Genomic DNA, 55,774 nt, shown 5'->3' with positions numbered 1-55,774 from the left:
TCGATGCCGTTCGTGTCGCGGTAGCTGACCGCGCGGTCTGTCCACAGCGAGGCCCAGCACCGGCGCACGGCGTCGACCACCGCGTCCTCGCCGACGACGTTGAGGAACGTGTCCTGCTGGCCCGCGAAGCTCGCGAACGGCAGGTCCTCGGCCGTGGCGCTGGATCGGACAGCCACTGGTACGTCGTCGCCGAGTTCGCGGTACTCGGCGACGATCGCGTCCCGGATGTCCTGCGGCACAGCGGTTTCCAGCAAAGTCCTGCGGGCGTTCTCCGGAGTGGTGCTCGCCAGTTCGTCGGCCTGCGCCACGGCGCGGTAGGCGTCCGTGGTGACGCAGAAGCCCTGCGGCACCGGCAGGCCGGCGCTGGTGAGCTCACCGAGGTTCGCGGCTTTGCCGCCGACTGTGGCGAGCATCGAGCCGTCGATGGACTTGAAGTCGATCGTGAGCGCCATGGTTACCCCTCCAGGTTCCGCTGGGGAGGAGGTTACGAGCGTTCGGCCAAAAACTCAACACGTGATGAATAAATCACCCTGCTGAGGTCAAAGCTCCTGTTCAGAGCGGCTCACCCAGTCCGGAAGTGGTTCACGTTCCCGCCGCCACTGCTCCGGTGGGCTCGCGACGATGCCACCGACGATCGCGGCCGTGGTGTCGATGTCGCCGCCCGCCCTGACGCAGGCCGTGATGGCGGCGCGGTAGTCGCCGAGGTGGCGGGCCGCGACCCAGAGCGTGAACGGCACGGTGTCCTGCGCCGTCACGCGCGAGCCGTTGCCCAGGACGTACGCGGCCTCCTCTGCGTTGCCGATCTTGCGTGCTTTCTCGATCCCCTTGCGCACGAACGAGTCTTCGAGGTGGTCGAGCACCGTCCCGAGCAGATCACGTGGTGGCGCGCCCGTCAGCCGAGCCTTGGCCGCGACGGCAGACGCGTGCGCCACCGCGAGGCCGCCCATGACGCCCTCCGGATGCTGGTGCGTCACCTCGCTGGCCCGGATCGCCTGCGCCGTGACGACTTGAGGGTCGTCGGCGAAGTAGGCGCCCAACGGTGCGATCCGCATCGCGGCGCCGTTGCCGCACGAGCCCTGACCGTCGAACGCGCTGGAGGCCGCCTCTTTCCACGGCGTGCCCTGGCGAATCTTGCGCAGGATGGTGAACGCGCCCGCGCCGTAACCGCGGTAGGGCTCGCAGCGATCGGCGAACGTCGTCGCGAGCCGGGTTTGGTCGACATCGCCGTGATCACGGAGCTCGGCGACGAGGTTGCAGGCCATTTCGGTGTCGTCGGTCCACTCCCACGGACCCCGTGGCGGCTTGCCGGCCACGAGGTCGGGCAACGAGCGGCCGACCATGAAGAACTGTGCGCCCAGAGCGTCGCCGACGGAGAGCCCGTCGAGCGAGGCGTATGCGAGGTCCAGGCGCGCACGAGTGTGCAGAACTATGCGCATCACCTGCGATTTTACCGGTTTCGCCTACCCTGGGCACATGGATTTGGACCTGCGGAAGCTGCGGTACTTCGTGGCGGTCGCGGAGCATCTGAACTTCGGCCGCGCCGCCGAGGCCCTGCACATCGCGCAGCCGGTGCTGTCGCGGCAGATCCGCGCGCTGGAGACCGAGCTCAAGGTGCGGCTGTTCGATCGTTCGTCGAAAGGGACGGTGCTGACGCCTGGTGGCGAACAGCTCCTGGCCGACGCACGGCCGTTGCTCGCGCAGGCTTCGGCGCTGCTGCGGCGCGTGGGAGTGGCGGACACGTTCACCGTCGGGTTCATGCCGGGACTGATCGTCACGCCCGCCGCGCGCCTGCTGGCGTCACGGCACCCTGGCCTGCGGGTCGACGTCCGGCGCACGACGTGGGACGACCAGGTCGAGGTGATCCACGACGGTCGCGTCGACGCTGGCTACGTGCGGCTGCCCGTGCCGGCGGACGGCTTGAGGATCGTGCCGTTGTTCGAGGAGCCGCGCGTCGCCGTGCTGCCAGCGACACATCGGTTGGCGGGCAAGGAAAGCGTGCTGGAGGCCGACCTGTCCGGTGAGCGGCGCGTGCAGCACACGGACACGCCGGGGATCCGGTCCGTCGAGGAGAAACTGGAGCACGTCGCGATGCACGGCGGAGTCGCGATCCTGCCGTTGTCGACGGCGACGTTCTACTCGCGCGAGGACCTTGTGCACGTACCGATCGAGGACATCGCGCCGAACGAGGTCGCACTGGCGTGGGCCGCACACCGGCACACGCCGCTCATCGCTGAGTTCGCAGAGATAGTCACCGCGACAGCCCGGCAGGCGTGAAGACGAAGCTGTCGCGGAAGCCGCCGTCGCCGCGCCGGGTCGCCATCAGCCGCATCTCCGGCATGAAGTGGAAGAACACCAGCGACCCGGACCGGTCCGGGTAGCCGAGCGTCTTCGAGTACTTGGGATTCGTGCCGCCCAGCCACAACGGGGGTTCGCCGTACTCGGCGATCACGTCGTCGAGCAGGCAGTCCCGCTCCCCCAGCACGCCGGGGATCCGGCTGTCGGCGTCGAGCGACAGCCAGCCCTGCCGGTGCGCGAGATCCGCGTACACCGACGCCATGACGTCCTCGCTGCGATGCCCGAGCGCCTCGTGCACCGCGCCGCTGACCATCGCCGCGTTCGCCGCGCCGCGCTTCACCAGCGCGTCGAGCTCGATCTGCCACCGGTCCGTGCGGTCGTCGGCGAACGCCAGCGCGTCCAGCAGGGTGAGGATCACCGCCTCACCGCCGTACATGCCGGGACGCCGGACAGCGGCGTTGAGCTGACCGAGCAGGTAACGGCGTAAGTCGTCGAACGAAGGCATCTCTCCCCCTTAATGCGAGATGTTCTATCAGTTGCGGGTAGGCGAAACGGAATCGCCTTCATGACCGACAGGGGAGTCAACGACTGGGGAGAGGACCACATGAGCATCAGCAACCGGCAGATCGTCGCGTACTGGGTCGAGCACGAAGTCGATCTCACCCTCGACTGGAGCACGGCCCACGAACGCTGCTGGCGCTGCGGTTACAGGTCCTCACTGGAGCAACACCTCGTCGTGCCTGCGTCAATGGGTGGCAGTCGCACCACGGACAACGTGGTGCTGCTGTGCGGGCGCTGCGTCAGCGAGTCTCCGAGCCACCTGGATCCGCAGTACCTGTGGCGGTGGCTGCGCGCGACGTCCATGTCGTCCAACGACACGTACTGGACGCTGCGCGGCTGGGAGGAGTTCGAGACCATCTTCGGCCGCAAGCCGCTGGAGTGCTTCAAGGAGGCGGCGGTCGACCACCGCTCGTTGAACGCCGAATGCCGGGCGCTGGCGGCGGACGAGTTCGCGAAGACCGTCGTCCGTTTCGGGGAGGGCCGGCTCAACCCGTCGACGATCGCGTGCGTGATCGCGGAGATCGAGAAGAAGCTGGCGGACCGTCACGGCATCAAGCTGCCGTGACGGTCCGACGCATCAGTTACAGGTTCTAACTCTAGAAACAGCTACAGCGATCAGCTGCAGCCGGACGTGCTGCCGCAGCCCTCGCACAGGTAGCAGGAGCCGGCCGGACGCATCTTCGTGCCACAGGTCATGCACAGCGGCGCGTCCGCGGCCTTGCCCAGGTGCAGCTCCAGCAGCTCGGTCGAGCTACCCACGTGCTTCGGCGTTTCGACGGCGGCCTCGACCTGCTTCGGAGCGGCCTCCACCGATCCGCGCAGACCCTCGAGGTCCACGTCGGACGACGCGGGCGCGCCGTACTCGCCGGCCACCTGCGCCGAACGCTCGTCGGCGGTGAAGATGCCGAGCTGCGCGCGCTTGTCGTAGGACAGGTAGTCCAGCGCCAGGCGGCGGAACAGGTAGTCGAGCACCGACGTCGCGATGCGCACGTCCGGGTCGTCGGTCATGCCCGCCGGCTCGAAGCGCAGGTTCTGGAACTTCGAGACGTAGAACTCCAGCGGGATGCCGTACTGCAGGCCCACCGAGATGGACATCGAGAAGGCGTCCATCACGCCGGCCAGCGTGGAGCCCTGCTTGCCCAGCTTGACGAAGATCTCGCCCAGGCCGTTGTCCGGGTAGGAACCGGCGTGCAGGTAGCCCTCGGCGCCGCCGACCGTGAACGACACGGTCTGCGACGGGCGCTTCTTCGGCAGGCGCTTGCGGACCGGGCGGTACTCGACGACCGTTTCGGCCGTCTTGGCCTCCGCGCCCTTGTTCGCGCCCTTGCCCGCCGACAGCGGCTGGCCGACCTTGCAGTTGTCGCGGTAGATCGCGAGTGCCTTCAGGCCGAGCTTCCAGCCCTGGTAGTAGATCTCCTCGACGTCCTCGACCGTGGCGTTCTCCGGCATGTTGACCGTCTTGGAGATCGCACCGGACAGGAACGGCTGCGTGGCCGCCATCATCCGCACGTGGCCCATGGGCGCGATGGAACGCTCGCCCATCGCGCAGTCGAAGACCTCGTAGTGCTCGCGGCGCAGGCCCGGCGCGTCGACGACGTGGCCGTGCTCGCCGATGAACTCGACGATCGCTTCGACCTGCTCGTCCAGGTAGCCGAGCGACTTCAGCGCGCGCGGCACCGTCTGGTTGACGATCTGCATCGAGCCGCCGCCGACGAGCTTCTTGAACTTGACCAGGGCCAGGTCCGGCTCGATACCGGTGGTGTCGCAGTCCATCATCAGACCGATGGTGCCGGTCGGGGCCAGCACGGACGCCTGGGCGTTGCGCCAGCCGTTCTTCGCGCCGATCTCCAGCGACTGCTGCCACGCCTCGGTCGCGACCTTGTGCGTCGCGGAGTCGTTGCCGCCGTAGGTGCGGATCAGGTCGTTGGCGGCGGCGTGCTTGCGCATGACGCGCTGGTGCGCCGTGGCGTTGCGCTTGTAGCCGTCGTACGCGCCGACCATGCCCGCGAGTTCCGCGGAACGGCGGTACGAGACACCGGTCATCAGCGAGGTGATGGTCGCGGCGAGCGCGCGGCCGCCCTCGGAGTCGTACGCGTGGCCGGTGGCCATGAGCAGCGCGCCGAGGTTGGCGTAGCCGATGCCGAGCTGGCGGAACTTGCGGGTGGTGTCCGCGATCGGCTCGGTCGGGAAGTCCGCGAAGCAGATCGAGATGTCCATCGCGGTGATGATCAGCTCGACGGCCTTGGCGAACGTGACGGCGTCGAACTTGCCGTCGTCGCTCAGGAACTTCATCAGGTTCAGCGACGCGAGGTTGCAGCTCGAGTTGTCGAGGTGCATGTACTCCGAGCACGGGTTGGACGCGGTGATGCGGCCCGACTCGGGGCAGGTGTGCCAGTCGTTGATCGTGTCGTCGTACTGGATGCCGGGGTCGGCGCACTCCCACGCGGCCTTCGCGAGCTTGCCGAACAGCTCCTTGGCGTCGACGCGCTCGATGACCTCGCCGGTCTGACGGCCGCGCAGACCGAAGTCGTTGCCGCTCTCGTAGGCGTGCATGAACTCGTCCGACACGCGGATCGAGTTGTTCGCGTTCTGGTACTGCACCGACACGATGTCCGCGCCGCCGAGGTCCATGTCGAACCCGGCGTCCCGCAGTGCGCGGATCTTGTCCTCTTCGCGCGCCTTGGTCTCGATGAACTCCACGACGTCGGGGTGGTCGACGTCGAGGACGACCATCTTGGCCGCGCGGCGGGTGGCGCCACCGGACTTGATGGTGCCCGCGGACGCGTCGGCGCCGCGCATGAACGACACCGGGCCCGACGCGGTGCCGCCGGAGGACAGCAGCTCCTTCGAGGAACGGATGCGCGAGAGGTTCAGGCCGGCACCGGAGCCGCCCTTGAAGATCAGGCCCTCCTCGCGGTACCAGTTGAGGATCGACTCCATGGTGTCGTCGACCGCGAGGATGAAGCACGCGCTGACCTGCTGCGGCGAGCTGGTGCCGACGTTGAACCACACCGGCGAGTTGAAGCTGAACACCTGGTGCAGAAGCATGTAGGTGAGCTCGTGCTCGAAGATCTCGGCGTCCTGCTCGCCCGTGAAGTAGCCGTGCTCCTTACCAGCTCCCACGTAGGTCTTCACGACGCGGTCGATCAGCTGGCGCAGCGACTGCTCGCGCACCTCGCTGCCGACGGCACCGCGGAAGTACTTGCTGGTGACGATGTTGGTGGCGTTCACCGACCAGAACTCGGGGAACTCGACACCGCGCTGCTCGAAGTTCACCGAGCCGTCGCGCCAGTTCGTCATGACGACGTCGCGGCGCTCCCACGTGACCTCGTCATAGGGGTGGCGGCCTTCGGTGGTGTAGACGCGCTGAATCTTCAGCGCGGCAGGCTTCGCAGCCGCCCGTGCGGCTGTCTTCTTGGCTGAGCCGCCGACGGTCTCGGTCACGGTGGATCTCCCTCGTGCTGGTGCTTAGAAAAGATGGTTGTCTCACGCGCTCTGGTGCGCGTGGATCACTGCTCGGCCGGTGCTTCCTCGGCTCTCGCAGTGCGAAGATCAAGAATTTCCTTCTCGAAGTCCTCTACGGACGAGAAGGACCTGTAAACGCTCGCGAAGCGCAGATAAGCGACCTCGTCGAGCTCACGCAGGGGGCCGAGAATGGCGAGGCCCACCTCGTGACTGGCGATTTCCGCGCACCCCGTCGACCGGATCGACTCTTCCACCCGCTGGGCGAGTTGCTGGAACGCGTCCTCGTCGACCGGGCGGCCCTGGCACGCCCTGCGCACACCGACGACCACCTTGTCGCGGCTGAAGGGCTCCGTCACGCCGGAGCGCTTGACCACGGCGAGAACCGCTTCTTCGACCGTGGTGAACCTGCGGCTGCAGCTGTTGCAGGAGCGGCGGCGACGGATCACCTGTCCCTCGTCGACCTCACGGGAGTCGACCACCCGCGAGTCCGAATGACGGCAGAAAGGACACCGCACGCCACCTCACCCCTTCCCAGCGCAGCACTCACCGCAGCAGTCACACTGGTCGGGTTACCCACAACCTGTGGACTACTTACAACGGTGGAACCACTAGATGTAGGGGTTGAACCTAGATCGACGCATGCATGGATGCAAGTCGACACGGCGCGTCGCGTGTCACTCTGTTGGAGGAACCGCAAGCGATCAGCGGTGATTACACAACGACGCCCGCACATGACGGAGAGAACACGTCACGCCGGGCGCCGGAAACACAAGATGTAGGGGCAGGCCTACGGGGTGACCCCCGCCTGCTGTAGGTAGAGCACGCCGAGCGCGACCACCGTCAGAGCGCTCAGCACGCCGACCGCGACGAGTTCGAACACCGACTCGCGCTTCGGCCGGACCTCACACGAACTCGATTCGCGCAACACGGGCACCGCGACCGGACGCGGCTTGGTCGCCGGCCTGCGCGGCATGACGCGGGGACCCGAACGGAGTGGACGTCCCGCTGCGACGTCCGCGTCTTCGACTACCCGCATCCGCTTCTCGACGAGTACCGCCATCACGACCTCCATCGCAGGTCAACCACCATGATCGAACAGGGGTTCGATCGAACGTCCGTGCGAATTTCTACCAGACCGACTCTCCGAACGCCACAACACGCGCCCAAATACCTCGAACAGGTGTTTGATCTGTGCAGCAAACACGACTACCGTCGACCACGAAGATCGACGGAGGCCGGATTCCCATTCGAACTGGGGGCGGCGAGGAGGACAGCGACCGTGGCAGGCAAGACGATCGACCCGGATCCCGCTCTTGTGGAGACACAGGTGAACGAGATCGCGGGAAACGCCGGCCTGACTCTGCGTCAGCGCAAGGTGCTCGACGTGATCCGCGATTGGGTCGACCGTTTCGGCTATCCGCCGAGCGTGCGCGAGATCGGTGAGGCCGTGGGTCTCACGTCGACCTCGTCGGTCGCCTACCAACTGCGCGCGCTGGAGCGAAAAGGTTTCCTGCGCCGCGACCCGAACCGCCCGCGCGCGGTCGGGATGCTGCCCAACGAGATCGACGCCGGTATCGACCCGATGTCCAAGCCCACGCCCGCCTACGTGCCGATGCTCGGCCGGATCGCGGCCGGTGGTCCGATCCTGGCAGAGGAGTCGATCGAGGACGTGTTCCCACTGCCGCGCGAGATCGTCGGCGAGGGTGAGCTGTTCCTGCTGCGCGTCGTCGGTGACTCGATGATCGACGCCGCGATCACCGACGGTGACTGGGTCGTGATCCGCAAGCAGCCCACGGCCGACCAGGGTGAGATCGTCGCAGCCATGATCGACGGCGAGGCGACCGTGAAGACGTTCAAGCGCAAGGACGGCCACGTGTGGCTGATGCCGCACAACACGGCCTACCAGCCGATCAACGGCGACGAGGCCACCATCCTGGGCAAGGTCGTGACCGTGCTCAGGCGTCTTCCGTAGTTTCTCCGCGGGCGCGCTTCTTCTTCTCGAAGAAGTCGAGCCACTTCTGCCGGGTGGACTCCATGTCCACCACGACGAACGCGAAGAACTGGCCCATGTCCTTGAGGCGGGCTCCCACCGGGGTGCCGAGACCGAAGATCTCGGCACCCTCCAGTCCTGTGTGCGCCCAGACCGAGTTGCGCTGGGCGCTCGACAGCCACGCCCGGTACCAGAGGTCGTCGCCCAGGAAGTAGCGCACGCGCTTGCCGTCACGCTCGCTGTGCAGCAGGTCGATCTCCTGCAGGTAGCTCGTCGACCGCGAGATGGTCGCCGGGCTGACCGACAGCCGCAGCACCAGTTCCGTCGCGGACAGGCTGCCCTTGTCGGTCATGAAGATCTCCGCGAGGATCCGCGCCGCCGTGCGCGTCAGCCCGGTCTGCCGGAACACGCCGACCAGCCTCAGGTGGAACTCCTGCACCTGCGCCGGACTGCGGTCGAACGAGTACGCCTCCTCGTCGACGTCGAGATCGTCGACAGCGGGCATCCGGCGCATCGCCCGATCGCTCGCCGCCCGGTGCGCGGCACCCGGCCTGTAGTTGTTGTGGCCGCCGTTGCGGGTCACCTCGCGCTGGATCGTCGAGGCAGGCCTTTGCAACCGCCTCCCGATCTCGGAGTACCCCAGCCCGTCCCAGAGGAACTGGGCGATGAGCTGCCGTTCTTCTTCGTCTAGGCGTTTACCAGGCACAAACCCATGGTGCCTTGCACTTCAAGCCATTGCAATGAGTCTTTTGACTTCGTCCGCAAACGTTTTTAGCTTGCAGGGAGGGGAAAGACCTCGTTGCAAGGGGGAGCGATGCCACTGAGTCCGATGACGTACCCGGACGGGCACGTCGGCTGGCGCGCGCACGATCACGCGACGGTGCGCGCGGTGCTCGCGGACGGGCGGTTCAGCATCCGGCCGGATCTGATGCACAACCCGTTCGGTCCGGGGAGTCCCGGTGACGCGCCGCCGTCGCCGCCTGGAGCGTTCACCGATCACGATCCGCCGGAGCACACCCGCTACCGCAGCCGGCTGACCGGTCAGTTCACCGTGCGGCGGATGCGGTTGCTCGCCGAGCGGCTGGAGGTGATCACGGCCGAGCATCTGGACGTGCTGGCGGCGCAGGGGTCGCCGGCGGATCTGGTCGAGCACTTCGCGGTGCCGGTGCCGGGTCTGATGATCTGCGAGTTGCTGGGTGTTCCGTACGAGCGGCGTGGGGAGTTCCAGCAGGACGCGATGGTGCTGACCGGGGCCAGTGGCGCTGAAGCCGGTGAAGCCGTGGCGATGTTCGAGGCGTTCGAGCGGCTGCAGCGGTTCATGCTGGAGATGGTCGCGGCGAAGCGTGCGGAGCCGACGGACGGCGTGCTGAGCGACCTCGTCCACTCGGAGTCGGCTGAGTCGGGCGAGTCGCCGCTGACCGACGACGAGATGGCCGCAATGGGCATGGCGTTGCTCGGGGGCGGGCTCGACACCACGACGAACATGCTGTCGCTCGGCGCGCTGGAGTTGCTGCGGGAGCCGGCTCGGGTGGAGGCGATGCTCACCGATCCTGGCGCCGCCGTCGAGGAACTGCTCCGATATATCAGTTTGACGCCCGCTACGGCGCGCACCGCGTTGGAGGACGTCGAGATCGACGGCGTCGTCGTGCGCGCGGGTGACACGGTGTTCGTGGAGTTGGGGTCGGCGAACCACGATCCGGCCCGTTATGCCGATCCGGACGTCCTTGACCTGGCTCGGGGGACGGCGGGGCATCTCGCGTTCGGGCACGGCATCCACCAGTGCATCGGCCAGCACCTCGCGCGGATCGAGTTGAAGATTGCCTTTCCCGGGCTCTTCACGCGGTTCCCGAAGCTGCGTCTGGCCGTGCCGGAGGAGGAGTTGACACATCGGGCGAGTCTGGTGATCGGCGGGCTGGAGCGGATGCCCGTCGCCTGGGACTGATTCAGGCCCGAAGATCACGCCCGGAAATCAGGCTCTACGGCGGAAGCGGAGGCCGATGACCAGGGCGGCGACGAGCACGATGCCGCCCAGCGTCAGTGCCAGAGGCCAGTTCTGCCAAGAGCCGCCCGGCGCGTCCGAGGGGGACGACTGCGGCTGGTCCGCGGCCGGCGCGGGTGTCGTGGTCGTCGGCGGGGGTGGCTGGGCCAGTGCCGCAGCGCCCGCTACTGCGCGGATCGGGGTGCCGGTGCCTTCGGAGGCCGAGAGCAGGGTGCCGTCCGGGTCGAAGGCGATGGCCTCGCCCTGGGGTTCGTTCGGCAGTGGGACTCGGACCGGGTCGCCGGACAGCGCCTTCACGACGTCGCCGTCTGGGACGGGATACAGGTAGGCGTCGGTGTAGGTGCGCAGGGCGATGACGGAGCCGTCGGGTGTGGAGGCGGCTCCGGTCACGAGGCGCGAGTCGAGGGTGCCCTCCAGGGGGCCGCCCGGGGTGTCCGTCGTCGACAGCGACACGCGTGCGACCTGCTCCAACGGCACCGATATATCAGTTTGGAGTGGGGCCGTCGGGCGATATACCAGCGCGGAACCAAGGGGTTCCTTGGTGACGATGTACGGGGTGCCGGACTTGTCGATGAGCAACGCTTCGGCGTCGTGTTTGCCGTCCGGGTACGTGACGCGGAACCGCTCCACGGCGCCCGAAGGCGAGACCTTGTGCAAGGCGACCGTGGAGCGGGACTTGTTGTTGTCGCCGGTGTCGGACGCCCAGAGGGTGCCGTCCGGCGTCATCGCCAGGTCTTCGACGTCATACGGGTCGACGGGCGCGGTGATCGTGCGCGTCACGACGCAGTCGCGGCCCATCACCTGGATGCGCAACGTGCCGTTGTCGCTGTCGCTGACGGCGAAGAACTGCTTGCCGTCGGACGTGAGCCCGGAGAGCTCCTGCATGGCTACCGGGCACACGTCCACGGGTGGAGGCGGGATCAAGCAGGCGTCCCGTTCGTCGCGAACTCCTCGAGCGCGCTGGCGAGGTCCGGACGCACGCGGGCGCTGAGCAGGGTGCCCGACTCCGTGTGCTTCTCGGACAGGATCTCGCCGTCGCGGTGCACGCGGGCGACGACCTCGCCGCGCGCGTACGGCACGAGGGCCTCGACCACGACCTCGGGTCGCGGCATCAGTTCGGCGATGCGGACCCGCAGTTCCTCGATGCCGAGGCCCGAGTGCGCCGACACGAACGACGCGTCCGGGAACAGGTGCCGCAACCGGGCCATGCCCAGGTCGCCGACCGCGTCGATCTTGTTCACGACGAGCAGCTCGCGCGGCATCGGCGTGTCGGTCTTGTCGTTGATCTCGGACAGGACCTCGCGCACGGCCTTGACCTGCTTCTCCGGCATGCCGTCGGAGCCGTCGACCACGTGCACGAGCAGATCGGACTGGCCGACCTCCTCGAGCGTCGAGCGGAACGCCTCGACCAGCTGGTGGGGCAGGTGCCGGACGAAGCCGACGGTGTCCGTCAGCGTGTACGGCAGGCCTTCCGGCGTCAGCGCGCGGCGCGTCGTCGGGTCGAGGGTGGCGAACAGCGCGTCCTCCACCAGGACACCGGCGCCCGTCAGCGCGTTGAGCAGCGACGACTTGCCCGCGTTCGTGTAGCCCGCGATGGCGACGCTCGGGATCTCGTTCGCCGTGCGGCGGCCCCGCTTGGTCTCGCGGACGACGCCGATCGCGGCGATCTCGCGGCGCAGCTTGGAGATGCGGGCGCGGATCCGGCGGCGGTCGGTCTCGATCTTGGTCTCACCGGGACCGCGCAGACCCACACCGCCGTTGCCGCCACCGGCACGACCACCGGCCTGCCGCGACAACGACTCACCCCAGCCGCGCAGGCGCGGCATCAGGTACTGCAGCTGGGCCAGCTCGACCTGCGCCTTGCCCTCCTTGGACTGCGCGTGCTGCGCGAAGATGTCCAGGATGAGCGCGGTGCGGTCGACGACCTTGACCTTGAGCTTCTCCTCCAGCTGACGCAGCTGGCCTGGCGAGAGCTCACCGTCGCAGATCACGGTGTCGGCACCCGTCGACTGCACGACGTCGCGCAGTTCGGAGACCTTGCCGGAGCCGATGTAAGTCGCCGCGTCGGGCTTGTCACGCCGCTGCACGAGGCCTTCGAGCACCTCGGAGCCGGCGGTCTCGGCGAGGCGGGCGAGTTCGGCCATCGACGCGTCGGAGTCGGCCGCCGTGCCCTCGGTCCACACCCCGACGAGCACGACCCGCTCCAGGCGGAGCTGCCGGTACTCGACCTCGGTGATGTCCTCGAGCTCGGTGGACAGTCCCGCGACACGGCGCAGCGCGGCGCGTTCGACACGTTCGTAATCACCCGTGGAGAAGTCGTCCTCCTCCCACGTGGCGTCGAACTCCGGGTCGAACTCTGTGCTCTGGATGTTTTCCGTCATTTGCCCTTCATCGTCCCACGGACAGTTAGTCCCCCGGATACACCGCGAGGTAGATCGCCACACGGGGAACATCCGGCTTGACCGGTTGCGCGGCCAGCTCATCCATCAACGACGCGAGCCGCTGCTTTAGTTCCTCGGGGTCGACGGTGACGACCAGACGGCTCTGATCCACGTCACTGAGCCCGATGTCGGCAACCTCGCCGAGGAAAGCGTGCAGCATCGCTTCGCCGACGGCGACCGCATTTTCGCTGTTGTCGAGCTCCCAGGACAGTCCTGTCGACCGATAGGGGATCTCTTTCGCTCCCCGCTTGCCCGCGCGAGGTGGCATCGCCTCGAGGAATCCGGCGGCGACGAGCTTGCGCACGTGGTGCAGCGTCGTGGCCGGGTCCCTGTTCAGCCGCTGGGCCAGCTCCTTGTTGGTGAGCGGGCGGTCGAACGTCATGCGGATCATCCGCAGCCGCAGGTCAGAGCTCAGCGCCGCGGCTTCGTCGCTCGTCGCGGGACGTCGCTTCCGGGAGAGTGGCACGAGCACAGTCTAAGTGATTGACACTTTCCAATCACTCAGCGCAGACTTCCCGGCATGGCGCTTTGGGGGCATCACGACTTCCGCCGGCTGTGGATCGGCGACACCATCAGCCAGTTCGGCTCGACGATCGGGCTGACGGTGATCCCGCTGCTCGCGGCGGGCGCGCTGCACGCGACACCGTTCGAGATGGGACTGCTGGCCGCGGCGGGCACGATGGCGTTCCTGCTGATCGGACTGCCCGCGGGCGTCTGGGTGGACCGGATGCGCCGCAAACCGCTGATGATCGCGATGGACGTCGTCCGTGCCGCGTTGATGCTGAGCGTGCCCCTCGCATGGTGGATGGACGCGCTCGACCTGCCGCAACTGATCATCGTGAGCCTCGCGGTCGGCGTCTGCACGGTCTTCTTCGACGTCGCCTACCAGTCGTACCTGCCGTCACTGGTGGGACGCGACCAGCTCGTCGAAGGCAACTCGAAACTGCAGGCCAGCATGTCCGTGGCCGAGGTGTCGGGGCCGGCGATCGGCGGCTACGTGGCGCAGTTCCTCGGCGCGGCCAACGGAGTGCTCGCGACCGGTCTCGGCTACCTGAGCTCGGCGTTCTTCCTGTCCCGCATCAAGATCGTGGAGACCGTGCCGGAGCGCCACCCCGACCCGCACCTGCGCCGCGAGATCATGGAGGGGCTGCGGTTCGTCTTCGGCAACGCCACCCTGCGCAAGATCGTGGCCTGCACCGGCACGTCGAACTTCTTCCACGGCATCCAGAACGCCGTCAGCGTGCTGTTCCTGCTGCGGGTGGCCGGGCTGAGCGAAGGCACGGCGGGTCTGATCTTCAGCGCGAGCGGTGTCGGCGGCGTGCTCGGCGCGATGGTCGCGCACCGGCTCGGCGTGCTGATCGGACAGGCTCGGCTGATCTGGTTCGTGCCCCTGCTGACCTGGCCGTTCGTGTTGCTGATGCCGTTCACCAAGCCGGGCTGGGGCATCGTGTTCGCGATGGCCGGGCTCGCGGTCAGCGCGTTCGGTGTCGTCGTCTACAACGTCGGCCAGGTGAGCTACCGGCAGGCCATCTGCCCCGACCACCTGCTGGGCCGGATGAACGCCTCGATCCGCTGGGTGGTGTGGGGCGCGACGCCGCTGGGCGCGCTGCTGGGCGGCGGATTCGGTTCGTGGATCGGGATCGTGCCGACGCTGTGGGTCTCGCTGATCGGCTCGGTGGCCGGAATGGGCTGGGTGCTGTTCTCGCCGCTGCGCTCTATGCGGGACCTGCCGGCCACGTCTAGCGTCGAGGCCCATGGCTGATACCTCGGTGCTGCGGGACGGTCTCCACTTCGGCGAAGGACCGCGACGCGGTCCTGACGGCCGCCTCTACTACTCAGATTTCTACGCGGGCGAAGTGCACGCCCTCGACCTCGCGACGGGTGACGACGAGGTCGTCGTCACCTTCGACGGCCAGCCCTCGGGCCTCGGCTGGCTGCCCGACGGGCGCCTGCTCGTCGTGTCGATGCTCGACCGCACCGTCCGTCGCCTGGAAGGCGACGACCTGGTCCTGCACGCTGATATATCGGACATCGCGACCTTCCACGCCAACGACATGCTCGTCGACTCCGAGGGCCGCGCGTACGTCGGCAACTTCGGGTTCGACCTGCACGGCCTGATCGACGACGTCGGCATCGCACGACTGCTCGAACCCGACTTCGAACCGCCGGGCGCCGCGCTCGCGCTCGTCCAGCCCGACGGGTCCGTCAGCGTCGCCGCCGAGGACCTCAAGTTCCCGAACGGCATGGCCCTGCTGCCCGATCCGACGGGCGAGTCCGAGAGCGGCAACATATTGGTCGTCGCCGAGACCGTTGCATTCCAGCTCACTTCGTTTTCGGTCGACCGCAACGGATCGTTGCAAAACCGCAGGGTGTGGGCCGATGTGAAGGAGTTCGGGATCGCGCCGGACGGGATCGCGGGCGACGGGGACGGCGTCTGGGTGGCTCCCGCATTGCAGCCCGCGGTGTTCCGGGTGACCGAGGGCGGCAAGATCACCAACAAGGTGGAGACGACGCAGACGTGCTTCGCGGTCGCGGTCGTCGGCGACAACCTCGTCTGCCTGACCGCGCCCGACTCGAACCCGAGCGTCGTCAAGCCCGACCGGCTCGGGAAGATCGAGATTCACCCGCTCAACTGATATATCGGATATCAGTTGAGCGGTATCGGATCAGGCAAGGGCGTCCCACCAGGACTTGTCGAGCTCGCCGCGGGCGACGAGCACGGCAGGTCCGGTGAGGGTCGACGTCGTCGGCTCGATGGTGACGGACACCTGGCCGCCGAGGACGTCGACGGTCGCCGAGCCCGTGGTCCTGCCCTGGCCGGCGAGCCAGGAGGCGACGGACGCGACGGTGCCGGTACCGCAGGAGCGGGTCTCGCCGACGCCGCGCTCGTAGACGCGCATGCGCAGCGCGTCGGCGCCGATGACGTTGATGAGTTCGACGTTGACGCCGTGCGGGAACATCACCGGGTCGAAGCCGGGCGGCACGGTGAGGTCGAAGTCCTCGACCGGGACCTCGGTGACGCAGGCGAGGTGCGGGTTGCCGACGTCGATCGCGAAGCCGCCGATGCCGGAGCCGTCGACCGCGGCGATGGACGTGCCGGTGAGCCGCGCGGGACCCATGTCGTTCGTGACGGAGCCGTCCGGGTGCGTGGTGACCGTGCGGTCCCCCGCGCGCGTACCGACCACGAACGTGCCCTGCGGCTGGTGGCCCGCGTCGACCAGGTAGCGGGCGAAGACGCGCAGGCCGTTGCCGCACATCTCGGCGATGGAGCCGTCGGCGTTGCGGTAGTCCATGAACCACTTGCCCTCGGAGCCGCCCGTGCGCACGACGCGCAGCACGCCGTCCGCGCCCAGGCCCCGCTGCCGGTCGCACAGCGCCTGCACGCGGGCGACGGTCAGATCCAACGCGTCATCGAGGTCGGGCAGGACGACGAAGTCGTTCTCCGTGCCGTGCCCCTTCACAAACTCCACGGGACAAGGTTACCGGCGGCCTCCAAAAGATCAGGCCGAGCACCGTCGAGCCAGGTGATGCGCTGGTCACGCCGGAACCACGACCGCTGCCGGCGCACGAACCGGCGGGTGGCGCGCTTGGTCTCCTCCGCGGCGAAGTCGATCGTGCAGGCTCCGTCCATTGCGGACAGCACCTGCTGGTAGCCCAGGGCGCGCGACGCGGTCTTGCCGTCGCGCAGGCCGAGCCGGACGAGGGCGCGCACCTCGTCTTCCAGGCCCGAAGCGAACATCGCGTCCACGCGCTGGTCGACGCGGCCGTCCAGTTCGGACACCTCGCGGTCGACGCCGATCTGGACGGTGCCGTAGCGGGCGGGGCCGGGCTTGGGGAGGTTCGCCGAGAACGGTTGCCCCGTCAGCTCGATGACCTCCAGCGCGCGCACGATGCGGCGGCCGTTGGACGGCAGGATCGCGATCGCGGCGGCCGGGTCGAGCTCCCGCAGACGCCGGTGCAACGCCTCCGGGCCCGCCGAGGCCAGCTCCGCCTCGAAACGCAGGCGCACCGCGTCGTCGGTGCCGGGGAACTTCAGGTCGTCCAGCACGGCCTGCACGTAGAGCCCCGAACCGCCGACGAGGACCGGCGGGCGCCCGGCGGCGAGCAACTCCTCGATGACGGCCCGTGTTTCGCGCTGGTAGGCGGCCACCGACGCGGTCTCGGTGACGGACAGGACGTCGAACAGGTGGTGCGGCACGCCACGGCGTTCAGCGAGAGGCATCTTCGCCGTGCCGATGTCCATGCCGCGGTAGAGCTGCATGGCGTCGGCGTTGACGACCTCTCCCCCGAACCGCTCCGCGAGCGCGACGGCCAGGTCGGACTTGCCGGTCGCGGTGGGCCCGACGACTGCGATGGGGGTGATCACGGGCGCTCCCAGACTGCGACGTGGTAGCCCACGCCGAACGGTGCGAAGAACTCGGCGCCCAGGCTGCGCCACGGTCCTGGCACGCCCGCGAGGACCTGCCACGCCGCACGGCCCTGCGCGCCCAGTTCACGGGCGAGGCCGGCGTCGAGACCGAGCAGGCCGTCCACGTCGGCGTTGGCCAGCAGAGTGTGGACCAAAGAATCAAAAGGTCCCGAACGCTCGTCGTCGGATCCCGGCGAGCGCGGGCCGTGCCGGGTGGAGCCGTCGCCGAGGAACAGGAGTCCGACGTCCTCGGATCCCGACCCGGAATCCACCTCCGAAGCGAGTTGTTGTCCAAACGAGACACAGTCGGAAGCGGGCAGGTCAGGCGGTACGAGTTCGACGCGTGACACCTCGACTCCGCAGTGTTCCCGAAGCCACGCGGTGACCAGTACGGGCAACGGGATCCGCGCATCCGGCGGCAGGTCACCGCCGAGTGACACAGGCACATCGACCCCATAACCGAGAAAAGTTCCCGACAACGGCGGCGAGTACGTCGAGGGGCCGCTGTCGTCCACGGCGACCGCGACCCACGGACCGGGCAGTTTTCCTGCTGCGGCAAGGGTTGCGGCCCGCACGGGCTCGGTTTCTGCGGCGGCTCCCACGACCAGTTCTGGGACCAGAAGAGGTGGGTGCGGCACCACCGCGGCACGGGTGATCACGACCGACGAGGCTACCTATCGTGGACTCCCAGTACCGAGTCGAGCTCTGACCTGTTTGAATGCGCGCGGGGAACTGGGGACGGGAGACCTCCAGCGCCCGTATTGCATCGGCCCCGCCAACGGCGGGGCGCCCGTGGCAGGCACGGGCGTCAGATGGGAGGAACCGGCGATGTCGGAGCAGGACAGCACACCGGAGGCCGTGGCCGCCCCAGTCGCGGACGCAGCCGAGGGTGGGGTCGAGGAAACGCCGAAGGAGACCGCACCGCAGGCGACGCCTCCGGCCGTCCCCGTGGCGTCGGACCACCCTGACCGCTGGGGGCGCGTGGACGCCGACGGCACCGTGTACGTGAAGACCGAGGACGGCGAACGTGCTGTCGGGTCGTGGCAGGCCGGTGAGCCGGTCGAGGGCCTCGCGCACTTCGCGCGGCGCTTCGACGACCTGCGCACCGAGGTCGAGCTGCTCGTGTCGCGGCTCAAGTCCGGCGCCGGCGACCCCAAGCACGCCATGACCAGCGCGAAGCACGTCAAGGAGCAGCTCGCCGAGGCCGCCGTCGTCGGCGACCTCAAGGCGCTGGCCGCCCGCGTCGAGCACGTGCTGGTCCAGGCAGAGGCCGGCATGGAGAAGGCGAAGGAGGCCAAGGAGGCCGCCCGAGCCCAGTCCGTGGCGCGCAAGCAGGCGCTGGTCGACGAGGCCGAGTCGATCGCGACCGAGTCGACGCAGTGGAAGGTCGCGGGCGACCGGCTGCGCCAGATCCTCGACGAGTGGAAGACCATCCGCGGCGTCGACCGCAAGACCGACGAGCAGCTGTGGCGCCGGTTCTCGAAGGCGCGCGACGCGTTCAACCGCCGTCGCGGCTCGCACTTCGCGGACCTCGACCGCCAGCGTTCGGTGGCGAAGACCTCCAAGCAGTCCCTGGTCGAGGAGGCCGAGAAGCTCGTCGACTCCGACGACTGGGGCACCACGGCCGGTCGCTACAAGGAGCTCATGGTCGAGTGGAAGGCCGCCGGGCGTGCGCCCAAGGAGGCCGACGACGCGTTGTGGCAGCGGTTCCGGGCCGCGCAGGACGCGTTCTTCCAGAAGCGCTCCGAAGCGTTCAGCGAGCGGGACGCCGAGTTCACGGCCAACGCGAAGCTGAAGGAGGAGCTGCTCGCCGAGGCGGAGGGCATCGACCCCACGGGCGACCTCGAGTCGGCGCGCAACGCCCTCTACAAGATCCAGGAGCGCTGGGACGCGATCGGCAAGGTGCCGCGCGAGCGCATCCGCGAGCTCGAGGGCAAGCTCCGCAGCATCGAGGAGAAGGTCCGCGGCGCGGTCGACGCCCAGTGGCGCCGGTCCGACCCCGAGGCCGAGGCCCGCGTGGCCCAGTTCCGCGAGCGCGTGGAGCAGTTCGAGGCGCAGGCCGCGAAGGCCCGTGCCGCGGGCGACAAGCGCCGCACCGAGCAGGCCGAGGCGCAGGCCGCCCAGTGGCGCGAGTGGCTCGCCGCCGCTGAGCAGGCCCTGGCGACCCGCTAGCCAGACAAACGCCTGAGGGCCCCTCTCCCGTGCGGAGAGGGGCCCTCAGGCGTTTCCAGGGGGCACTGCGCCCCGTTCGTCACAGCTGGGGCGGGCGCGAGGCCGCGATCTGCACCCACTTCACCAGCAGGAGGATCACCGCGATCACCGCGATGATCAACCCGATGCCGGGGCCGGGACCGATCGTCTTGTTGCTCGTCGTCGTCTGCTGCGTCCAGATCGACAGCACGCCGATGATCGACCCCGCGAACAACCCCAGCGAGCACACCCACGTGAGACCCCAGCGCCGCACCGCGAGCGTGATGCCGGAGCCGAGCACGCCGATGCCCAGCGCGAGGTAGGAGAACAGCGTCGGGAGGAACAGCGACGACTCACCCAGCACGACCTGCAGGCCGGTGTGCTCGCCGATCCACGGCAGGACCAGCGACACCAGGATCGCGAGCACCGCGATCGAGATCGTCAGCGCGCCGGTCCCGGGGTCGATGCGCCTGGCCGCCTCGTGCTCCACCGCGTCGATCTCTTTGCGCAAGAAGTCGTCCGCATCTTTTGGATCGCTCACTGGGCCGCGCACCCTGACACCACGGGCAACGGCTCGGGCGCTCCGAACGACGGCAGACCCAGGCCGATGCCCGCGGTCTTGGGCTTGATGCCGGCCTCGGAACGGTCACCGGCCTTGGTGCGGCGCCACGACAGCGGTTCGCCGTCCGCGACGAGGTAGTGCGGGGCCGCGTACGTCACGACGGTCTCCACGACGTCACCAGGACGCGGAACGATCGCGCCGGGTGCGAAGTGCACGAGGCGTCCGTCGCGCGCACGGCCGCTCATGCGGTGGGTCTCGGCGTCGCGCTTGCCCTCACCCGTGGCGACGAGGACCTCGACCGTGCGGCCGACCTGCTCGACGTTCAACGAGTGCGTCATCTCGTTCTGCAGCGCCACGAGCCGGTCGAAGCGCTCCTGCACGACGGCCTTGGGCAACTGGTCCGGCAGGTCGGCCGCCGGGGTGCCGGGACGTTTCGAGTACTGGAACGTGAACGCCGAGGAGAAACGGGCCTGGCGCACCACGTCGAGCGTGCCCTGGAAGTCCTCCTCGGTCTCGCCGGGGAAGCCGACGATGATGTCGGTGGTGATCGCGGCGTCCGGCATGGCGGCGCGGACCTTGTCGATGATCCCCAGGTACTTCTCGGTGCGGTACGAGCGGCGCATCGCCTTGAGCAGGCGGTCCGAACCGGACTGCAGCGGCATGTGCAGGCTGTGGCACACGTTCGGCGTCTCGGCCATGGCGGCGATGACGTCGTCGGTGAAGTCCTTGGGGTGCGGCGAGGTGAAGCGCACGCGCTCCAGCCCGTCGATCTCACCGCAGGCGCGCAGCAGCTTGCCGAACGCGAGCCGGTCGCCGAACTCGACGCCGTAGGAGTTGACGTTCTGCCCCAGCAGCGTCACCTCCAGCACGCCCTCGTCCACGAGCGTCTGCACCTCGGCCAGCACGTCACCGGGACGGCGGTCCTTCTCCTTGCCGCGCAACGACGGCACGATGCAGAACGTGCAGGTGTTGTTGCAGCCCACCGAGATCGACACCCAGCCCGAGTAGGCGGAGTCGCGCGCGGCCGGCAGCGACGACGGGAACGTCTCCAGCGAGTCGAGGATCTCGACCTGCGCCTCGGCGTTGTGGCGGGCGCGTTCGAGCAGCACCGGCAGCGAACCGATGTTGTGCGTGCCGAACACGACGTCCACCCACGGGGCGCGCCGGACGATCTCGCTGCGGTCCTTCTGCGCGAGGCAGCCGCCGACCGCGATCTGCATGTCCGGGTTCGCCGTCTTCTGCGGGGCGAGGTGGCCGAGCGTGCCGTACAGCTTGTTGTCGGCGTTCTCGCGGACCGCGCAGGTGTTGAAGACGACGACGTCGGCCTGCTCGGACTCGGTGGCCCGCGCGTAGCCCGCGTCCTCCAGCAGACCGGCGAGCCGCTCGGAGTCGTGCACGTTCATCTGACAACCGAACGTGCGTATCTGGAAGGTCTTCGGATCCTGCACGGTGCTCACGCCCAACACGATAACCCCTGGTCAGTGGCCCAACTTTCGCGGACCGCACGAAGCCGGGCCCATTCACGCGTTGACCAGGCAGGACCTTCGTCGGGTGCAAGCGCGGACCGCCTCCGTGGCACGATGCGCTGGTGCTGGGACGAGTACACGCCGCCTTGAGCCTGCTGACCGCCGCGACGGTCCTGACGGGCTGTAGCAGCACGGTGTCGGACATCAAGATAACGATGGCGACCGGGAGCGAGTCCGGCGTCTACTACTCGCTCGGCAACGGCCTGGCGGACATCTGGAGCGGCCGGCTCGGCATCGTGCGGCCCCAGGTCGTCCGCACGGACGGGTCCAGGGACAACGTCCGGCGGCTCGTCAGCGACCAGGCCCAGGTCGGCTTCTCGCAGGCGGACGCGCTCGACGGCGTCGAGGGGTCCTCGGGGTTGCGCGCCCTGGCCCGCATGCACGACGACTACCTGCAGGTCATCGTCCGCACCGACCTGCCGGTGACGAAGCTGCGCGAGCTGTCCGGGCTGCGCGTGTCGATCGGCGCGACCGGATCGGGCGTCGAGATCATCGCGAGCCGGCTGCTGCAGTCGGAGAACGTCGTGCCCCAGACGGTGAACCTGGGCCTCGAGGACTCGGCTCAGGCGATGCAGCAGGGCAGGCTCGACGCGTTCTTCTGGTCGGGCGGACTGCCCACGAGCAAGATCAGCGAACTCACCAAGGGCCTCGGCGTGCGGATGCTCGACCTGAAGGACGAGCTGCCGAAGTTCCGCCAGCAGTACCCGGTGTACGGGTCGGCGACCCTGCCCGCCTCCATCTACAACCTGCGGTCCGGCCCGGTCATCACGCTCGTCGTGCGCAACTTCCTGCTCGTCCGCGAGCAGATGCCCGACGACGTCGCCGAGGCGCTCGTGCGGCAGCTGTTCGAGGGCCAGCCCGACCTCGTGAAGGCTCACTCGGCGGCGCGCACGATAGAACAACGCTCGGCGATCGAGACGTCACCGGTACCGCTGCATCCCGGCGCGATGCGCTACTACCGCGAGGCCAAGGTCTAGACGGCCGGGAGCGTGATCACGACCTTCAGACCACCGTCCTGCGGCGACTCCAGGGACACGGTGCCGTCGACGCGTTCGACCAGCAGCCGCACGATCGAGAGCCCCAGCCCGGAGCCCGGCACGTTCTGGTGAGCGGGGCTGCGCCAGAACCGGTCGGTGGCCCGCTCCAGCTCGTCGGGCTGCAGGCCGGGCCCGTGGTCGGCGACGGAGAGCTTGATGACGCCGTCGGACTTGCGGGCGTCGACGACGATCAGCGTGCCCTCGGCGGTGAACTTCAGCGCGTTGTCGAGCAGCGCGTCCAGGATCGTCTCGACCCCGCGCGGCGGGACGAGGGCCATGCCGACCCGTTCCCCGTCGAGCACGAGATGGACCTCCTTCGCCGCCGCGGCCGCCGACCACGCGGACAGCCGCGCCGCCACGGACTTGTCGACGTCGACCGGCACCGGGTCCACGGAACTGGACTCGGCGCGCGCCATGGCGAGCAGCTCGTCGAGGATGCGGTTGAGCCGGTCGGTCTCGCTCAGCGCCTCGACCTGGTGCACCTCCCCCTCACCGTCGACGTGACCCTCCAGGTTGGACAGCCGGAGTTTCAGCGCGGTCAACGGATTGCGCAGCTGGTGTGACGCGTCCGCGACGAAGGCCCGTTGCGCGGCAAGCACATCGCTCACGTTCGCGGCCATCTGGTCGAACGAACGCGACAGGTGCCGCAGCTCCGGCGGCCCGCTCTCCGCGCCCACCGGCGGCACCGGCCGGCCCGACACCACCGCGGCGAGGAGCTTCCCGGTCGCCTCGTCCAGCGCCTGCACCGGGCGCAACGTCCAGCGCACCACCGGAAGCGCCAGCAGCACCGCGAGCGCCAGCACCAGCAGGCTTCCCGCGAGCAGCAGCGCCCACCACGCGAGCACCTCGAAGCGGGTCTTGGCCGTCGGCGAGAACGTGATGACCGCGCCGCGCACCTCGCCGTCGACCAGGACCGGTTCGGCGAGCACGACCTTCGCGTCGCTCCACGGCGTGAACAACGCCGGCGCGACCGGCAGGCGCCCGGCCAGCGCCTTGCTGACCAGGTCCTGCACGGCGGGGTCACCGAGCGCGAGGTCGTTGCGCGACGCCACCAGCGGCACCGTCGGCGCGTCGCGGGCCACCACGGCCACGCCGATGTCGTACAGCTCGTCGTAGCGCTCCAGCTCAGGTCGCAGCAGGTGCGGCCGGTCGTCGATGAGCGGCCGCTGCGCCAGCGAGGCGAACCGGCTGGTGTCGGTGAGCCGGTCGAGGAACATCTCCTGCTGCTCCGCGGCCGCCACGTTGCGGCCCAGCGGCACGCCGAGGCCCACCAGCACCAGCACGATCAGGGCGAGCACCACGCCCAGCAGTCGTGACCTCACCGGCCGTCACCCCGCCCGGCCGCGACACGCCGACGACAAAAGATCACCCAATTGAGATCACACCTGCCCCAGCCGATATCCGACGCCGCGCACGGTCTCCAGCAACGCGGGCCTGCCGAGCTTGGTCCGCAACGTGGCCACGTGCACGTCGAGCGTGCGGTTCGCGCCGGACCACGTGCGGCCCCACACCTCGGCGAGGATCCGCTCCCGCGTGCACACCGCCCCGCCTGCCGCCATCACCAGCGCGAGCACCTGGAACTCCTTGCGCGACAGGGCGACCGACTCCCCCGCGACCGTGACCTCGTGGCGCCCCAGGTCGACCCGCACGTCGCCGGTCTCGAACACCTCTGTGGACACAGCTCCCACGCCGACCGGATCCGCGCCGCGGCGACGGCGGACGGCGTGCACGCGCGCGACGAGTTCGCCCACGTCATAGGGCTTGACCAGGTAGTCGTCGGCCCCGGCGTGCAGGCCGAGGATCCGGTCGTCGATCTCCCCTCTCGCGGACACCACGATGATCGCGACGTCCGAAGCGGCCCTGATGGCACGGCACAGCGTCACGCCGTCCATGTCGGGCAGGCCGAGGTCGAGCAGCACCACGTCGACGCCTGCGAGGCGGTCGAGCGTGCCGCGGCCCGTGGCCTGCCGGTCCACGTGGAAACCCCGTCTGGTCAGGGCTGGGACCAAGGCCTCGGCGACCCTGTCGTCGTCCTCGACGAGCAGCACGCGCACTTTCGCTACCTCCCGGGCAACCGATGTCTGCCTGTGACAGAGTTGAGACCCTAAGTCTTGCTCAATGTCCTGGACTGGTGTGGTGGCGGACACCTAGGTTTCCGCCAACGCCGACGACCCTCAATGGAGGACTGGATGACTGCCGCCTCTGCACCGCCGATGATTCGTGTGGCGGGTGTGGACAAGTTCTTCGGCCCGTTGCACGTGCTCAAGAACGTGGAACTGGAAGTGCCGAAGGGGCAGGTCGTGGTCGTGCTGGGGCCGTCGGGTTCCGGTAAGTCGACCCTGTGCCGGACCATCAACCGCCTCGAACCGATCGATTCCGGTGTCATCGAGGTCGACGGGCAACCACTTCCCGCCGAAGGCAAGGAACTGGCCCGCCTGCGCGCCGACGTCGGCATGGTGTTCCAGTCCTTCAACCTCTTCGCGCACAAGACCATCGTCGAGAACGTCATGCTCGCGCCGACGAAGGTGCGCAAGACGCCTGCCGCCGAAGCGCGCAAGACGGCGATGGAACTGCTGGAGCGGGTCGGGATCGCCAACCAGGCCGACAAGTTCCCCGCTCAGCTCTCCGGTGGGCAGCAGCAGCGTGCGGCGATCGCCCGCGCGCTCGCCATGAAGCCCAAGGTGATGCTGTTCGACGAGCCCACGTCCGCGCTCGACCCGGAGATGGTCCAGGAGGTCCTGGACGTCATGACGGGCCTGGCCAAGGACGGGATGACGATGCTGGTCGTCACGCACGAGATGGGCTTCGCCCGCAAGGCCGCGGACCGGGTGATCTTCATGTCCGACGGCGAGGTCGTCGAGGATTCCACCCCGGAAGCGTTCTTCTCGGCGCCGAAGTCCAACCGCGCGAAGGACTTCCTTGGCAAGATCCTGACTCACTAGTAGTCAGCCCACTTTCGAACGAATGGCAGGAGAAGGACGATGAGGGTTCGCACCCTTGCGGCGGTGCTGCTGACGGGCGCACTGGCCCTGACCGCGTGTGGCAAGGAGGGCAGCCCGACCGACACGGCGGCGCCCGCCGGCCTCTTCGAGGTCGCCAAGGACGTCAAGGTCGACGGCTCGCCCACGTTCGAGAAGATCAAGTCGCGCGGCTCGCTGATCGTCGGGGTCAAGGAGGACCAGCCGGGTCTGGGCTACAAGGACCCGACGACGAACAAGTACAGCGGTTTCGACATCGACATCGCGCGCCTGATCTCGGCGAAGCTGGGCTTCGACCCCGAGAAGATCCAGTTCAAGACGATCCAGTCGGCCGCTCGCGAGCAGGCGCTGATCAACGGTGACGTCGACTACTACGTCGGCACCTACACGATCAACGCCGGCCGCAAGGAGAAGGTCTCGTTCGCGGGCCCGTACTTCGTCGCCGGCCAGGACCTGCTGGTGAAGAAGGACAACGCCGACATCACCGGCCCGGAGACCCTCAAGGGCAAGAAGGTCTGCTCGGTCACCGGCTCGACCCCGATCAAGAAGATCCGGGACAACAACTACACCGAGCCCGAGAACATCCTGGAGTTCCAGGGTTACTCGCAGTGCGTCACCAAGCTGCTCAACGGTGAGGTCGACGCGGTCACCACGGACGACGCGATCCTCAAGGGCTACGCGGCCGCCGAGGAAGGCAAGCTGAAGGTCGTCGGCAAGACGTTCTCCAGCGAGCCCTACGGCATCGGCCTGCCCAAGGACGACAAGGCCCTGCGCGACAAGGTGAACGACATCCTGCAGGCCTCGCTCGACGGCGGCGACTGGCAGAAGATCTACGACGGCACGCTCGGCAAGTCGGGTTCGACGGCGACGAAGCCGACGATCGACCGCTACTGAGGCTGATCACGTGGCCGGTGGATCCCACGTGGGTCCACCGGCCGTTCCTTTGAAGGCGGACGGACGGCAAGGAAACCGATGAGCGTCCTCACCAACCACCTAGATCTGTTCTTGCGTGCATTCGGCCAGACGCTGCAGCTCTTCGCGATCTCCGCGGTGCTGTCGCTGGTGCTGGGCACGATCCTCGCCGCGCTGCGAGTCAGCCCCGTGCCGGTCTTCCGTGGCATCGGCACGACCTACGTGACGGTCCTGCGCAACACGCCGCTGACACTGGTCTTCGTGTTCTTCCTCTTCGCGTACCCGCTGCTGGAGATCGTGAAGATCGAGCCCTACACCGCGGCGATCATCGCGTTGTCGCTCTACACGGCGGCTTTCGTCTGCGAGGTCGTGCGGTCGGGCATCAACACCGTGCCGGTCGGCCAAGCGGAGGCGTCCCGCGCGCTCGGACTCACGTTCACGCAGATGCTGGGCAACGTCGTGCTGCCGCAGGCGTTGCGCTCGGTCGTCCCGCCGATGACGAGCACCATGATCGCGTTGCTGAAGAACACGACCGTCGCGTCGGGTTTCGCCGTCTTCCAGGCAGGCTCGATCCGCGACTCGCTGTCGGAGCAGGGTGAGAACGTCCTGTTCGGACTCCTCTGGGTGGCGATCGGCTTCGTCATCCTGGTGATGCCGCTGACGTACGTCCAGCAGGTCTTCGAGAAGCGGTGGAGCGTGGCCCGATGAGCATGGTGCTGTTCGACGTCCCGGGCCCGAAGGCCCGTGTCCGCCACCGGATCCTAGCGGTGGTCGGCGTCGCGGTGGTGATCGCGGCGATCGCTTACGTGATCATGCGTTTCGTCGCCACCGACCAGTTCACGACGCGCAGGCTCGACTGGATCAACTACAAGCAGATCCAGCTCTCGCTGGTCGAGGCGATCGGCAACACGCTCAGCGCGTTCGCCGTCGGCGCGGTGCTGGCGCTCGCGTTCGGCGCGATCTTCGCGGCGGCACGGCTGTCCGACCACGCGTGGATCCGCACTCCCGCGGCCGTGATCGTCGAGGTCTTCCGCGCGATCCCGCTCGTGATCATGATGTTCTTCTTCTACTACGGCCTTCCCGTGGCCGGGATCAAGCTGACCGCGTTCACGGCGGTCGTGGTCAGCCTGATGCTCTACAACGGCTCGGTGCTCGCGGAGATCTTCCGCGCGGGCATCAACTCGCTGCCGAAGGGCCAGAGCGAGGCCGCGTACGCGCTCGGCATGCGCAAGACGCAGGTGATGACGTTCGTGCTGCTGCCGCAGGCGTTGCGGGCGATGCTGCCGACCATCATCAGCCAGCTCGTCGTGCTGCTGAAGGACACCGCGCTCGGCTTCCTCATCACGTTCGAGGAGCTGCTGCGGTGGGGTACGCGCATCGGTGGTGACGCGGTCAACTTCAGCCGTCCGATGATCTCGGTGATGATCATGGTCGCGCTGATCTACATCGGACTGTGCCTGTTGCTGTCGTGGCTCGCGAACTACCTCGAGAAGCGCAACCGCCGCAACAAGAAGGTCATCAAGACCGGCAACCCCGACGCGGAGAAGCCCGTCCTGATGGACGCTTCGGCCGGCTGACGGAGCACGAGCGGAACGGGGCGCGTCCACATCGGACGCGCCCCGTTCGCTATTTCCACAGCACGGATTCGCAGTTGTTCGCCACGTAGTCCGCTGCCAGTGAGCCGTCCCCGGCCTTGGCCTTCGCCGCGGTGTCCCGTGCGTAGCGCTGCCCGTCCGGGTCCTCCGGTGAGAACTTCGGCAGCACCTCGTCCATCACCTTCAACGCGGCCGTCTGCGCCGTCTGGTCACCGCGCTTCCTCGCGTCCTCCCAGCCGAGGTACCAGGCGCACGAGTTGGTGATCTCCAGGACGATCCGCTCGCTGCCGGCCGGTGCCTTGTCCGGGCCCGGTCCAGACTTCTCCGCGAGCACGCCCAGGTCGGGGTTCCGGCCGTCCGGCCAGCTGAACTTCGCGGAGCCGTCCCGCATGTCCTGGGTGTAGCGCTGCTGGTCGACGAGCTGAGGCTCTGCCGGTGGTGCCGTGCACCCGGCCAGCAGAGCGAGTGCGAGCAGTCCGGTCAGTTGCCGCTCCACCACAGCGTTCCTCCGACGGTGCCCGAGGTATACGGGCTGTTCGAGGCGAGGCAGAACTTGGTGCCCGCCCTGAAGTTCGTGCCGACGTGCTTGCGGGTCTCCTCCATCCGCACGAACGCCCCACGCGTGTTGCGGTCGCCGCACTTGTACCAGGCGAGTTGCATGACGCCGCCGAGCGCGACCTGGGCGTCGATGTTCGACCCGGCGACGGTGATCGTGCGCGCGGTGGTGAACCACGTGATCTGGTTCTCCTTGAACGGCACCGTGATCGTCGTCGACGCCGCCTGCGCGGGCGTGGCCGACAGCATCGCGAAGCCCACGGCGAGCAGGCCGGCGAGAACGCGTTTCATCGAGAGTCCCTTCGGAAGGTCAGACGTTCCAGTCGACGACACCGCACCAGTCCTCGCCCGCCTGACCCACCACGTCGAGGCAGAACGTGGTGCCGGCGCGGAAGTTCGTGCCGAGCAACCGGCGCGCGCGGTCCCCCGCTGGGAACAGCACGGGGCTGCCCGCCACCCGGTGGTCGCCGTCGCGGGACCACCGGATCTCCAGGTCGACGGGACTGTTCGTGACCCGGAGGTAGACGTCCGAGCCGTCCACGGTGATCGTCCGGACGGCGAGCAGATCGGCCGATGCGGTTCGCATGGCGCCGAACGTAGCGACGGAGGCGGAACCGGGTCGTCTCACGAAGAGTGGATCTCCCGTCAACTTTCGCGGTACGCTCCTGGTGGGGGATCTACCGCGGTGACGTCACAAGAATGAGGGCATTGTGACGCGCGTACTCGTAGTCGACGACCAGCCGTTGTTCCGTGCCGGCCTGGTCGCCTTGCTGAACGCTGCACCAGATCTGACCGTCGTCGGCGAGGCCGGGGACGGCGACACCGCCTGCGCGCTGGCCGGGTCGTCGAGACCGGACGTGATCCTGCTGGACATCCGCCTGCCGGGGCTGGCGGCGCTCACCCGTGCCGCGACGTCCGCGCGGGTGCTGGTGCTGACCACGTTCGACCTGGACGAGTACGTCCACGAGGCGTTGCGGCTGGGCGCGGCCGGGTTCGTGCTGAAGGAGTCCGAACCGGCGAGGCTGATCGCCGCGATCACCGCCGTCGCGTCCGGGGAGATGCAGTTCGGCCCCACGGTGATGCGCAGGCTCGTGGCGGCGTACCTGAGGGGCGATTCGGCTGTCTCGCCGTGGAGTTCGGTCGGGCTGGACGAGCTCACGGACCGCGAACGCGAGGTTCTCCGGCTCGTCGGCACCGGCCTGACGAACACGGCGATCGCGACCAGGCTGACGGTCACGGAGGGCACGGTGAAGACGCACCTCAACCGCGTGATGACGAAGCTGCGGCTGACCAGCCGGGCTCAGGCCGTCGTGATGGCCTACGAGTCCGGGCTGGTCATACCGCAGGCCGTCGCTAGGACCGCTTGAACAGCTTGTTGCCGAGCCAGACGATCGGGTCGTACTTGCGGTCGGCGACGCGCTCCTTCATGGGGATGAGCGCGTTGTCGGTGATGTGGATGTGCTCGGGGCATACCTCGCTGCAGCACTTGGTGATGTTGCAGAGACCGAGCCCGTGTTGTTCCTGGGCCTGGTCGACGCGGTCCGCGGTGTCGAGCGGGTGCATCTCCAGTTCGGCGACCCGCATGAGGAACCGCGGCCCCGAGAACGCCTCCTTGTTCTCCTCGTGGTCACGCACCACGTGGCAGGTGTTCTGGCACAGGAAACACTCGATGCACTTGCGGAACTCCTGCGAGCGCTCGACGTCGACCTGCTGCATCCGGTACTCGCCCGGTGCCAGGTCCTTCGGCGGCGCGAACGACGGGACCTCGCGCGCCTTGGTGTAGTTGAAGGACACGTCGGTCACGAGGTCGCGGATGATCGGGAACGTCCGCATCGGCGTGACCGTGATCGTCTCCGACTCGTCGAAGATCGACATCCGGGTCATGCAGAGCAGCCGCGGGCGTCCGTTGATCTCCGCCGAGCACGAGCCGCACTTGCCCGCCTTGCAGTTCCACCGCACCGCGAGGTCCGGCGTCTGCGTGGCCTGCAGCCGGTGGATGATGTCGAGGACGACCTCGCCCTCGTTGACCTCGACGGTGAAGTCCTCCAGCGCACCGCCGGAGTCGTCACCGCGCCACACCCGGAACTTCCCCTGGTAGCTCATGACAACTCCTCGGCGGTGAGGTACTTCTCCAGCTCGCTGCGGTCGAACAGGTCCAGCAGGTCGTGCCGGATCGGGATCTGCGCCTTCTCCGTCACCTCGGCGCCGTCACCGGACGCCTTGCACACCAACAGTTTCCGGCGCCACTCGGCGTCCATCACGGGATGGTCGTCGCGGGTGTGGCCGCCGCGCGACTCGGTGCGCAGCAACGCCGCCTTCGCCACGCACTCCGACACCAGCAGCATGTTGCGCAGGTCGAGGGCGAGGTGCCAGCCGGGGTTGAACTGCTGGTGTCCCTCGACGGTCAGCGCCTGCGCGCGTTCCTTGAGCTTCTCCAGCCGCTGCAACGCCTCTTCCATCTCACCCGCCTTGCGGATGATGCCGACGAGGTCGTTCATCGACTGCTGCAGTTCCATGTGCAGCGTGTACGGGTTCTCGCCGCCCTCCTGCTGGAAGGGTTTGAGGGCGGTCTCGCGTGCCTCGGCGACGAGTTCCTCCGGCACCACAGGACGTTCGGCCATCGCCCGCACGTACTCCGACGCGCCGGCTCCCGCCCTGCGCCCGAACACGAGCAGGTCCGACAGCGAGTTGCCGCCGAGCCGGTTCGAGCCGTGCATGCCGCCCGAGACCTCACCCGCGGCGAAAAGCCCTGGCACGGAGGACGATCCGGTGTCCGGATCGACCTCGACGCCGCCCATCACGTAGTGACAAGTCGGGCCGACCTCCATCGGCTGCGCGGTGATGTCCACATCGGCCAGTTCCTTGAACTGGTGGTGCATGGACGGCAGTCGCCGCCGGATCTCCTCGGCGGGCAGACGCGTGGACACGTCGAGGAAAACGCCGCCGTGCGGTGAGCCGCGCCCGGCCTTGACCTCGGAGTTGATCGCGCGGGCGACCTCGTCACGCGGCAGCAGTTCCGGAGGGCGCCGGTTGTTCGCCTGATCCGCGTACCAGCGGTCGGCCTCTTCCTCGTTGTCGGCGTACTTGTCCTTGAACACCTCGGGGATGTAGTCGAACATGAACCGCTTGCCGTCGGAGTTGCGCAGCACGCCGCCGTCACCGCGCACGGACTCGGTGACGAGGATGCCCTTGACGGACGGCGGCCAGACCATCCCGGTGGGGTGGAACTGGATGAACTCCATGTTGATCAGCGAGGCCCCGGCGCGCATCGCGAGCGCGTGACCGTCGCCGGTGTACTCCCAGGAGTTCGAGGTGACCTTGAACGACTTGCCGATGCCGCCGGTCGCGAGGATCACCGCCGGTGCCTCGAACAGCACGAACCGGCCGGACTCCCGCCAGTAGCCGAACGCGCCGGCGACCTTGTCGCCGTCCTTGGCGAGGTCGGTGACGGTGAACTCCTGGAACACCCGCAGGCGTGCCTCGTAGTCGCCGAACTCCTTGAAGTCCTCCTGCTGCAACGACACGATCTTCTGCTGCAGCGTGCGGATCAGTTCGAGGCCGGTGCGGTCGCCGACGTGCGCGAGACGCGGGTACTCGTGGCCGCCGAAGTTGCGCTGCGAGATGCGGCCGTCCTTGGTGCGGTCGAACAGCGCGCCGTAGGTCTCGAGTTCCCAGACCCGTTGCGGCGCTTCCTGTGCGTGCAGTTCGGCCATGCGCCAGTTGTTGAGGAACTTGCCGCCGCGCATGGTGTCGCGGAAGTGGACCTGCCAGTTGTCGCTCTCGTTCGCGTTGCCCATGGCTGCGGCGATCCCGCCCTCGGCCATGACGGTGTGGGCCTTGCCGAACAACGACTTGCAGAGAACGGCGGTGCGCAGGCCGTGCTCACGGGCCTCGATCGCGGCTCGCAGACCGGCACCACCCGCGCCGATCACGAGAACGTCGAACGAATGCCTTTCCAGCTCGGGCAAAACCACTCCTTAGTTGATGAAGCGGAGGTCGGAGATCGTTCCCGAGGCGACCAGCGCGACGTACAGGTCCGTGAGACAGACGAAGATCAGCGAGGCCCAGGCGAGCTGCATGTGCCGGTTGTTGAGCTTCGAGATCTGCGTCCACATCCAGTACCGGACCGGGTGCTTGGAGAAGTGCTTGAGCCGCCCGCCCGCGATGTGGCGGCACGAGTGGCACGACAGCGTGTAGGCGCCCAGCAGGCTCACGTTGACGAGCAGGATGATGTTGCCGAGGCCCAGGCCCGTGCCGAACGCGAGGACCGCGTCGTAGATGTTGATCAGCAACAGGAGTGACGCCGCGTAGAAGAAGTAGCGGTGCAGGTTCTGCGCGATGAGCGGGAACCTGGTCTCACCGGTGTACTTGCTGTGCGGCTCGGCCACGGCGCACGCGGGCGGCGACGCCCAGGCCGCGCGGTAGTAGGCCTTGCGGTAGTAGTAGCAGGTGATCCGGAATCCCAGCAGGAACGGGATGATCAGCAGCGGCGGGGTCAGGAAGCCGGGCAGCGCCGGAAACCACTGACCGAAGTGCGAGGCCGCCGGGACGCACTCCTCCGTGAGGCACGGCGAGTACATCGGTGTGAGGTAGTGGTACTGGTCGACCCAGTAGTAGTCCCCCTGGAACGTGCGGAACGCCGCGTAGATCGAGATGAGCAGCAAGCCGACGAATGTCGTCAGCGGCGGCAACCACCATCGGTCCGTGCGCAGAGTCCTGGCGGCGATCTCTGCCCTCGCCATTACTCACCTTTCTGGGGGTCCACGTCGTTGTGGAGGAACGACTACGGCCCCCGCGTCAGGCGGGGGCCGCGTGTTCAGCTCGGCTCAGGTCCGGTTGCGGTAGCCACCGAGTCCTTCGTCGTCTGCGTCCTTCCAGAGCGACTCGTCGTAGGGCGTGTCTGGCACGACCACGACCTCGCGTTCCACTTGAGGCGCTTCGCGCTGCCTCGGGGTGCTCAGGTCGACGAGTTCGGTTGCGTCGATGTCCATGCGTTCCACGTCGTTGGCCAGGCGTTGCACGGCTGCCACGTCGCCATACCTGGTGCGCAGGTTGCTGACGGCATGCCGCATCTGGCCGATGACCCGGCGCAGCTCGACGATCTCCGTGGAGTTCATGGGACACCTCCGTTCCAAGGTCGTGCCCCGCACTCTGCCCAATCTCAAGCCATGTGACAAGCACCACACGCCAAGATTCAAAACTGGTCGCCTCCCATCTACTGAATCGTTTTTGTGTCCGCGACCAGCCATGACTTACTGTGTGTGGCGTCACGCCCGTCTGTGGGACGCCACCGTTGTCGTCTCGTAAGGGCCCCACCACGGCCCGTGATGACCCGGAGACCCCCATGACCGAACTGCATCCTGTTCTGACAGAGGTGACACGCCGGATCGCCGCCCGAAGCGCCGATTCGCGTCGCGTGTACCTCGAACGCGTGGCCGCCGCCGCGCAGGACGGAACGTCCCGGTCCGGCTTCGCGTGCAGCAACCTGGCGCACGGCTTCGCCGGAATCACCGGCGGCGACAAGGCGGCGTTGCGCGCGCTGCGCAAGTCCAACGTCGCGATCGTGTCCTCCTACAACGACATGCTGTCGGCCCACCAGCCGTTCCAGGAGTACCCGTCCTGGATCAAGGACGCGGTCCGCGCCGTGGGCGGCGTGTCCCAGTTCGCGGGCGGCGTGCCCGCGATGTGCGACGGCATCACCCAGGGCCGTGAAGGCATGGAGCTGTCGCTGTTCAGCCGCGACGTCATCGCCATGTCGACCGGCGTGGCCCTGTCGCACGAGATGTTCGACGCCGCGGTGCTGCTGGGCGTCTGCGACAAGATCGTGCCGGGCCTGCTGATCGGCGCGCTGTCGTTCGGGCACCTGCCGGCGATCCTGGTGCCTGCGGGCCCGATGTCGTCCGGCCTGTCGAACAAGGAGAAGGCCCGCGTCCGGCAGCTCTACGCGGAGGGCAAGGCGTCGCGCGACGACCTGCTGGAGGCCGAGGCCGCCTCGTACCACTCACCCGGCACCTGCACGTTCTACGGCACCGCGAACTCGAACCAGATGGTCGTCGAGGTCATGGGCCTGCACCTGCCCGGCGCCTCGTTCGTCCCGCCTGGTACCACTCTGCGCCGCGCCCTGACCGAGCACGCCGGCCGCCGCGCCGTCGAGATGGCCAAGGGCGAGGGCTACACCCCGATCGCGCACATCGTCGACGAGAAGGCCGTGGTCAACGGCGTGGTCGCGCTGCTGGCCACCGGCGGCTCGACGAACCACACGATGCACCTGGTCGCCATCGCCGCCGCCGCGGGCATCGACCTGAGCTGGGACGACCTGAACGACCTGTCGGCGGTCGTGCCGCTGATCGCGCGGGTCTACCCGAACGGCAGCGCCGACATCAACCACTTCCAGGCCGCGGGCGGCGTCCAGTTCGTCGTCGGCACCCTGCTCGACGCCGGCCTGCTGCACGCCGACGTCAACACCGTCGCGGGCCACGGCCTGAACCGCTACCGCCAGGAGCCGATGCTGGCCGACGGCGAACTGGTCTGGGTCGACGGCCCCGGCCGCTCCCTGGACCTCGACGTCCTGCGCCCGGCCACGGACCCGTTCGCCTCCGACGGCGGCCTGCGCATGCTCACCGGCAACCTCGGCCGCGCGGTCATCAAGGTCTCCGCGGTGGCGACGGAGAACCACGTCGTCGAGGCCCCCGCCCGCGTCTTCACCACTCAGGAGGCGTTCCAGGAGGCCTTCCAGGCGGGCGAGCTCGACCGTGACGTGGTCGTCGTCGTCCGCCAGCAGGGCCCCCAGGCCAACGGCATGCCCGAACTCCACAAGCTGACGCCACCGCTCGGCGTGCTGATGGACCGCGGCCACAAGGTCGCCCTCGTGACCGACGGCCGCATGTCCGGCGCCTCGGGCAAGATCCCGGCCGCCATCCAGCTGACCCCGGAAGCCGCCGTCGGCGGCCCGCTCGGCCGGGTCCGCGACGGCGACGTCGTCCGGCTGGACGCCACCGCGGGCACGTTGGAGATCCAGGTGTCCGCGGAGGAACTGGCCACGCGCCCCCTGGTGGACTTCCCGCCGACGAGCCGCGAGTGGATGGGCACGGGCCGCGAGCTGTTCGCCGCGCTACGCCGTAGCGTCGGACCGGCCGACCGCGGCGCGACGGTGTTCGGCCCCATCACCGCCGACCACTTCGCCCCGGTCACCCACCACTAGCCCGCTGTCCGCTGTTCCTGACACCCGCATGGCCAATATATTGGCTCCAACACCACCGCTGACCTGCCCCTTAGCAACGAGTCTTTGGACTTCGTCCGCAAAAGACCCATTGCAAAGGGGCCGTTCAGCCTGACCACACCGCTCGCCCACAGCAGCCGACCTCTTGTCTCGCCGCCCCTGCCCGCCCACCTTTGCAATGAGTCTTTTGACTTCGTCCGCAAACGTTTTTTGCATCCGAGGCAGGCAGGACGAGCACGAGGCCGGCCTGCGATATATCGGTTTTCGATCAAGAGATCTGGCCAAGAGATCTGGCAAGGAGTGCACTCGTGACCAACGGTGACAATCTTCGGGTGACCACCGGGGCGGACCTGCTCGCACTGTCGCCCGTCATCCCCGTCGTCGTGGTCGACGACGCCGACCACGCGGTGCCGCTCGCCCAGGCACTGCTGCGCGGGGGCGTTCGCGTCATCGAGCTCACGCTGCGCACCCCTGCCGCGCTCGCCGCGATCGAGAACGTCGCGCGCGAGGTGCCGGAGATCGTGATCGGCGCGGGCACCGTCACGGCGCCGGAGCACGCGGAGCAGGCAGCGAAGGCCGGGGCCGCGTTCCTCGTCACCCCCGGCACGACCGACCGGGTGCTCGACGCCGCCGACGCGACCGGGCTGCCCTACCTGCCGGGCGCGGCGACGGTGTCCGAGGTGCTGCGGCTGGCCGAGCGCGGGCTGACCGCGCTGAAGTTCTTCCCGGCGGAGGCGGCGGGTGGCGTCGACTACCTGAAGTCGATCGGCGGCCCGGTCCCGCACGTGCGGTTCTGCCCGACGGGCGGCATCACGCCGCAGAGCGCGCCGAACTATCTTGCGCTGGCCAACGTCGGCTGCGTCGGCGGCTCGTGGCTGGCCCCGAAGGACGCCCTCGCGCAGGGCGACTGGGAGCGCGTCGAGATCCTCGCCAGGGAGTCCGTCCAGATGGGGTAACCCAGATCACGGACCGGAAGTTCGGCTCACATCACGAGACCGGCGTCCCACCACGTTGGATTGTTCACCCAACGGGAGGTGACGCCGGTCTCCAATTAACCGGGGTTTGAGGAAAAGTGAACCGAACGGCTACCAATTGAGATTTCAACCGGAATAACCCCAAACTCCCGGGTGTCACACTTGCTCGTTGCAATAACGCACGAGAGGAGCGGGTGTGGCTGTCCAGGAAGCCGACGTTGCGGGGTTGGTCGGAGAACAGCTGACTATGTCGGCATTCAACCAGCTGTCCGGCAGTCTGGGTGGTTATTCATTCGTCAAGGTGGTGGTCGACCGACAGAACGATACGATCCACTTCCTGAACAACGCACGTCACGAGTTCCACGCTCTCTACATCGGAACCGAGATCCTGGGCATCGCCGAGACCGAGATGCGTGCGCGGATCGACGAGTTCAACCAGAGCTTCTACCACGCCTCTGACCGGCGGTTCTTCCTCGGCATCCTGTCGCTGCACAAGCGCGAGGACAGGCGGATGTTCTCGCTGGAGACGGTCGAGGTCGACACCATGTCGGCGGACATGATCGAGTTCTTCCACGCCGAGGTGCGCAAGAACGTCGACGCAGCTGTGCCGTTGTTCTTCAAGCCGGCGAACCATCTTCAGGAACAGGAGATGGCGGAGCTGCCCGTGGAAAGGCTTCCACGGATCCTGGCGCACGAATTGTTCTCGACCGCCGAGTTCGTCGCGTTGAACCCCGGCATCACGAAGGGCCGTTTGCGCGCATTCCGCAGCGAGCAGGAGTACCGCGAGAACACGCTGGAGTGGTTCGACATCGTCGTGATGCACCGCGTTCCCGACGACATTCCGCGGCTCGCCGGCATCATCAACGCCGGGCACACCACTCCCCTGTCGCACACGAACGTCCTCGCGACCGGCTGGTCCATCCCGAACGCCATCCAGATCGGCGCGTTCGACCTGATCGATCGGGAGAACCTCGACGGCCAGTGGGTCGAGTACGAGGTGTCCCCGCGCGGCGCCGAGGTCGGGCTGCGCCTGATCGATGAGCCGCAGGACGCCGGCCAGCGGCCCGCCTGGTACGCGCAGCGCGTCACGCTCGACGAGCCCGAGCACACCTACAACCCGATCCTCGCCCTCGGCAGGATCCGCTACAACGACCGCCACCGCTACGGCACGAAGGCCGCGAACCTCGGCGAGCTGCACCACGTGCTCGCCACCGAGTCGCCGCGCCGTCTGCTCGGGTTCTTCTCGGTGCCGCGCCCGCCGCGCGACAACCTCATGCCCTACCTGGCGAAGCTGCTGAACAAGACCGAGGACGACGATCTGCTCGCCGCCGCCCAGCAGTTGCTCACGGAACGGGTTCGGGTCCCGCGCGGCGTCGCCCTCCCGTTCTCGATGCACCAGGGTTTCCTGGAGTCGTCGCCGAAGATCCAGCAGGCCATCGGCAAGCTGAAGATGGCGCTGGAGCTCAACGCCCGCGAGATCGAGCCGTTGTGCGTCGAGCTGCAGCAGCTGATCCGCAAGACCCGCGTGCCGGACTACCTGCTGTCCGAACTGGACACCGCGCTGGTCGAGAACCTCGCGGGCGTGCGGACGTTCGTGGTGCGCAGCTCGTCGAACGCCGAGGACCTCGCCGGGTTCTCCGCCGCGGGCATCTACGAGTCGTACAACCACGTGACCACTGCCGAAAAGATCGTGGAGTCGGTCAAGGAGGTGTGGGCGTCTCTCGTGTCCGCCCGCAGCGTGCGTCTTCGGCAGCAGGCGGGCATCTCGCTGGACGACTGCTTCATGGGCGTCGTGGTCCAGGAGCAGGTCAGGGCCGACTTCGGCGGGGTCATGGTCACGACGAACCCGATGAACCGCAACGACTTCCGCAACGTCTACGTCAACGTGTCGCCGAACGTCACCGACGTCGTCGAAGGCTCGAAGCAGCCGATGCAGTACCTCTACTCCACTGTCGAGGGTGGCGGCCGCACGGTCTCCCTCGGTGACGCCAAGGAAGATCTCGGCATCAAGGCCCACGCGCAGTTGCAACGGCTCGCGATCGTCGGACGGCTGCTGCAGGCGCACTTCTCGCCGGACTACACGTTCGACTCGCCGGTCGACATCGAGTGGCTCGCCACCGACGACGTCCTGTACGTCCTGCAGCTGCGGCCGTACTCGATCTGATGCTGGGTCTTCGCGTACCGGCGACTCCGGATGTGGCGCGTGCCGTCCGCCTGACGTACGGCTTCCAGTTCTTCTTCGGGCTGCTGCTGTGGATCCCGATCTTCTACGAGTACCAGAAGCAGCTCGGGCTCAGCGACGCCGAGATCTTCGGCATCCAGTCGATCTACTACATCGCGTTCTGCCTGCTGGAGATCCCGACCGGCATGGTCGCGGACCGCTTCGACTACCGCACGTCGCTGTGGCTCGGGGCGAGCGTGCTGGTCGTCGCGAACCTGGTGCCGGTGCTCGCCGGGAACTACACCGGGTTCCTGGTGCACTTCCTGCTGATCGCGCTGGCGAGGTCGTTGATCTCCGGTGCTCAGAGCGCGTACCTGTACGAGTACCTCCACGCGCACGACGCCGGGCACCTCTACCTGAAGGTCGAGGGCGTCGGACGGTCGTACAGCCTGGTCGGCAAGATCGTGTACTGGCCGGTGATCGGCCTGCTGATGCAGTGGAACATGCCGTCGCCGTACTGGCTCACCGCGATCAACGCCGCGATCGCCGTCGTGCTGGCGCTGCGGCTGCCGCCGATTCCGGGTTGGCAACGCCCGCAGGGCAAGACGGCAAAGCTGCTCGCGGGCGTCGGCGGCGCGTTCGGTTCGCTCAGGACGTCGCGCTGGCTGCTGTTGCTGATGATCCAGGGCATCGCGATGTTCACGCTGGTGCGGATCCTACAGGTGAACCTGTTCCAGCCGGTGCTGGAGTCGAAGGACGTCTCGGTCGGCTGGTACGGCTCGGTGCTCGCCGCGATGACGATCTTCGAGGCGATCGCGGCCGCCCGACCGCACTGGCTGTCGCGCAGGATCGGGCCGGCCAGATCGGTGTTCCTGCTGACCGTCGTGATGGCGCTGGCGATCGGCTTCGTCGTGCCGTCCGGCGGTGTCGTGACGATCGTGTTGCTGTGCCTGTTCTCCGTGACGGCGGGCATGAGCTTTCCCATCCAGAAGAAGCTGCTCAACGACGCGATCCCGGACTCCCGTTACCGCGCAACGCTTCTGTCGATGGAGTCCATCATGGACCGTGCCGTGTGCGCGGTCGTCGCGGTCGCGCTCGGCGCCTACCTCTCCAGCGGTCGGCTCGACGAGTTCCTGGTGCTGTCGTCGGTCGTCACCGTGATCATGATGGCGTTGCTGGCGGGGTTGCTGATCGCGGTCAGGACCACAAGGCGGCGACGAGCTCAGCTCGTCCCGTGATGCCGAGCTTGCGGTAGGCGCTCGACAGGTGCAGTTCGACGGTGCGGCGGGTGAGGTGCAGGGCTTCGGCGATCTGCCGGTTCGTCAGGCCCTGCGCCGCCATCCGCGCGACCCGGTTCTCCTGCTTGGTCAGGCCCTGCACCTGGTCGTCCTCGTCGCGGACCTCGTCGCCCGCGAGCTTGGCCAGCGGGTGCGCGCTGAGCTGGCGGGCCAGTTCGAACGCCTTGCGCAGGTGCGGGGCCGCCGCCTCGGTGCGGCCCTTGCGGCGCAGGTGGTGGCCGAGCCAGTAGGACGACTGGGCGTGCAGCAGCCGGTGCGGTGACGAGCCGAGGATCTGTTCCGCCTCAGCGAGGACGTCGACGTCGTCAGTGCTGATGCCGACGCTCATCATCGCGGTCCCGATCACCCTCGGAGACCCCCACCGCTTGGCCAGGTCGAGTTCCTCGTGCGCCAGCCGGGCGGCGTCGTCACGGTTGCCGAGTGCCAGGTAGGCGCGCACGGCGTGGTGCCGCCACGCCATCAGCGCGGGGTTGGGCATCTCGCGGGTGGCGAGCCGCCGGCCCGCCTCCAGCAGGTCCTCCAGCGCGCCCTCAGCGTGGCAGGACGCGAGCTTGAGCCGGCCGCGGGCATAGACGATGTTGATGTGCTGCAACAGGTTGCCGTCCTCGGCGACGAGCGGGGCGGCCTCGTCGAACTGCCCCATCTCGATGCAGACCTCGGCCAGCTTCGCGGTCGCGAGCACGACGGCGGGGCAGTCCCTGTTGCCGGTCGAGACCGGCGGCGTCAGGAACGTGTACGCGCGGGCCAGGTCGCCGCTGTTGTGGAAGGTCGAGGCGCGGGCGATCATGCTGAGCATCCCGCGCCGCAGGTGCGGGTCGTGCGAGACCGGCGCGGTGCTGTGCGAGAGCCAGAACTTGTTGATGTGCTCGGGATCGTCGCCGAGCACCGGCACCATGAACGTGAAGATGTAGGGCTCGCCGAAGACGTCGACCCAGTCGCCTTCGAGTGCTTCCAGCGCGTACTCGACGGCTTCGGAGTACGAGTCACCGCTGCGGGCGTTGCCGACCGCGAGCAACGCCGACCGGGCTCGCTTGAGGTTCGGGTCCTTCGGGACGTCGCCGACCAGGTCGTCGAAGTACCTGCCGGCGCAGTTGGCCATGTGCGCGTCGCGGTTGGCGGCCAGGAGATACGTGGTGCAGACGAGGTTCCAGACCTTGTCCCGGTCCTCCGGCAGCAGCCGCGCGACGACCATGATCGCCAGCGAGACCGCGAAGTGCGCGTCCGAGCCCGTGCACATGCGCTGGATCAACGACAGCGCGACGTTCGCGGCGAGGTTCGGGTCCTCGCACTGCACCAGGGCGTCGCGGACGCGATCGCGGCCCAGTGCGTTGTCCTGCAGGTGTTCTGTGTGACCGAGCTCGACCTCGATCGCCAGCCGGTCCTCATCGGACAGGTGCTCCTCGAGCGCCCGTTCCAGGTGCTCGACGCCGCCGACCTCGCGCAGCACGTCGACGGCCCACGGTAAACGGACGGATCTGGCCTTCAGCACGTGCTCGGCGACGCGCTCGTCGGGAGCGTCCGACTCGAACAGCAGCCAGGCGGCGCGGGCGTGCGCGGCGGAACGCACGGCGATCGGCATGTCGGCCAGGATGCTGTTGCGCACGAACGGATACCGGAACGTCAGCGGGTCGGTGTCGGCGAGCACGCCGAGGCGGACGAGCGTGTCGACGGCGGGCAGCGCGTCGAAGCCGGTGAGCGCGGACAGCAGTTCGAGGCCCGCGTCACCGTCCAGGACGGCTGCGGATCGGGCGACCTCGGCGGCTCCGGTGTACTCGCGCAGCCGCATGCCGATCATCTCGCCGACGGCCGCCGAACCCTCGCCCTCCTCGCGCAGCAAGGCCTGGAGGAGGTAGGGGTTGCCGCCGGTGAGCTCGTGGCAACGCCGCGCGTCACGGCCGGGGAAGGTTTCGGTGAGGCTTTCGATGGCCGCGACGTCGAGGCCGGCGAGATCGATCCGGTGCGGGTGGGCACCGGCGATCTCGGGCAGCGTGACCTCGTCGATGTTGAGGTAGCCCTGGGACGCACCCAGTGCGATGACGACCGGCATCTGCTGCAGCCGTGGACGCAGGTACGCGAGCGCGCGCTTGGAGAAGGTGTCGGCGACGTGCACATCGTCGATGACCATGAGAATGGGGCCCTTGCGCGCGGAGTTCGCGGCACGCGCGTACAGCTCTTCCAGGTCGTGTTCGTTGGCGAGACACGGCGCGAGCTGGCGCACCACCGCGCCGGGGAGGTGGCTCTCCAGGCGGGCGCTCTTGGCCAGGCGGACGGTGAACCCGCGTCCGCGGGCCTCGGCAGCGAGCGCGTCGAGCAGCGCCGTCTTGCCGATGCCGAACCCGCCGGTCACGACCACGCAGGAGCCCGTGCCCCGCACAGCGTCGTCCAGCAAGCGTCCGAGAGTCGCGAGTTCCGCGTCCCGGCCGAGCAGTGGAGATGTCACCTCTGTCTACCCCTGCCTTCGGTACCGAGAGGACCGCAGGTCGAAGGTTCGGTGGTTCCTTCGGTAGCGACCGTAAAGACCTGCGCTTCGTCGTCGGGCAAACTTACCCACAGGTAACGGTGAACGGAACTGTGAGCTGTTCGCAGTGGTGAGTGGGAGCGAGTGATGATCGTGGCCAGGCTGGTGCGCGGATGGCTCCGCCTCGCCTGCCTGCTCGCCGGCCCCCGCTCCGTGTCGCAGCGAGAGTTACACACGGCCGAGCCGCTCAAACGGCTGGGCGTGAGTGGACTGCGCGCGAGTGAGACTGCCGACATCGATCGGGTCGGCGTGCGAGGACAGCGACTCGACGACCGACAGCACCGCGGCGATGGCCACCACGACGCCCGCCGCCACCAGCAGGATGCTGCGGGCGATCGGGCACGGCTGACGCGCGCCGGGCGGGTTCTCCCGCAGCACCGGCCGCAACATCGGCGCGAACGTGCCGAAGTCGGCCACGTCGCGCTTGCAGTCTTCGCACCCGGCTAGGTGCCGGGAGAACATCACGTGCTCGGCCGCGTCGAGCACACCCAGCGCGTACCCCGCGACATCACCGCACGGCCCTTCCGGGCTCGTGCGGTTTTCGTCGTCCTGGTCCTGGTCCTGTGCTGCTCCTGCTCCCACGTGCTCGTGATGTGGTTGACGGGTCACCATCACTAGCTCCTGTCCTGCAGCGCCCGGCGGATCGTGTGCATCGCCTTGTACAGCCGGGACTTGACGGTTCCTTCGGGAATTCCGAGAACGATCGCGGCCTCCCTCACCGTTCGCCCCATGACATACGTTTCGTAGATGGCTGAACGGTGCTCGTCACTCAATTGGCGTACTACATCGGTAATGACCATCACCGAAAGTGTCTGTTCGGTGTCGTCCGGAGATTCGGCGATGTCCGGGCGCAACAATTCCACTTCCTGCGGGCGCGCCTGTCGGCTTCGCCATCCGTCGATCACAATGCGACGAGCCACAGTACAAAGCCAACCGCGCAACATCCCGGGTTCACGAACGAGATGCGCGGAGTTCTGCCAAGCCCTGATCAACGTCTCCTGAACAACGTCTTCCGTCCACTGGCGGTCGTAGTTGGTCAGGCACAGGACCTGCGAGAACAGCATCCGCTGAAACTGACCGTAGAGCAGCGTGAGCAATTCTTCGTCCTGGTGGGCTTGTGCGACCTTGCCCTGATCACCCATGAAGCTGACGACCTCCCCAGATATCGGCGACGGGTTCGCTTCGGGCGGCAGACCTAGCGACTCGGTGGCCGAGCGTGGAATCCTCCAGATAGTACATCCCGAACGCGAAAACCTCTCGGGTACGTAAATTCAGTCCGAATGGTTCGCAGATTGCTGTGTGATGCACGTCACATACATGTCTGAGCGCATCCGTGAACCCTGACCTCACCTGCGCGTATCACCTTTGAAGGCAGCTCGATCACGGGAGGGAACGGGCACTATGCGTCACCGGTTGGGCACGCTGGGGCAGCACGCAGCGCTGTTTACCATCCTGTCTGTCGTATTTCTGGGGGCTTTCATCGGAGTCGTCCCAGCCAATGCGCAATCGACAGAAGTGCAGTCGTCGGACCGCTCATTCATGGTATCTCTGCGCCAAGCAAACTCTTGGCTGGTACCGGTGAGCAAAGAAGCTCCGGCGCGGACGACGAATACAGGAATAGGCAACTCCGGACGGGACATCTTCGAAGGGCATTCACGACTCGACATCGACCTCCTGAAATCCGCCGAAGGACTCGGCGTGGTCCTGCCGAACGACGTCAGCAGTGAGCACCAGGCGCTCATCGACGAGATGGCGCAACGCACCGGGGACAACCACGACCGCGCCTACGCGACGATCGTCCGGCAGACCCAGGGCGGCCTTCTCGTCATGGCCGTGCAAACGCGGGCAACAACGCAGAACACCACAATTCGCACACTCGCCCACCAGACCGTGCAAATGCTGATTCGTACGATGACGGTTCTGGAGAACACCGGCAAGGTCGACCCGTCGGCACTCGAATTGGTGACGGCCAAGGCTCAGGTGAACGCGGTCCGCGTCATCGGCCAGAACATCGAACCGTCGGACCGGGAATTGCTCGTGATGCTCACCCAGCATTCGCTTTGGCAGAAACCGTCCAGCCGCGAGAGCTCCGATCGCGCCCGGGACGCGAAGGTCCGCAAGGTCGCGGGCCAGCTCGCCGCCGAGCACACCCAGCTGACCCAGGCGGTCACCGAGGCCGCCCGGCAGATCGGTGTGGACCTCCCGGTCGAACCGACGACGGAACAGAAGTCGTGGGCGAACGCCATCTCGTCCAGTTCCGGCGACGATCTCGACCGCATGTACGCGAACCTGTCCCGCGCCGCCGACGGCTCGCTCATCACTCAGGTCGCCCACGCCCGCGCGACGACCAAGAACGTCCCCGCGCGCATCGCCGCGCAGACCGCCCTGACCCTCCTGCTCAAGCACATGCTCCTGCTGGAGAGCACCGGCCTGGTGAAGGCGAACTCGCTGCAGATGACGAACGTCCCGCCCATCGCGCAGCAGAAGTCCAACAGCAGCCCGCCGCCCCAGCCCGACGACTCGTCCACGAGCGTCGGTTTCCTCACCGGCATCGCCGTACTCGTCGTCGCCGGCGCAGGCACCCTCTGGCTCGTCCGAGCCATCGGCCATCACGGCGAACACCGCCGCTGACCACTTGCCCACCGATATATCGGCTGCCGCCCTCGCCAACCGATATATGGGCGCCCGGCGGGCCTCCGCAGCCCGCCGGGCGCACCTCATCTACACCTTTGCAACGACTCTTTTGACGACGAAGTCCAAAGTGTCATTGCTAAGGGCCAGGTCAGCAGGGGTGGCGGGTTGACATAATCAAGGTGAACGTGCAAACAGGCCGAGCAGCACTGGGCCCGGCCGAACCGATATATGGATCTTGGAGCGTGGTTCGAGTCTGCCGGCGGCGGCTTACGGACGTGTCGAGGTCCGTGCCGTGTCCACCCGTTCGACGGTGTGCGCCTCGGTGGGATCGACCGCCTCCCACTTGCCGGCGAGCCGGTCGATCACGGCGGCCGGTACCGGTTCCAGACGGACGCGGTTGCGCGCGTGGATCACGGTCTTCGGCGCTTCGAGGCCGATCAGGGTGATCCGGGCGTGGTAGTCGGCCGCGAGTCCGATGCAGCGCTCACGAATTTGCTGGGAGATGTTGGTCGCGTTCCAGACGAACCGCTCCCCCGCCCGCAGGAGCACGCGGGCTTCCTCGAACGCGGCGGCGGCCACCGCGCGTTGGTCGCCGTCAGGGTCGATGCCGAGCCGGGAGCGCACCGTGTCGAGGCTTACCACGCGCCAGTCCGGCCGGTGCTGGGCGATCCAGTGGTCCTTGCCTACTCCCGGCAGGCCGGACAGCACTGTCACCTCGACGCGCGTGTCGTCGTAGGCGGCGTAGTCCGGGTCGCGGCCGGGCGTGTGGAAGTACTGGAAGCGGGCATGGTCGGACGGGAAGGCGCGGGGCCGGTCGAGGCAGTCGCGTTCGCGGCAGTACTCCTCGAACAGCGCGATGTTGTCCAGCACCGAGTCGGCGTCGCCGCAGATCCGGCCGAGGATGTCGGCGCGGGCGAGCGTCGCGAGGTCGTCGTTGCGCGCGAGCAGGCTCACCCGGAACGCGATGCGGTCGAGATCGGGACGTTCCAGTGCCCAGAACGGCACCTGGTGGTGCCGGATCAGCGCGGCGACGTGCTCGCGCCAGGCGATCGGGCGTCCCATCTCCCACAGCAGCTTGCGCGCCAGCAGATCTCCGGCGCGCGAGTGTCCGTGCGCGGTGACTCGGCCGTCCGCGATCTGTGTGCGGAACGGCTTCGCGGCGTCGTGCAGCAGCACCGTCGTGAACAACCGCACGCGGTCCGGTTCGGGACGCGCACGCCATTCGGGCAGCGACACCAGGGCCTCGCAGGCCATCCGGGTGTGCGTGGCGACGTCGCCTTCGGCGTGGTGCACCGGGTCCTGCGGCACGCCTTCCATTGCGCGCACCCACGGGAACGCCGAGCGGACGGCGTCCCAGTCGAGCGTCCAGTGCGGACCCGAGGGGCAGAGTCGCTCAAACATGGGCCGCCACCTGGTTCGGCAGGATCGGGCGGTTCTGCCAGTGGCTGCCCGAGTCCAGCACGGCGGTGACGAACGTCGGCCGCACCCACTTGTAGCGCTCGACCGTGCGCCCGTCCTCCTCCACCTTGATGTAGAGGCCTTCCATGTCGTCGTCCGAATCCGTCTCCGCGACAACGACTTCTGGATCCTGCCCCGCCGCCCGCACCGCCTCAACCAACGCGTCACGCCACCCCGGAGTGCGGCACCGGGACGGGCCGATCAACGCGGTGAGGTCTTTCAACCGAAGCAACGGCCCCTCGTGCAACACCGGCACGGACACCACCGGCGTGCCCGCGAGCACCCGGCGACGTTCCGGCGTGGACAGGAACTCCCCGGAAGAGCGGTCGAGCAGGTCGAACTCGCAGAAGTGGTGCGGCAGCGCGTCGTAGAACACGGTGTGCTTGGCGTACAACCATTCCCCGTAGAGCACGTACCGTGTGCCGAGCCTCTCCCACAGCACGCCCTGGTGCGTCGCGGCCCACGCCTTCAACGGTGCGAACTGCCGTTCCCGCGGCCCGCCCGCCAGGAAATGGCCGCGTGACTGGAGTTTCAGCACACCGCCGGAGTCGAAGCTGATGCCCGCGTTGGCGCCGTCGAGCTTCTCCTCGACGACGAGGTGCCGCCCCGCGATCGCGCGGAACGGCACCTGGTCGAGGTCCTCGTCGCCCGGTTGCAGGCGCGAGCCCTCCAGGTGGGGCGTTCGCGGGTACTTGCGCAACATGCCCCGATTTGTATCCCGTTCGCGCGCCCGCGAGCGAACGGTTTACGCCTGGCCGACGAACGCCGCCTTGTCGGAGTTGAAGGTCGGCTCGAACACGAGCTGCATCTCACCGGGCTGCGCGCCGACCGCGTACGCGACGTGGAAGGTGTAGGTCTTGCCCGGCAGCACGGTCGCCGAGTCGAACGTGCTGTCGCAGCCGCCGCTGCTGTCGAACACCATGTCGGCCTTCTGCCCGTTGAACTGCGCGTCGGTGCCGACCGACATCAGCGCGGTCTCGAACGCGGCACTCGTCCCGTTGGTGATGGTGATTTCGAACTTGACGGCGCGGGCGATTTTCGGCGGCGCCGCGTACTGGCCGGGTGTGCACGCGACCGGCGCGGCGACGTCGACGGAGAGGCCGTTCGCCCACGAGTACCGCTTGCCCCACGTGGGATTCTCGGCGATCGCGTCCTGCCGGGCGGTCTCACCGGGCGCGCCGACCTGCCCTTGGTTCACGTCACCGTTGAGGATCTTGTCGAACTCTTTGGCCGCGGCCTGCTGCGCCACCACGGTGAAGACGATCGCCAGGACACAAAGGACGACACCGACCGCCGCGAGAACCTTGCGGGTGCCGAACAACGCGATGACGCCGAGCACGATCCCGACGAACGCGGCGATCGCTGTGAGGTTGTTGAGGAAGATGACCCATGAGCCGACGACACCGACGATCCCGAGGATCACCGCGGTCCAGGCGAGCGCACCGAATCTTGTGGGTTTCCGCGGTGCTACCGGAGGCGGGGCGTAGACGGGCGGCGGATAGGTCATCACGGCTCCTGGCGGTTGCGATGTGTGACCACGACGTCGATTGGTCTGCTTTACCCGTTAGCGGCGCCCGGCAGCGTCACTCGATCGAGTTACGATCGGCCAGTCAGCCGACTCCCGAAGGTAGCGAAGCGACTACGATCCGTACATGGCACGACGACTCGCCGGAATCCTGCTCGCAGCGATCGCCGTGCTCGGCGTGACGACGACACCGGCACAGGCCGCCGTCGACTTCACCGGCGTGGTGAAACTGAGCAACTGCTCCGGCTCGCTGGTCCGCCTGCCTTCCTCGGCTCCCGTGGACCAGGCGCTCGTCCTCACGAACGGCCACTGCGTCGAGCTCATGAAGCCGGGCCAGGTGATCGTCGACAAGCCGGTGGACCGCACGTTCACGCTGCTCGGCGGCTCCGGTGCGGAGATCGGGAAGCTGAAGAGCTCCAAGATCGTCTACGCGACGATGACCGGCACCGACGCCGCGCTCTACCGGCTCGACTCGACGTACCAGCAGATCCAGCGGCAGCACGGCGGTCGCGCGCTCGAACTGTCGGCTTCGCGGCCCGCCGCCAGGACGGAGATCCAGATCGTCTCCGGGTACTGGAAGAAGATCTACTCCTGCCAGATCGACGGCTTCGTCCACCAGGTCAAGGAAGCCAGTTGGACGTGGCATGACTCGCTGCGCTACACGCCCTCGTGCGACACCATCGGCGGCACGTCGGGTTCGCCGATCATCGACAACGCGAGCGGCAAGGTCGTCGGTGTCAACAACACCGGCAACGAGAGCGGCGGCCGCTGCACGATGAACAACCCGTGCGAGGTCGACGCCGACGGCAAGATCACCGTTCGCAAGGGCACCAACTACGGCCAGCAGACCTTCGGCTTCGCCTCCTGCTTCGGCTCCGGCACGACGCTGAACCTGGCGCTGCCCGGCTGCACGCTCGCGAAGCCCTGAGAACGCGGGGAATCCGGGACGCCCCTGCCCGCGTCCCGGATTCCCCGTCTTTCGTCCTCAGAACTACCGCGCGGCGCGCGCGATCAGGTCGGCCACGGTGTCCGGCTGCGACACCGCCACCGAGTGCGAGGCGCCCCGGACCTCGACGACCGCACGGGCGTGGGCGCGCTCGGCCATCCACTTCTGCGCGGCGATCGGGATGTTCTTGTCCTTGCCCGCCACCACGAAGTACGACGGGATGGTGTGCCACGCGGGCTCGCCGGCCTTCTCGGTCAGCGCGGTGTCGTTGATCGGCCGCTGTGTCGCCGCCGCCAGCGTCGCGTCCTTGCGGGACACGTCGGCCGCGAACTGCTGCCAGTACTTGTCCTGCTGGATCGTCAGGTCCTTGCTGCCGTCTCCGATGTCGATCGTCGACAGCGTGTCGCCGAGGGTGCTGCCCGGGAACTTGTTCGACAGTTCGAGGGCGCTCTCGCCCTTCTCCGGTGCGAACGCCGCGACGTAGACGAGCGACTTCACGTTCGGGTTGCCGAGCGCCGCCTGCGACTGGACCATGCCGCCGTAGGAATGTCCGGCGAGAACGATCGGGCCGTCGATCGAGGCGAGCACCTTGCGCAGGTAGTTCGCGTCGCCGGTGACGGACCGGAGCGGGTTCGCGACCGCGACGACCGGGAATCCCTTGCGCTGCAGGCGTTCCACGACACCGTTCCAGCTGGACGCGTCGGCGAACGCACCGTGCACCAGCACGACGGTCGGCTTCTTGGCGCCCTGCTTCTCGGTCTCCTCCGCGGCACCGGCGCCGGACGGAACAACGGCAGCCAGCGCCAGCAGCGTCCCCAGAACCGCGAACACCTTGCGAACTCGCATTGGTCTCTCACTCTCTCGTCGGCCACCTTGACGGTGGTGCATCGCGCTCGATTAGATCGTGCACGATGTAAGTTACCCGACGATTTACCTCGCACGCGATGTGTTTCAGCTCACTGGCGTTCGGCGCCGTGCTTGACCCGGTTCAGCGCCTTGCGGAGAACGGTGATCTCCTCCAGCGTCATGCCGAGCGCCTGGCCGAGCTGGTTGAACATCTCGGCACCGATCCACCGCAGGTCACGGCCCTTGTCCGTGAGCTGCACGAGCACCGAGCGCTCGTCATCGGGATGCGTTACGCGCACCAGCAGGCCGCTCTTCTCCAGCCGCTTGATCAACGGCGAGAGCGTGCTGTACTCCAGGTCGAGTTCGTGCACGAGCTCCCGGATCGGCCTCGAGTCCCGCTCCCACAGCAGCAGCATCACCAGGAACTGCGGGTAGGTGATGCCCGCCTTGTCGAGGATCGGCCGGTAGAAGCCCGTGACCGCCCGCGACGTCGTGTAGAGGTCGAAGCAGAGCAGGTCGGAGACCGTGGGGGTCACGACGGACGACGCGTCGGGAGTAGTGCTCACGCTTTTCAGGCTACTCGGAGCCAACCACCGCTATGGCGTGATCGGTTACGGCACGCCAACGGACACGTGAGCGGGACCCGCCCTGGCCTAAGACCAGGGCTCGTCCAGTGCCGAGGCCTCTGCCCCCGCGGTGCGCAGCTCGTCTCGCACCACACGATAGGCGAGGCCCTCCGCATAACCCTTGCGCGCCAACGCACCCACGAGCCGACGGATCTTCGCCGTCTCGTCCACGCCGGACATGGTGCGCAGCCGTTTGCGGACCAGTTCGCGGGCACGCTCTTCCTCGGCCTCGCTGTCGACCGCGGCGACGGCCTCGGCCACCACCTCGTCCGCCACGCCCTTGCGGCGCAGTTCCATGGCCAGGGCACGGCGGCCCAGACCGTTGTACGTGTGCCGGGACCGCACCCACATCTCGGCGAACTGCGCGTCGTCGATCAGACCGGCACGGTCGAACTTGCCGAGGACGATCTCGGCGACACCGGGGCTGATCTCCTTGCGCAGCAGGGCGTCGTACAGCTCCTGCCGGGAACGGGCCCGAGCGGTGAGCAGCGCGTAGCAGATGTCCCGCGCCTTGCGCTGCTCCTCAGCCTCGTTCAACCCTCACGACCTCAGAACTCGACCGGCGCGACGGGAACCGTCTCGTCGGCGTCGAGGGTCGCGCCGATGCCGAGCTTGTCCTTGATGCGCTTCTCGACCTCGTTGGCGATGTCCGGGTTGTCCAGCAGGAACTTGCGGGCGTTCTCCTTGCCCTGCCCCAACTGGTCGCCCTCGTAGGTGTACCAGGCGCCGGACTTGCGCAGGATGCCCTGGTCGACGCCCATGTCGATGAGCGAGCCCTCGCGGCTGATGCCCTTGCCGTAGAGGATGTCGAACTCGGCCTGCTTGAACGGCGGCGCGACCTTGTTCTTCACGACCTTGACCCTGGTGCGGTTGCCGACGGGCTCGCCGCCGTCCTTCAGGGTCTCGATGCGGCGCACGTCCAGACGCACGGAGGCGTAGAACTTCAGCGCCTTACCACCGGTCGTGGTCTCCGGGGAGCCGAACATCACGCCGATCTTCTCACGCAGCTGGTTGATGAAGATCGCGGTCGTGTTGGAGTTGCTGAGCGCACCCGTGATCTTGCGCAGCGCCTGGCTCATCAGGCGGGCCTGCAGACCGACGTGGTTGTCGCCCATCTCGCCCTCGATCTCGGCGCGCGGCACGAGGGCGGCGACCGAGTCGATGACCAGGATGTCGAGCGCGCCGGAGCGGACCAGCATGTCCGCGATCTCGAGCGCCTGCTCACCGGTGTCGGGCTGCGACACCAGGAGCGCGTCGGTGTCGACGCCCAGCTTCTTCGCGTACTCGGGGTCGAGGGCGTGCTCCGCGTCGATGAACGCCGCGATGCCGCCGGCCTTCTGCGCGTTCGCCACGGCGTGCAGCGCCACGGTCGTCTTACCCGACGACTCCGGACCGTAGATCTCGACGACCCGGCCGCGCGGCAGGCCACCGATGCCGAGCGCCACGTCCAGGGCGATCGCGCCGGTCGGGATCACGGCGATCGGGGCACGGCCCTCTTCGCCGAGCCGCATCACGGAGCCCTTGCCGAACTGCTTGTCGATCTGCGCCAGGGCCAGCTCGAGCGCTTTGTCCCGGTCGGGTGCTGCGGGTGCCATCTTGGGTCCACCTTTTGTCGTCTGCCGTTGCTTCGTCATGTTGGACCTGACGCTACTGGCGGGGTCTGACAATTCTGCGAAGCCGGGGGTCGGGGCCACTGTAGCCGAACACGTGTTCGAGCACACGCGACACTCCCGGCACCTCGCTCAGCGGCGATTTTCCGGAACATCGAACGCTTCGCAGACCGCGATCCAGACTTCCTTGGCCTCGGTTCCGGCCTCCAGCGCCTCGTCGGCGGTACGGCCCCCGAGCGACGACAGCACGTGGTCGCGGGCGATCATCTCGGCCCTGACCTGGCCGAACTCCCCCGCCATGAGTTTGCGGAACATGGTGATGCGCACCGGGAGACCCTAACGAACGGGCCTGCGCAGCGATGCGAAGAGGCACACGACGAGCAGCGGCAGGGCGGTGAAGCCGACGATCAGCCCGAGCGCCGCGTACGACCACGCCGTCACGACGATCCCGGACACCGCTCCCCCGACGGCGGCGCCGACGTTCATCACCAGATCGGACAGTCCCTGCGCGGCGGGTCTGTCCTCGACCCGCACGGACTCGGTCAGCAGCGCGGATCCCGCCACCATCCCCGCCGACCAGCCGAACCCGAGCAGCGCCAGTCCCGCGGCGAGCTGCGGGGCGTCGTGCGAGGGCGCCATGCCCGCGACCCCGGACGCCGCGACCACCAGCGACGCGCCGATCGCGAGCACCGGCACGCGGCCCAGCCGGTCCGCCATCCACCCGAACAGCGGGCTCGCCGCGTACATCGCGGCGACGTGCAGGCTGATCACGACGCCGACCACGCGCAACGACGACCCGGCGTGGTTCATGTGCACGGGTGTCATCGACATCAGCCCGACCATCGCGGTGTGGCACAACGTCACACCAACGAGTGCAAGTCGTGCCATCGGGCCGAGCGTCGCCCAGACCTTGAGGCCGCGGGGACTCTCGCCGCTGGCACCTCCCGCGCAGCAGTCCGGAGATTCAACCGGTCGAGTGCTCTTCACGACGACCAGCGGATCCGGCCGCAGTCCGAACTGGATCACCAGCACGGCGGCGCCGAGCACAACGGCCGCCAGCAGGAACGGCCCCACCCCCGCGGGCAGGCCGAGGGACGCGGCCGCCTTCCCCGCGGGATCGGCGAGGTTCGGGCCGATGATCGCGCCGATCATGGCCGCCCACACCACGCGGGAGAGTTCACGCGCACGGCGTTGTGGATGCGCCAGATCCGTTGCGGCATAACGAGCCGCGTAGTTCGCACTGGACGCCCCTCCGAACAGGAGGAGGCCCACCAGCAGCACTTGCCACAGACCGAGACCCACAGCGACGGCGGCGATCAGGGCGCCGAGCCCGCCCATGCCGTAGCCGAGGATGAGCGCGGGACGACGTCCGCTGCGTTGCGCGAGCCGGGCTCCTGGCAGGGCGAGCATCGCGGCACCGGCGACCGCCGCGGTCTGCGCGAGCCCGCCGACGGCCTCGGACCCGGAGAGCGATGCGGCGATCAGCGTGCTGAACGCGAGGCCGATCGTCACCGCCGCCGACCCCAGGATCTGGGTGCCGGTCAGGACCCGGACGACCTTGCGCTGCACGCGTTCGACCTGCGGCGCGACGGTCAACATGATCACGATCGTGACACGACGGGACCTCTCGCCGACAGGTCCATCAGGGGCGGTTACTCCCCCGGCTGCACGGACTTCTCGAAGAAATCGGCCATTTCGTCGGCCTTGAGCTCGTCCGCGTTCTCCTCGGCGGTCTTGGTGAGGATGCCGAACATCGGACGGCCCTTGGCGGTGAACACCAGCACACCGGTGCCGCTCGACGTGGCCGCGCGGTAGTCGCCCTCCAGGCCGTTGCCGGTCCAGTCGGCCTCGACGTGGTCGGTCTGGAACGACTTCGCGATGGAGGCCGCGTTGTTCTCGGCGCCGGTGACGCTGTCGGTGAGGATGTACTGGACCGCGTAGCCGTCGCGGATCGTGCAGCTCACGACCGTGCCCTTGATCTCCTCCATGCCGGTGATCTGCGCGGAGTCGGCCTTCTCGCAGCCGCCGCCGTCCGGCACGGTGCCCGCGAGCTGGCGCAGGCACTTCGTGAAGCCCTGACCGTCCTGCGCGGTGTCGTCCTTGCACTCGTCGGCGCTGGGCAGGTTCGGGCCGGACAGCGCGAAGGCCGCGCCGATGACGCCCGCCACCACGAGGACCGCCGCGCCGGCGCCGATGAGGACCTTCTTGTTGTCCTTCTTCTTCGCCGCCTGCTGCGGGAAGTTCGCCGGGTAGCTGCCGCTGACGTTCGGGTTCACCGCGTACGGGCCGGTGACCGGGTAGGCGCCGCTCGCCGAGTACGCGCCGCTCGGGTAGGACCCGCTCGGGTAGGACCCGCTCGGGTACGAACCGCTCGGGTAGGAGCCGCTGACCACCGGGTTCGGGCCGCTGACGTTCGGGTTCACCGGGTGCGGCCCGCTCACGGCGGGGCTGACCGGCGCGGTCACGACCGTGGGCGGTTCGACGTACTTGGGCTTCTCGTCCTCGGCCCTGAGCGTGATCGACGCCCGGTCCACGACCTGCGCGCCGGTCGCGACGATCGTCTCCGGGTGGTCGGGGTTGGTCGGGACGATGCCGACCTTCTCCGCGATGATCTGCGCGACCAGCGGCATCCGGCAGGACCCGCCGACGAGGTAGACGTGCTCGGGCGTGACCCCGGCCCGGTGCACCGTGGAGATGAGCAGCTCGGTGGTGCGGATCAGGCTCGACCGGACCAGCGCCTCCAGCTCGGCACGTGTGATGACGACCTTCTCGAACGGCTCCGGCATCAGCACCTCGACCTGAGGCAGCTCGGAGAGGTCCTCCTTCGCGAGGCGCAGTTCCTCGCGCAGGCCGAGGCGGGCGCGGTGGTCGTCGACCGTGACCGGGCGCATCAGCCGCTGCCAGCCGGCCGGGTCCTTGTGGGAGACCGTGCGGCCGATGTGCTCCAGCAGCGCCTGGTCGACGTCGAGACCGCCGACGTCGCTGAGGCTGCCGTCGGCGAGGATGCGGTGCTGGGCGTCGAGCACGGAGACGTCGAACGTGTCGGCGCCGAAGTCGTAGACGGCGAGCGGGCGGCCGCCGCTGAGCGAGGCGACCGCGGTGGCCTCGGGAACCGGCACGAGCTCGCCGGTCATGCCCGCGAGCCTGGCCGAGGACAGCAGCTTGTTGCGCCTGCTCGGGCCCCACTCCGCCGGGTGCGTCAGGCGGATCTCGTCGAGGTGCTCGCCTTTCAGCAGCGCTGTGACGGCCTCCAGCACGCGGGCGTAGATGGCCGCGAGCGCGTCGTTGACCGGCAGGTTCTGCTCGCCGAGCTTGAGGGTCGCCTTGTCGATGTGGCGCTTGGGGTTCGCCTCGTAGCGCGACGGGTCCTGACGCGAACGCCGCTCCGCTTCTCTGCCGACGCGCAGGGAGCCGTCCTCGTCGAGGTAGACGGACGAGGGCATCG

56 protein-coding genes (2 of these 56 only partly in view) are annotated in these 55,774 nt (G+C 68.0%); 19 read left to right on the top strand and 37 right to left on the bottom strand.

Annotated elements, in window-relative coordinates:
* Positions 1-452 carry the start of a PEP/pyruvate-binding domain-containing protein gene (locus tag ACIRG5_RS40755; RefSeq protein ID WP_402915401.1) on the bottom strand. 2,062 nt of this gene lie to the left of the window's left edge, so the window shows 452 of its 2,514 coding nt (coding positions 1-452); it begins with the start codon at positions 450-452; its stop codon lies beyond the left edge, outside the window.
* Positions 453-539: 87 nt separating this feature from the next.
* The gene (locus tag ACIRG5_RS40750) at positions 540-1,436 is read right to left on the bottom strand and encodes an ADP-ribosylglycohydrolase family protein (protein WP_402915399.1); all 897 of its coding nucleotides are present in this window, start codon (positions 1,434-1,436) and stop codon (positions 540-542) included.
* 37 nt (positions 1,437-1,473) lie between these two features.
* Here ACIRG5_RS40750 and ACIRG5_RS40745 point away from each other — a divergent pair, with 37 nt between their 5' ends.
* Positions 1,474-2,274, top strand: a complete 801-nt coding sequence (locus ACIRG5_RS40745; protein WP_402915396.1) for a LysR family transcriptional regulator — start codon at positions 1,474-1,476, stop codon at positions 2,272-2,274.
* On the opposite strand, the gene ACIRG5_RS40740 is transcribed toward ACIRG5_RS40745, so the two are convergent.
* On the bottom strand, positions 2,249-2,800 hold the full coding sequence (locus ACIRG5_RS40740) for a hypothetical protein (protein ID WP_093599683.1): 552 nt from the start codon (positions 2,798-2,800) through the stop codon (positions 2,249-2,251). The genes ACIRG5_RS40745 and ACIRG5_RS40740 overlap by 26 nt on opposite strands.
* A 60-nt stretch (positions 2,801-2,860) precedes the next feature.
* On the opposite strand from ACIRG5_RS40740, the gene ACIRG5_RS40735 reads away from it, so the two are divergent.
* Positions 2,861-3,421 (top strand): HNH endonuclease, encoded by a 561-nt coding sequence (locus ACIRG5_RS40735; protein ID WP_402915393.1) that lies wholly within the window; start codon positions 2,861-2,863, stop codon positions 3,419-3,421.
* Between the two features lie 50 nt (positions 3,422-3,471).
* Here ACIRG5_RS40735 and ACIRG5_RS40730 read toward each other — a convergent pair whose 3' ends face one another.
* From ACIRG5_RS40730 to ACIRG5_RS40720, 3 genes are all read right to left on the bottom strand, one after another.
* A complete protein-coding gene (locus ACIRG5_RS40730) occupies positions 3,472-6,300 on the bottom strand; it encodes a vitamin B12-dependent ribonucleotide reductase (RefSeq protein ID WP_402915390.1) in 2,829 nt (942 codons plus the stop codon).
* A 65-nt stretch (positions 6,301-6,365) separates the two neighbouring features.
* A complete protein-coding gene (gene nrdR / locus ACIRG5_RS40725) occupies positions 6,366-6,836 on the bottom strand; it encodes a transcriptional regulator NrdR (protein WP_030464916.1) in 471 nt (156 codons plus the stop codon).
* A 272-nt stretch (positions 6,837-7,108) separates the two neighbouring features.
* Positions 7,109-7,381: a hypothetical protein gene (locus ACIRG5_RS40720; protein WP_402915387.1), complete on the bottom strand. Its 273-nt coding sequence runs from the start codon at positions 7,379-7,381 to the stop codon at positions 7,109-7,111.
* Positions 7,382-7,615: 234 nt separating this feature from the next.
* Between ACIRG5_RS40720 and lexA the strand changes: the two genes are divergently transcribed.
* Complete coding sequence (gene lexA / locus ACIRG5_RS40715; protein WP_402915616.1) at positions 7,616-8,293, top strand: transcriptional repressor LexA; 678 nt, start codon at positions 7,616-7,618, stop codon at positions 8,291-8,293.
* Here the strand turns inward: lexA and ACIRG5_RS40710 are convergent.
* Entirely contained in the window at positions 8,277-9,017 is a 741-nt protein-coding gene (locus ACIRG5_RS40710) for a helix-turn-helix domain-containing protein (RefSeq protein WP_402915384.1), read from the bottom strand. The genes lexA and ACIRG5_RS40710 overlap by 17 nt on opposite strands.
* A 108-nt stretch (positions 9,018-9,125) precedes the next feature.
* Between ACIRG5_RS40710 and ACIRG5_RS40705 the strand changes: the two genes are divergently transcribed.
* Complete coding sequence (locus ACIRG5_RS40705; RefSeq protein ID WP_402915381.1) at positions 9,126-10,253, top strand: cytochrome P450; 1,128 nt, start codon at positions 9,126-9,128, stop codon at positions 10,251-10,253.
* 27 nt (positions 10,254-10,280) lie between these two features.
* On the opposite strand, the gene ACIRG5_RS40700 is transcribed toward ACIRG5_RS40705, so the two are convergent.
* Genes ACIRG5_RS40700 through ACIRG5_RS40690 form a run of 3 tightly spaced genes read right to left on the bottom strand, consistent with a single transcriptional unit; the run spans position 10,281 to position 13,217 of the window.
* On the bottom strand, positions 10,281-11,234 hold the full coding sequence (locus ACIRG5_RS40700) for a hypothetical protein (RefSeq protein ID WP_402915378.1): 954 nt from the start codon (positions 11,232-11,234) through the stop codon (positions 10,281-10,283).
* On the bottom strand, positions 11,231-12,691 hold the full coding sequence (gene hflX, locus ACIRG5_RS40695) for a GTPase HflX (protein ID WP_402915375.1): 1,461 nt from the start codon (positions 12,689-12,691) through the stop codon (positions 11,231-11,233). The genes ACIRG5_RS40700 and hflX overlap by 4 nt, the downstream gene beginning before the upstream one ends.
* Positions 12,692-12,716: 25 nt before the next feature.
* Entirely contained in the window at positions 12,717-13,217 is a 501-nt protein-coding gene (locus ACIRG5_RS40690; RefSeq protein ID WP_402915372.1) for an ArsR/SmtB family transcription factor, read from the bottom strand.
* Positions 13,218-13,271: 54 nt separating this feature from the next.
* On the opposite strand from ACIRG5_RS40690, the gene ACIRG5_RS40685 reads away from it, so the two are divergent.
* Positions 13,272-14,513, top strand: coding sequence for an MFS transporter (locus tag ACIRG5_RS40685; RefSeq protein WP_402915370.1), 1,242 nt, complete (start codon positions 13,272-13,274; stop codon positions 14,511-14,513).
* Positions 14,506-15,387, top strand: coding sequence for an SMP-30/gluconolactonase/LRE family protein (locus ACIRG5_RS40680; protein ID WP_402915367.1), 882 nt, complete (start codon positions 14,506-14,508; stop codon positions 15,385-15,387). The genes ACIRG5_RS40685 and ACIRG5_RS40680 overlap by 8 nt, the downstream gene beginning before the upstream one ends.
* 30 nt (positions 15,388-15,417) lie before the next feature.
* On the opposite strand, the gene dapF is transcribed toward ACIRG5_RS40680, so the two are convergent.
* The 3 genes from dapF to ACIRG5_RS40665 are packed head-to-tail and all read right to left on the bottom strand — an operon-like array spanning position 15,418 to position 17,818.
* Entirely contained in the window at positions 15,418-16,221 is an 804-nt protein-coding gene (gene dapF, locus ACIRG5_RS40675; RefSeq protein WP_402915364.1) for a diaminopimelate epimerase, read from the bottom strand.
* Positions 16,209-17,117, bottom strand: a complete 909-nt coding sequence (gene miaA, locus ACIRG5_RS40670; RefSeq protein ID WP_402915361.1) for a tRNA (adenosine(37)-N6)-dimethylallyltransferase MiaA — start codon at positions 17,115-17,117, stop codon at positions 16,209-16,211. The genes dapF and miaA overlap by 13 nt, the downstream gene beginning before the upstream one ends.
* Positions 17,114-17,818 carry a class III extradiol dioxygenase subunit B-like domain-containing protein gene (locus tag ACIRG5_RS40665; RefSeq protein ID WP_402915359.1) on the bottom strand — a complete coding sequence of 235 codons (705 nt, stop codon included), beginning with the start codon at positions 17,816-17,818 and terminating at the stop codon, positions 17,114-17,116. The genes miaA and ACIRG5_RS40665 overlap by 4 nt, the downstream gene beginning before the upstream one ends.
* Positions 17,819-17,987: 169 nt before the next feature.
* Between ACIRG5_RS40665 and ACIRG5_RS40660 the strand changes: the two genes are divergently transcribed.
* Positions 17,988-19,331, top strand: coding sequence for a DUF349 domain-containing protein (locus ACIRG5_RS40660; RefSeq protein ID WP_402915356.1), 1,344 nt, complete (start codon positions 17,988-17,990; stop codon positions 19,329-19,331).
* 79 nt (positions 19,332-19,410) lie between these two features.
* Here ACIRG5_RS40660 and ACIRG5_RS40655 read toward each other — a convergent pair whose 3' ends face one another.
* Both ACIRG5_RS40655 and miaB read right to left on the bottom strand, forming a co-directional pair.
* On the bottom strand, positions 19,411-19,890 hold the full coding sequence (locus tag ACIRG5_RS40655; RefSeq protein ID WP_402915354.1) for a hypothetical protein: 480 nt from the start codon (positions 19,888-19,890) through the stop codon (positions 19,411-19,413).
* The gene (gene miaB, locus ACIRG5_RS40650) at positions 19,887-21,368 is read right to left on the bottom strand and encodes a tRNA (N6-isopentenyl adenosine(37)-C2)-methylthiotransferase MiaB (RefSeq protein ID WP_402915352.1); all 1,482 of its coding nucleotides are present in this window, start codon (positions 21,366-21,368) and stop codon (positions 19,887-19,889) included. The genes ACIRG5_RS40655 and miaB overlap by 4 nt, the downstream gene beginning before the upstream one ends.
* A gap of 131 nt (positions 21,369-21,499) precedes the next feature.
* Between miaB and ACIRG5_RS40645 the strand changes: the two genes are divergently transcribed.
* Positions 21,500-22,414, top strand: a complete 915-nt coding sequence (locus ACIRG5_RS40645; RefSeq protein WP_402915349.1) for a TAXI family TRAP transporter solute-binding subunit — start codon at positions 21,500-21,502, stop codon at positions 22,412-22,414.
* Here ACIRG5_RS40645 and ACIRG5_RS40640 read toward each other — a convergent pair.
* Complete coding sequence (locus ACIRG5_RS40640) at positions 22,411-23,796, bottom strand: sensor histidine kinase (RefSeq protein ID WP_402915346.1); 1,386 nt, start codon at positions 23,794-23,796, stop codon at positions 22,411-22,413. The genes ACIRG5_RS40645 and ACIRG5_RS40640 overlap by 4 nt on opposite strands.
* Positions 23,797-23,853: 57 nt before the next feature.
* Positions 23,854-24,528 carry a response regulator transcription factor gene (locus ACIRG5_RS40635; protein WP_319964593.1) on the bottom strand — a complete coding sequence of 225 codons (675 nt, stop codon included), beginning with the start codon at positions 24,526-24,528 and terminating at the stop codon, positions 23,854-23,856.
* 159 nt (positions 24,529-24,687) lie between these two features.
* Between ACIRG5_RS40635 and ACIRG5_RS40630 the strand changes: the two genes are divergently transcribed.
* The 4 genes from ACIRG5_RS40630 (at position 24,688) to ACIRG5_RS40615 (ending at position 27,941) form a co-directional block, all read left to right on the top strand.
* Complete coding sequence (locus tag ACIRG5_RS40630) at positions 24,688-25,416, top strand: amino acid ABC transporter ATP-binding protein (RefSeq protein WP_319978680.1); 729 nt, start codon at positions 24,688-24,690, stop codon at positions 25,414-25,416.
* A gap of 39 nt (positions 25,417-25,455) precedes the next feature.
* Positions 25,456-26,346, top strand: coding sequence for a glutamate ABC transporter substrate-binding protein (locus ACIRG5_RS40625; protein WP_402915344.1), 891 nt, complete (start codon positions 25,456-25,458; stop codon positions 26,344-26,346).
* 78 nt (positions 26,347-26,424) lie between these two features.
* Positions 26,425-27,072, top strand: coding sequence for an amino acid ABC transporter permease (locus ACIRG5_RS40620; protein WP_402915341.1), 648 nt, complete (start codon positions 26,425-26,427; stop codon positions 27,070-27,072).
* Positions 27,069-27,941 carry an amino acid ABC transporter permease gene (locus ACIRG5_RS40615; protein ID WP_402915338.1) on the top strand — a complete coding sequence of 291 codons (873 nt, stop codon included), beginning with the start codon at positions 27,069-27,071 and terminating at the stop codon, positions 27,939-27,941. Before ACIRG5_RS40620 ends, ACIRG5_RS40615 begins: the two co-directional genes overlap by 4 nt.
* Positions 27,942-27,990: 49 nt before the next feature.
* Here the strand turns inward: ACIRG5_RS40615 and ACIRG5_RS40610 are convergent, their stop codons facing one another.
* Genes ACIRG5_RS40610 through ACIRG5_RS40600 form a run of 3 tightly spaced genes read right to left on the bottom strand, consistent with a single transcriptional unit; the run spans position 27,991 to position 29,100 of the window.
* Positions 27,991-28,455 (bottom strand): hypothetical protein, encoded by a 465-nt coding sequence (locus tag ACIRG5_RS40610; protein ID WP_402915336.1) that lies wholly within the window; start codon positions 28,453-28,455, stop codon positions 27,991-27,993.
* Positions 28,440-28,805, bottom strand: a complete 366-nt coding sequence (locus ACIRG5_RS40605) for a hypothetical protein (RefSeq protein WP_402915333.1) — start codon at positions 28,803-28,805, stop codon at positions 28,440-28,442. Before ACIRG5_RS40605 ends, ACIRG5_RS40610 begins: the two co-directional genes overlap by 16 nt.
* A 19-nt stretch (positions 28,806-28,824) precedes the next feature.
* The gene (locus ACIRG5_RS40600) at positions 28,825-29,100 is read right to left on the bottom strand and encodes a hypothetical protein (protein WP_319978321.1); all 276 of its coding nucleotides are present in this window, start codon (positions 29,098-29,100) and stop codon (positions 28,825-28,827) included.
* Positions 29,101-29,224: 124 nt separating this feature from the next.
* Here ACIRG5_RS40600 and ACIRG5_RS40595 point away from each other — a divergent pair, with 124 nt between their 5' ends.
* Positions 29,225-29,881 (top strand): response regulator, encoded by a 657-nt coding sequence (locus ACIRG5_RS40595; RefSeq protein ID WP_402915329.1) that lies wholly within the window; start codon positions 29,225-29,227, stop codon positions 29,879-29,881.
* Here ACIRG5_RS40595 and ACIRG5_RS40590 read toward each other — a convergent pair.
* From ACIRG5_RS40590 to ACIRG5_RS40575, 4 genes are all read right to left on the bottom strand, one after another.
* The gene (locus ACIRG5_RS40590; protein WP_319978323.1) at positions 29,868-30,617 is read right to left on the bottom strand and encodes a succinate dehydrogenase/fumarate reductase iron-sulfur subunit; all 750 of its coding nucleotides are present in this window, start codon (positions 30,615-30,617) and stop codon (positions 29,868-29,870) included. The genes ACIRG5_RS40595 and ACIRG5_RS40590 overlap by 14 nt on opposite strands.
* Complete coding sequence (locus ACIRG5_RS40585; protein ID WP_402915326.1) at positions 30,614-32,482, bottom strand: fumarate reductase/succinate dehydrogenase flavoprotein subunit; 1,869 nt, start codon at positions 32,480-32,482, stop codon at positions 30,614-30,616. Before ACIRG5_RS40585 ends, ACIRG5_RS40590 begins: the two co-directional genes overlap by 4 nt.
* A 9-nt stretch (positions 32,483-32,491) precedes the next feature.
* Positions 32,492-33,256 carry a hypothetical protein gene (locus ACIRG5_RS40580; protein WP_402915324.1) on the bottom strand — a complete coding sequence of 255 codons (765 nt, stop codon included), beginning with the start codon at positions 33,254-33,256 and terminating at the stop codon, positions 32,492-32,494.
* An 84-nt stretch (positions 33,257-33,340) separates the two neighbouring features.
* The gene (locus ACIRG5_RS40575; RefSeq protein WP_030474675.1) at positions 33,341-33,631 is read right to left on the bottom strand and encodes a hypothetical protein; all 291 of its coding nucleotides are present in this window, start codon (positions 33,629-33,631) and stop codon (positions 33,341-33,343) included.
* A gap of 227 nt (positions 33,632-33,858) precedes the next feature.
* On the opposite strand from ACIRG5_RS40575, the gene edd reads away from it, so the two are divergent.
* From edd to ACIRG5_RS40555, 4 genes are all read left to right on the top strand, one after another.
* Positions 33,859-35,715, top strand: coding sequence for a phosphogluconate dehydratase (gene edd / locus ACIRG5_RS40570; protein WP_402915321.1), 1,857 nt, complete (start codon positions 33,859-33,861; stop codon positions 35,713-35,715).
* Between the two features lie 350 nt (positions 35,716-36,065).
* On the top strand, positions 36,066-36,689 hold the full coding sequence (gene eda / locus ACIRG5_RS40565) for a bifunctional 4-hydroxy-2-oxoglutarate aldolase/2-dehydro-3-deoxy-phosphogluconate aldolase (protein ID WP_402915612.1): 624 nt from the start codon (positions 36,066-36,068) through the stop codon (positions 36,687-36,689).
* 319 nt (positions 36,690-37,008) lie between these two features.
* Positions 37,009-38,871 (top strand): PEP/pyruvate-binding domain-containing protein, encoded by a 1,863-nt coding sequence (locus ACIRG5_RS40560; RefSeq protein WP_402915318.1) that lies wholly within the window; start codon positions 37,009-37,011, stop codon positions 38,869-38,871.
* Positions 38,871-40,106 (top strand): MFS transporter, encoded by a 1,236-nt coding sequence (locus ACIRG5_RS40555; protein ID WP_402915315.1) that lies wholly within the window; start codon positions 38,871-38,873, stop codon positions 40,104-40,106. The genes ACIRG5_RS40560 and ACIRG5_RS40555 overlap by 1 nt, the downstream gene beginning before the upstream one ends.
* Here ACIRG5_RS40555 and ACIRG5_RS40550 read toward each other — a convergent pair.
* The 3 genes from ACIRG5_RS40550 to ACIRG5_RS40540 form a co-directional block, all read right to left on the bottom strand.
* Entirely contained in the window at positions 40,066-42,606 is a 2,541-nt protein-coding gene (locus ACIRG5_RS40550; RefSeq protein WP_402915312.1) for a LuxR C-terminal-related transcriptional regulator, read from the bottom strand. The two genes, ACIRG5_RS40555 and ACIRG5_RS40550, sit on opposite strands and share 41 nt — an antisense overlap.
* A 246-nt stretch (positions 42,607-42,852) precedes the next feature.
* Positions 42,853-43,266, bottom strand: coding sequence for a zf-HC2 domain-containing protein (locus ACIRG5_RS40545; RefSeq protein WP_402915310.1), 414 nt, complete (start codon positions 43,264-43,266; stop codon positions 42,853-42,855).
* 32 nt (positions 43,267-43,298) lie between these two features.
* Positions 43,299-43,826, bottom strand: a complete 528-nt coding sequence (locus ACIRG5_RS40540; protein ID WP_319978331.1) for a sigma-70 family RNA polymerase sigma factor — start codon at positions 43,824-43,826, stop codon at positions 43,299-43,301.
* A gap of 259 nt (positions 43,827-44,085) precedes the next feature.
* Between ACIRG5_RS40540 and ACIRG5_RS40535 the strand changes: the two genes are divergently transcribed.
* A complete protein-coding gene (locus ACIRG5_RS40535; protein WP_402915307.1) occupies positions 44,086-45,315 on the top strand; it encodes a DUF4142 domain-containing protein in 1,230 nt (409 codons plus the stop codon).
* Between the two features lie 270 nt (positions 45,316-45,585).
* Here ACIRG5_RS40535 and ACIRG5_RS40530 read toward each other — a convergent pair whose 3' ends face one another.
* From ACIRG5_RS40530 to ACIRG5_RS40520, 3 genes are read right to left on the bottom strand one after another with little or no spacing between them, the layout of a single operon-like run.
* A complete protein-coding gene (locus tag ACIRG5_RS40530; protein WP_402915305.1) occupies positions 45,586-46,719 on the bottom strand; it encodes an AAA family ATPase in 1,134 nt (377 codons plus the stop codon).
* Positions 46,712-47,479 (bottom strand): RNA ligase family protein, encoded by a 768-nt coding sequence (locus tag ACIRG5_RS40525; RefSeq protein ID WP_402915302.1) that lies wholly within the window; start codon positions 47,477-47,479, stop codon positions 46,712-46,714. Before ACIRG5_RS40525 ends, ACIRG5_RS40530 begins: the two co-directional genes overlap by 8 nt.
* A 42-nt stretch (positions 47,480-47,521) precedes the next feature.
* Positions 47,522-48,283, bottom strand: coding sequence for a hypothetical protein (locus ACIRG5_RS40520; protein WP_402915299.1), 762 nt, complete (start codon positions 48,281-48,283; stop codon positions 47,522-47,524).
* 145 nt (positions 48,284-48,428) lie between these two features.
* Here ACIRG5_RS40520 and ACIRG5_RS40515 point away from each other — a divergent pair, with 145 nt between their 5' ends.
* Positions 48,429-49,229 (top strand): serine protease, encoded by an 801-nt coding sequence (locus ACIRG5_RS40515; RefSeq protein ID WP_402915296.1) that lies wholly within the window; start codon positions 48,429-48,431, stop codon positions 49,227-49,229.
* A 63-nt stretch (positions 49,230-49,292) separates the two neighbouring features.
* Here the strand turns inward: ACIRG5_RS40515 and ACIRG5_RS40510 are convergent, their stop codons facing one another.
* The 7 genes from ACIRG5_RS40510 to ACIRG5_RS40480 all read right to left on the bottom strand — a co-directional run.
* Positions 49,293-50,093 (bottom strand): alpha/beta fold hydrolase, encoded by an 801-nt coding sequence (locus tag ACIRG5_RS40510; protein ID WP_402915293.1) that lies wholly within the window; start codon positions 50,091-50,093, stop codon positions 49,293-49,295.
* 110 nt (positions 50,094-50,203) lie between these two features.
* On the bottom strand, positions 50,204-50,659 hold the full coding sequence (locus ACIRG5_RS40505) for a MarR family winged helix-turn-helix transcriptional regulator (protein WP_402915291.1): 456 nt from the start codon (positions 50,657-50,659) through the stop codon (positions 50,204-50,206).
* An 87-nt stretch (positions 50,660-50,746) separates the two neighbouring features.
* Positions 50,747-51,256: a regulatory protein RecX gene (locus ACIRG5_RS40500; protein WP_402915288.1), complete on the bottom strand. Its 510-nt coding sequence runs from the start codon at positions 51,254-51,256 to the stop codon at positions 50,747-50,749.
* An 11-nt stretch (positions 51,257-51,267) separates the two neighbouring features.
* Positions 51,268-52,314 (bottom strand): recombinase RecA, encoded by a 1,047-nt coding sequence (recA, locus tag ACIRG5_RS40495; protein WP_090073224.1) that lies wholly within the window; start codon positions 52,312-52,314, stop codon positions 51,268-51,270.
* Between the two features lie 147 nt (positions 52,315-52,461).
* Positions 52,462-52,656: a DUF3046 domain-containing protein gene (locus tag ACIRG5_RS40490; protein WP_360043196.1), complete on the bottom strand. Its 195-nt coding sequence runs from the start codon at positions 52,654-52,656 to the stop codon at positions 52,462-52,464.
* A gap of 9 nt (positions 52,657-52,665) precedes the next feature.
* Positions 52,666-53,928 (bottom strand): MFS transporter, encoded by a 1,263-nt coding sequence (locus tag ACIRG5_RS40485; protein ID WP_402915284.1) that lies wholly within the window; start codon positions 53,926-53,928, stop codon positions 52,666-52,668.
* 53 nt (positions 53,929-53,981) lie between these two features.
* On the bottom strand, positions 53,982-55,774 hold the 3' portion of the coding sequence (locus tag ACIRG5_RS40480) for an Hsp70 family protein (RefSeq protein ID WP_402915282.1). 88 nt of this gene lie beyond the right edge of the window; 1,793 of the gene's 1,881 nt are visible here — the last part of the coding sequence; its start codon lies beyond the right edge, outside the window; the stop codon is at positions 53,982-53,984.

It is taken from the genome of Lentzea sp. NPDC102401, assembly GCF_044765805.1.
GTDB lineage: Bacteria > Actinomycetota > Actinomycetes > Mycobacteriales > Pseudonocardiaceae > Lentzea > Lentzea sokolovensis.
Note: the sequence above shows the minus strand (reverse complement) of the source record. Positions and strands in the feature narration are given on the sequence as shown.

Coding starts and splice junctions, on each gene's coding strand:
- edd (WP_402915321.1), top strand. CDS start 33,859: ATGACCGAACTGCATCCTGTTCTGACAGAGGTGACACGCCGGATCGCC.
- ACIRG5_RS40535 (WP_402915307.1), top strand. CDS start 44,086: ATGCGTCACCGGTTGGGCACGCTGGGGCAGCACGCAGCGCTGTTTACC.
- ACIRG5_RS40705 (WP_402915381.1), top strand. CDS start 9,126: ATGCCACTGAGTCCGATGACGTACCCGGACGGGCACGTCGGCTGGCGC.
- ACIRG5_RS40525 (WP_402915302.1), bottom strand. CDS start 47,479: ATGTTGCGCAAGTACCCGCGAACGCCCCACCTGGAGGGCTCGCGCCTG.
- ACIRG5_RS40555 (WP_402915315.1), top strand. CDS start 38,871: ATGCTGGGTCTTCGCGTACCGGCGACTCCGGATGTGGCGCGTGCCGTC.
- ACIRG5_RS40660 (WP_402915356.1), top strand. CDS start 17,988: ATGTCGGAGCAGGACAGCACACCGGAGGCCGTGGCCGCCCCAGTCGCG.
- ACIRG5_RS40540 (WP_319978331.1), bottom strand. CDS start 43,826: ATGGGTGATCAGGGCAAGGTCGCACAAGCCCACCAGGACGAAGAATTG.
- ACIRG5_RS40580 (WP_402915324.1), bottom strand. CDS start 33,256: ATGGCGAGGGCAGAGATCGCCGCCAGGACTCTGCGCACGGACCGATGG.
- ACIRG5_RS40740 (WP_093599683.1), bottom strand. CDS start 2,800: ATGCCTTCGTTCGACGACTTACGCCGTTACCTGCTCGGTCAGCTCAAC.
- ACIRG5_RS40520 (WP_402915299.1), bottom strand. CDS start 48,283: ATGACCTATCCGCCGCCCGTCTACGCCCCGCCTCCGGTAGCACCGCGG.
- ACIRG5_RS40750 (WP_402915399.1), bottom strand. CDS start 1,436: ATGCGCATAGTTCTGCACACTCGTGCGCGCCTGGACCTCGCATACGCC.
- ACIRG5_RS40685 (WP_402915370.1), top strand. CDS start 13,272: ATGGCGCTTTGGGGGCATCACGACTTCCGCCGGCTGTGGATCGGCGAC.
- ACIRG5_RS40575 (WP_030474675.1), bottom strand. CDS start 33,631: ATGAACTCCACGGAGATCGTCGAGCTGCGCCGGGTCATCGGCCAGATG.
- ACIRG5_RS40620 (WP_402915341.1), top strand. CDS start 26,425: ATGAGCGTCCTCACCAACCACCTAGATCTGTTCTTGCGTGCATTCGGC.
- ACIRG5_RS40605 (WP_402915333.1), bottom strand. CDS start 28,805: ATGAAACGCGTTCTCGCCGGCCTGCTCGCCGTGGGCTTCGCGATGCTG.
- ACIRG5_RS40625 (WP_402915344.1), top strand. CDS start 25,456: ATGAGGGTTCGCACCCTTGCGGCGGTGCTGCTGACGGGCGCACTGGCC.
- ACIRG5_RS40530 (WP_402915305.1), bottom strand. CDS start 46,719: ATGTTTGAGCGACTCTGCCCCTCGGGTCCGCACTGGACGCTCGACTGG.
- ACIRG5_RS40680 (WP_402915367.1), top strand. CDS start 14,506: ATGGCTGATACCTCGGTGCTGCGGGACGGTCTCCACTTCGGCGAAGGA.
- ACIRG5_RS40485 (WP_402915284.1), bottom strand. CDS start 53,928: ATGTTGACCGTCGCGCCGCAGGTCGAACGCGTGCAGCGCAAGGTCGTC.
- ACIRG5_RS40600 (WP_319978321.1), bottom strand. CDS start 29,100: ATGCGAACCGCATCGGCCGATCTGCTCGCCGTCCGGACGATCACCGTG.
- recA (WP_090073224.1), bottom strand. CDS start 52,314: ATGGCACCCGCAGCACCCGACCGGGACAAAGCGCTCGAGCTGGCCCTG.
- ACIRG5_RS40745 (WP_402915396.1), top strand. CDS start 1,474: ATGGATTTGGACCTGCGGAAGCTGCGGTACTTCGTGGCGGTCGCGGAG.
- ACIRG5_RS40515 (WP_402915296.1), top strand. CDS start 48,429: ATGGCACGACGACTCGCCGGAATCCTGCTCGCAGCGATCGCCGTGCTC.
- ACIRG5_RS40630 (WP_319978680.1), top strand. CDS start 24,688: ATGATTCGTGTGGCGGGTGTGGACAAGTTCTTCGGCCCGTTGCACGTG.
- ACIRG5_RS40615 (WP_402915338.1), top strand. CDS start 27,069: ATGAGCATGGTGCTGTTCGACGTCCCGGGCCCGAAGGCCCGTGTCCGC.
- ACIRG5_RS40590 (WP_319978323.1), bottom strand. CDS start 30,617: ATGAGCTACCAGGGGAAGTTCCGGGTGTGGCGCGGTGACGACTCCGGC.
- ACIRG5_RS40735 (WP_402915393.1), top strand. CDS start 2,861: ATGACCGACAGGGGAGTCAACGACTGGGGAGAGGACCACATGAGCATC.
- ACIRG5_RS40720 (WP_402915387.1), bottom strand. CDS start 7,381: ATGGCGGTACTCGTCGAGAAGCGGATGCGGGTAGTCGAAGACGCGGAC.
- ACIRG5_RS40510 (WP_402915293.1), bottom strand. CDS start 50,093: ATGCGAGTTCGCAAGGTGTTCGCGGTTCTGGGGACGCTGCTGGCGCTG.
- hflX (WP_402915375.1), bottom strand. CDS start 12,691: ATGACGGAAAACATCCAGAGCACAGAGTTCGACCCGGAGTTCGACGCC.